General features: G+C 59.2%; 42 protein-coding genes and 1 pseudogene (1 of these 43 only partly in view). 19 read left to right on the plus strand and 24 right to left on the minus strand.

Translation table 11 applies throughout. From position 1 onward, the window contains the following. Positions 1–891, minus strand: partial view of a YecA family protein gene (locus BW950_RS15250; RefSeq protein ID WP_094336467.1) — the 5' portion only. Its footprint begins 243 nt before the window's first position; only the first 891 of its 1,134 coding nucleotides appear in the window; it begins with the start codon at positions 889–891; its stop codon lies beyond the left edge, outside the window. A 232-nt stretch (positions 892–1,123) separates the two neighbouring features. Here BW950_RS15250 and BW950_RS06030 point away from each other — a divergent pair, with 232 nt between their 5' ends. The 3 genes from BW950_RS06030 (at position 1,124) to BW950_RS06040 (ending at position 3,740) form a co-directional block, all read left to right on the plus strand. Then, complete coding sequence (locus BW950_RS06030; protein ID WP_234969034.1) at positions 1,124–2,500, plus strand: Na+/H+ antiporter NhaC family protein; 1,377 nt, start codon at positions 1,124–1,126, stop codon at positions 2,498–2,500. Between the two features lie 186 nt (positions 2,501–2,686). Beyond that, complete coding sequence (locus BW950_RS06035; RefSeq protein ID WP_076488388.1) at positions 2,687–3,148, plus strand: chemotaxis protein CheX; 462 nt, start codon at positions 2,687–2,689, stop codon at positions 3,146–3,148. A 94-nt stretch (positions 3,149–3,242) separates the two neighbouring features. Further along, positions 3,243–3,740: a MarR family winged helix-turn-helix transcriptional regulator gene (locus BW950_RS06040; protein WP_076488389.1), complete on the plus strand. Its 498-nt coding sequence runs from the start codon at positions 3,243–3,245 to the stop codon at positions 3,738–3,740. A gap of 67 nt (positions 3,741–3,807) precedes the next feature. Here BW950_RS06040 and gdhA read toward each other — a convergent pair whose 3' ends face one another. Together gdhA and serC are read right to left on the minus strand one after the other, a co-directional pair. After that, on the minus strand, positions 3,808–5,145 hold the full coding sequence (gene gdhA, locus BW950_RS06045) for an NADP-specific glutamate dehydrogenase (RefSeq protein ID WP_076488390.1): 1,338 nt from the start codon (positions 5,143–5,145) through the stop codon (positions 3,808–3,810). 19 nt (positions 5,146–5,164) lie between these two features. After that, a complete protein-coding gene (serC, locus tag BW950_RS06050) occupies positions 5,165–6,247 on the minus strand; it encodes a 3-phosphoserine/phosphohydroxythreonine transaminase (RefSeq protein ID WP_076488391.1) in 1,083 nt (360 codons plus the stop codon). Positions 6,248–6,372: 125 nt separating this feature from the next. Between serC and BW950_RS06055 the strand changes: the two genes are divergently transcribed. From BW950_RS06055 to BW950_RS06070, 4 genes are read left to right on the plus strand one after another with little or no spacing between them, the layout of a single operon-like run. Beyond that, positions 6,373–6,642, plus strand: a complete 270-nt coding sequence (locus BW950_RS06055) for a hypothetical protein (RefSeq protein ID WP_499697516.1) — start codon at positions 6,373–6,375, stop codon at positions 6,640–6,642. Further along, entirely contained in the window at positions 6,635–7,942 is a 1,308-nt protein-coding gene (locus BW950_RS06060) for an FAD-dependent oxidoreductase (protein WP_076488393.1), read from the plus strand. The genes BW950_RS06055 and BW950_RS06060 overlap by 8 nt, the downstream gene beginning before the upstream one ends. Next, positions 7,914–9,080, plus strand: a complete 1,167-nt coding sequence (locus BW950_RS06065) for a type III polyketide synthase (protein WP_083943781.1) — start codon at positions 7,914–7,916, stop codon at positions 9,078–9,080. The genes BW950_RS06060 and BW950_RS06065 overlap by 29 nt, the downstream gene beginning before the upstream one ends. After that, positions 9,077–9,961, plus strand: a complete 885-nt coding sequence (locus BW950_RS06070; RefSeq protein ID WP_076488394.1) for a methyltransferase domain-containing protein — start codon at positions 9,077–9,079, stop codon at positions 9,959–9,961. Before BW950_RS06065 ends, BW950_RS06070 begins: the two co-directional genes overlap by 4 nt. On the opposite strand, the gene BW950_RS06075 is transcribed toward BW950_RS06070, so the two are convergent. After that, the gene (locus BW950_RS06075) at positions 9,870–10,877 is read right to left on the minus strand and encodes a tetratricopeptide repeat protein (RefSeq protein WP_143559142.1); all 1,008 of its coding nucleotides are present in this window, start codon (positions 10,875–10,877) and stop codon (positions 9,870–9,872) included. The two genes, BW950_RS06070 and BW950_RS06075, sit on opposite strands and share 92 nt — an antisense overlap. A gap of 42 nt (positions 10,878–10,919) precedes the next feature. Between BW950_RS06075 and BW950_RS06080 the strand changes: the two genes are divergently transcribed. Beyond that, positions 10,920–12,038 (plus strand): class II aldolase/adducin family protein, encoded by a 1,119-nt coding sequence (locus BW950_RS06080; protein WP_143559143.1) that lies wholly within the window; start codon positions 10,920–10,922, stop codon positions 12,036–12,038. A gap of 83 nt (positions 12,039–12,121) precedes the next feature. Here BW950_RS06080 and BW950_RS06085 read toward each other — a convergent pair whose 3' ends face one another. Then, positions 12,122–13,429 (minus strand): valine--pyruvate transaminase, encoded by a 1,308-nt coding sequence (locus BW950_RS06085; protein WP_076488397.1) that lies wholly within the window; start codon positions 13,427–13,429, stop codon positions 12,122–12,124. Between the two features lie 69 nt (positions 13,430–13,498). Here BW950_RS06085 and BW950_RS06090 point away from each other — a divergent pair, with 69 nt between their 5' ends. Genes BW950_RS06090 through radA form a run of 3 tightly spaced genes read left to right on the plus strand, consistent with a single transcriptional unit; the run spans position 13,499 to position 16,692 of the window. Further along, complete coding sequence (locus BW950_RS06090; protein WP_076488398.1) at positions 13,499–14,677, plus strand: phosphoglycerate dehydrogenase; 1,179 nt, start codon at positions 13,499–13,501, stop codon at positions 14,675–14,677. Beyond that, on the plus strand, positions 14,674–15,318 hold the full coding sequence (locus tag BW950_RS06095) for a peptidylprolyl isomerase (protein WP_076488399.1): 645 nt from the start codon (positions 14,674–14,676) through the stop codon (positions 15,316–15,318). The genes BW950_RS06090 and BW950_RS06095 overlap by 4 nt, the downstream gene beginning before the upstream one ends. Before the next feature lie 12 nt (positions 15,319–15,330). Continuing rightward, complete coding sequence (gene radA, locus BW950_RS06100) at positions 15,331–16,692, plus strand: DNA repair protein RadA (protein ID WP_076488400.1); 1,362 nt, start codon at positions 15,331–15,333, stop codon at positions 16,690–16,692. 66 nt (positions 16,693–16,758) lie between these two features. On the opposite strand, the gene BW950_RS06105 is transcribed toward radA, so the two are convergent. The 4 genes from BW950_RS06105 to BW950_RS06120 form a co-directional block, all read right to left on the minus strand. Next, positions 16,759–18,066, minus strand: a complete 1,308-nt coding sequence (locus BW950_RS06105; RefSeq protein ID WP_083943782.1) for a TraB/GumN family protein — start codon at positions 18,064–18,066, stop codon at positions 16,759–16,761. Then, positions 18,063–19,133 carry a DHH family phosphoesterase gene (locus BW950_RS06110; RefSeq protein ID WP_083943783.1) on the minus strand — a complete coding sequence of 357 codons (1,071 nt, stop codon included), beginning with the start codon at positions 19,131–19,133 and terminating at the stop codon, positions 18,063–18,065. Before BW950_RS06110 ends, BW950_RS06105 begins: the two co-directional genes overlap by 4 nt. 42 nt (positions 19,134–19,175) lie before the next feature. After that, positions 19,176–20,606 carry a tetratricopeptide repeat protein gene (locus tag BW950_RS06115; protein ID WP_143559144.1) on the minus strand — a complete coding sequence of 477 codons (1,431 nt, stop codon included), beginning with the start codon at positions 20,604–20,606 and terminating at the stop codon, positions 19,176–19,178. 169 nt (positions 20,607–20,775) lie between these two features. Then, complete coding sequence (locus tag BW950_RS06120) at positions 20,776–21,246, minus strand: Dps family protein (RefSeq protein WP_083943784.1); 471 nt, start codon at positions 21,244–21,246, stop codon at positions 20,776–20,778. A gap of 227 nt (positions 21,247–21,473) precedes the next feature. Here BW950_RS06120 and BW950_RS06125 point away from each other — a divergent pair, with 227 nt between their 5' ends. After that, the gene (locus BW950_RS06125; RefSeq protein ID WP_076488402.1) at positions 21,474–22,127 is read left to right on the plus strand and encodes a tetratricopeptide repeat protein; all 654 of its coding nucleotides are present in this window, start codon (positions 21,474–21,476) and stop codon (positions 22,125–22,127) included. 49 nt (positions 22,128–22,176) lie between these two features. On the opposite strand, the gene BW950_RS06130 is transcribed toward BW950_RS06125, so the two are convergent. Continuing rightward, on the minus strand, positions 22,177–23,577 hold the full coding sequence (locus tag BW950_RS06130) for a citrate/2-methylcitrate synthase (RefSeq protein ID WP_076488403.1): 1,401 nt from the start codon (positions 23,575–23,577) through the stop codon (positions 22,177–22,179). 252 nt (positions 23,578–23,829) lie between these two features. Between BW950_RS06130 and BW950_RS06140 the strand changes: the two genes are divergently transcribed. Both BW950_RS06140 and BW950_RS06145 read left to right on the plus strand, forming a co-directional pair. Next, complete coding sequence (locus tag BW950_RS06140; protein ID WP_076488405.1) at positions 23,830–25,542, plus strand: Na/Pi cotransporter family protein; 1,713 nt, start codon at positions 23,830–23,832, stop codon at positions 25,540–25,542. Positions 25,543–25,654: 112 nt separating this feature from the next. Beyond that, positions 25,655–26,920 carry an MFS transporter gene (locus tag BW950_RS06145; protein WP_159438741.1) on the plus strand — a complete coding sequence of 422 codons (1,266 nt, stop codon included), beginning with the start codon at positions 25,655–25,657 and terminating at the stop codon, positions 26,918–26,920. On the opposite strand, the gene glgA is transcribed toward BW950_RS06145, so the two are convergent. The 8 genes from glgA to BW950_RS06185 form a co-directional block, all read right to left on the minus strand. Further along, the gene (glgA, locus tag BW950_RS06150) at positions 26,917–28,146 is read right to left on the minus strand and encodes a glycogen synthase (RefSeq protein ID WP_076488407.1); all 1,230 of its coding nucleotides are present in this window, start codon (positions 28,144–28,146) and stop codon (positions 26,917–26,919) included. The two genes, BW950_RS06145 and glgA, sit on opposite strands and share 4 nt — an antisense overlap. Before the next feature lie 90 nt (positions 28,147–28,236). After that, positions 28,237–30,120 carry an aspartate ammonia-lyase gene (gene aspA, locus BW950_RS06155; RefSeq protein WP_076488408.1) on the minus strand — a complete coding sequence of 628 codons (1,884 nt, stop codon included), beginning with the start codon at positions 30,118–30,120 and terminating at the stop codon, positions 28,237–28,239. 44 nt (positions 30,121–30,164) lie between these two features. Beyond that, positions 30,165–31,691 (minus strand): M81 family metallopeptidase, encoded by a 1,527-nt coding sequence (locus BW950_RS06160; protein ID WP_234969035.1) that lies wholly within the window; start codon positions 31,689–31,691, stop codon positions 30,165–30,167. Between the two features lie 43 nt (positions 31,692–31,734). Continuing rightward, positions 31,735–32,934: an ROK family transcriptional regulator gene (locus BW950_RS06165; RefSeq protein WP_076488437.1), complete on the minus strand. Its 1,200-nt coding sequence runs from the start codon at positions 32,932–32,934 to the stop codon at positions 31,735–31,737. Positions 32,935–32,958: 24 nt separating this feature from the next. Then, on the minus strand, positions 32,959–33,711 hold the full coding sequence (locus tag BW950_RS06170; protein WP_076488409.1) for a copper homeostasis protein CutC: 753 nt from the start codon (positions 33,709–33,711) through the stop codon (positions 32,959–32,961). A gap of 32 nt (positions 33,712–33,743) precedes the next feature. Next, positions 33,744–34,577: a carbohydrate ABC transporter permease gene (locus BW950_RS06175; RefSeq protein WP_076488438.1), complete on the minus strand. Its 834-nt coding sequence runs from the start codon at positions 34,575–34,577 to the stop codon at positions 33,744–33,746. Between the two features lie 19 nt (positions 34,578–34,596). Next, the gene (locus BW950_RS06180) at positions 34,597–35,484 is read right to left on the minus strand and encodes a carbohydrate ABC transporter permease (protein WP_076488410.1); all 888 of its coding nucleotides are present in this window, start codon (positions 35,482–35,484) and stop codon (positions 34,597–34,599) included. A gap of 126 nt (positions 35,485–35,610) precedes the next feature. Next, positions 35,611–36,933 (minus strand): ABC transporter substrate-binding protein, encoded by a 1,323-nt coding sequence (locus tag BW950_RS06185; protein ID WP_076488411.1) that lies wholly within the window; start codon positions 36,931–36,933, stop codon positions 35,611–35,613. A gap of 159 nt (positions 36,934–37,092) precedes the next feature. Between BW950_RS06185 and BW950_RS06190 the strand changes: the two genes are divergently transcribed. Beyond that, positions 37,093–37,869 carry an SDR family NAD(P)-dependent oxidoreductase gene (locus tag BW950_RS06190; RefSeq protein ID WP_076488412.1) on the plus strand — a complete coding sequence of 259 codons (777 nt, stop codon included), beginning with the start codon at positions 37,093–37,095 and terminating at the stop codon, positions 37,867–37,869. A 54-nt stretch (positions 37,870–37,923) separates the two neighbouring features. On the opposite strand, the gene BW950_RS06195 is transcribed toward BW950_RS06190, so the two are convergent. The 4 genes from BW950_RS06195 to BW950_RS06210 form a co-directional block, all read right to left on the minus strand. Beyond that, positions 37,924–39,303, minus strand: a complete 1,380-nt coding sequence (locus BW950_RS06195; RefSeq protein ID WP_076488413.1) for a glycerate kinase type-2 family protein — start codon at positions 39,301–39,303, stop codon at positions 37,924–37,926. Continuing rightward, positions 39,300–40,001, minus strand: coding sequence for a tetratricopeptide repeat protein (locus BW950_RS06200; RefSeq protein ID WP_076488414.1), 702 nt, complete (start codon positions 39,999–40,001; stop codon positions 39,300–39,302). The genes BW950_RS06195 and BW950_RS06200 overlap by 4 nt, the downstream gene beginning before the upstream one ends. An 86-nt stretch (positions 40,002–40,087) precedes the next feature. Beyond that, the gene (locus tag BW950_RS06205) at positions 40,088–41,419 is read right to left on the minus strand and encodes a GntP family permease (protein ID WP_076488415.1); all 1,332 of its coding nucleotides are present in this window, start codon (positions 41,417–41,419) and stop codon (positions 40,088–40,090) included. 132 nt (positions 41,420–41,551) lie between these two features. Next, positions 41,552–42,727 carry a CdaR family transcriptional regulator gene (locus BW950_RS06210; RefSeq protein ID WP_159438742.1) on the minus strand — a complete coding sequence of 392 codons (1,176 nt, stop codon included), beginning with the start codon at positions 42,725–42,727 and terminating at the stop codon, positions 41,552–41,554. 111 nt (positions 42,728–42,838) lie between these two features. On the opposite strand from BW950_RS06210, the gene BW950_RS06215 reads away from it, so the two are divergent. Together BW950_RS06215 and BW950_RS06220 are read left to right on the plus strand one after the other, a co-directional pair. After that, positions 42,839–43,846 carry a LacI family DNA-binding transcriptional regulator gene (locus BW950_RS06215; protein WP_076488417.1) on the plus strand — a complete coding sequence of 336 codons (1,008 nt, stop codon included), beginning with the start codon at positions 42,839–42,841 and terminating at the stop codon, positions 43,844–43,846. A gap of 65 nt (positions 43,847–43,911) precedes the next feature. Beyond that, on the plus strand, positions 43,912–44,553 hold the full coding sequence (locus BW950_RS06220; protein ID WP_076488418.1) for a hypothetical protein: 642 nt from the start codon (positions 43,912–43,914) through the stop codon (positions 44,551–44,553). 233 nt (positions 44,554–44,786) lie between these two features. Here BW950_RS06220 and BW950_RS06225 read toward each other — a convergent pair whose 3' ends face one another. Then, the gene (locus tag BW950_RS06225) at positions 44,787–46,547 is read right to left on the minus strand and encodes a hypothetical protein (protein ID WP_143559145.1); all 1,761 of its coding nucleotides are present in this window, start codon (positions 46,545–46,547) and stop codon (positions 44,787–44,789) included. 200 nt (positions 46,548–46,747) lie between these two features. Between BW950_RS06225 and BW950_RS06230 the strand changes: the two genes are divergently transcribed. Further along, a complete protein-coding gene (locus BW950_RS06230) occupies positions 46,748–50,227 on the plus strand; it encodes a DEAD/DEAH box helicase (protein WP_076488420.1) in 3,480 nt (1,159 codons plus the stop codon). Between the two features lie 133 nt (positions 50,228–50,360). Further along, complete coding sequence (locus tag BW950_RS06235; RefSeq protein ID WP_076488421.1) at positions 50,361–51,599, plus strand: hypothetical protein; 1,239 nt, start codon at positions 50,361–50,363, stop codon at positions 51,597–51,599. Between the two features lie 149 nt (positions 51,600–51,748). Here the strand turns inward: BW950_RS06235 and BW950_RS15090 are convergent. Then, a pseudogene (locus BW950_RS15090) lies at positions 51,749–52,247 on the minus strand (hypothetical protein); the annotation flags it as partial.

The raw sequence follows: 52,247 nt of genomic DNA on the forward strand, positions 1-52,247 counted from the left end.
GGAGAGAAGATAGAGCGAGAAGACCGCCGACCTCTGGATGATAGCCAGATGCTCCTTGTCCTCCCGGGAGACGTCGAGATTTGCAACCCAGGAACTGTGAAAGATAAAAAACTCCAGCGTTTTGATGAAGACCGTGGGGCCCGCATCGTCGGCCAGCATCTGAACGCCCTCGGTCGTGAGCTCGCTGCGGCGGGGCTCCTCCCGGGTCCATCCCAAGGAAACCACGACATCGTGAGCCATGACCAGTTTTGGAAGCGACGCCTCCTTGGGTGCCGAGCTCCCTGCAAGGCGAGACTGGGGAAACCGGGAGAGATAGACGCGACAAAGATCACGGGGATAGTTCTGGCGGTCTGTCAACCGGATTTTCCCTCCGTGTTCGGCGTGATAGCGGAGCAACCACCGAATCACCTGAACCAGGGGTGAGCTCTCCGCCCGGTCCGGGGTCAGGGCGCTGTTATAGTACAGGAGCGGAGTCTTCTCCTTTCTCCCGGTATTCTCATGGGCGTCAAGAATCTTCTGCATCTGTGCCGGGGAAAGGCCTTCAAAATCGGGGCACGGTTGGTCGTTAGCTCGCTCCATGTGCTGCGCGCAAAAGGTCTGAAGCTCCTGGATACTCCCAAAGTCCTGGCCCGCCGCTGCCTGCTTCAGCTGTCCCAGGACATCCGAGGCAGGATTTGCACGCCCCCGGTACTCCATGAAGGAGGGGACCTCGGCATCCGGGGGAAGGGTCTCGCAGAACCGGCGATAATCCTCCAGGGAGCCCTGGAGTTCGTGGGGCGACAGGAGCCCGGCCTGCTCTGTTGTCCGGCTCCGGGCCTCGTCGGTGCGAAGGCAACAATGCTTGTACTTCTTTCCGCTCCCGCAGGGACACGGCGCGTTTCGTCCTGGCATTGTGACAGCTTACCCGGCAATCCCTGGAAGGACAAGTTTCCCCACTCCACTCCAGGTGGATCGCCGGGATTCACTACGGATGGCCCCGGGGCGATGGAAACCATCGGCATTTCATTCCACAGGACTGCAACCCTCCGGCAAGAGAAGACTCCTGCAGTGTAGCCCCGCCGGGACCCTCTAGGATAGACTCGGTGGTTCACACAAATTATCAGGAACGATGGAGGATTTCTCTTTGCACGATACACCGATCTCCACTCCGGAAGCGCAGGGCACGTCCCCGGGCAACACCCCCTCTTGTGTGGCGCTCTTGCCGCTGCTTCTTTTTCTGGCACTTTTTATTGGAACCGGCGCGGCCCTGACGCTGCGGGGAACCTCCATGGCCTTCTACCAGCTCTCGGCAGCCGTGGCTGTTTTGCCGGCCCTGGTCCTGAGTCTTCTCCTGGGCATGGGACGAAGCAAGACCAGCCTTGATACACAGCTGGCCACGTTTGTCCGCGGCGTAGGGGACAGCAACATCATCACCATGTGCCTGATCTACCTGCTGGCAGGAGCCTTCGCCTCGGTGGCGACCTCCATTGGAGGGGTCACGTCCACGGTAAACCTGGGGCTGGCCCTGGTTCCTCCCGCCTTCGTGCTCCCCGGGCTCTTTCTGATCGCTGCCTTTGTATCCACCGCTATGGGAACCTCCATGGGCACCATCGCCGCTGTCGCACCTATCGCGGTGGGCGTGGGAGAGCAAACTTCCGTGGCTTTGCCGTTACTCATGGGCGCTGTCGTGGGAGGAGCCATGTTCGGCGACAACCTCTCCATGATTTCCGATACAACTATCGCAGCAACCCGCACCCAGGAGTGTCAGCTCAAGGACAAGTTCCGGGTAAATCTCTATATCGCCCTTCCCGCAGCCCTGGCAGCAGTTCTGGTTTTTGCGATCCTTGGAGCCGACGGAACCATAACAGAAGCGGGAGACTACCGGATTCTTACAGCCCTGCCCTATCTGGTAATTCTGGGGATGGCTCTGGCCGGAGTGAACGTCTTTGCCGTGCTGGCCACGGGAATTCTCTTCACCGGGGTGGTGGGCCTCACGGTGGTCCCCGGCTACGCCGTTCTGCAGTTCTCCCGGGATATTTTTCAGGGCTTCCAGAAGATGCAGGAGATCATGGTGCTCTCCATGTTCATCGGCGGTCTGGGCGAACTCATCCGGGACCAGGGAGGTATCGCCTGGATTCTGGGACGGATCGACAGGATCACCGCCCGGTCACGAGGAAAGAACCGACGGCGCACGGGCGAGCTGAGCATTGCCGGCTTGGTCTCGGCAGCCGATATCTGCACCGCCAACAACACCGTGGCGATTATTCTCTCCGGGGGGCTGGCTCAGGAGATTGCCCGGAAAAACGGTGTTGACCCTCGCCGTAGCGCCAGCATCCTCGATGTGTTTTCCTGCGTCTTCCAGGGGATCATGCCCTACGCGGCACAGGTGCTTCTGGCGGGTTCTGTGGCGGGGATCTCCCCCGTGGCGATTGTGGGGAACAACTATTACTGCTTCATTCTGGCCCTGGCGGGCTGCGTTGCCATTGCCAGCGGACGACCCCGGTTTTCCCGGCGATCCTGATCCCGGGGAAGCTCCGGTGGCCAGAGAGAACCCCTCGCGCCGGCACAGTGGGTTACAACAGTGAAGACAGCGTAACAGAACAGCGTGAAAAGCGTGATTTTCTTTGCACTTCCCGGGAGATCATGATATCGTAGTCCTGTAGATTTTAAACAGTTTTTGCCTCTCTGCGAGGCTGGAGGGTCATCGATGCGAGCTGAACACATAAATCCTTTTCTGAACGCAACGATCAATATGTTCCAGCAGATGTTCGGCCTCACCCCTGATGCCCTGGACCCCTACGTGCTGGAGCACAGTGCAAAGCACCGCTGGGAGATCTCGGGAATCCTGGGAATTACCGGCGAGGCCCGAGGGCTGATCGCCATCAGGTTTCATCGGGCCCTGACACTGAAACTTCTGCAGAAATCGGGTATCACCACCACCAATCCCGACGATGAAGACGAGATGATCAACAGCATGGTGGGGGAGCTGATCAATATCGTTGCGGGTAACGCTGTTTCGGCCATGAGCGGGCAATCGATCGATATTTCCCCGCCCATCATCGTACAGGGGGAAAACCACCGCCTCTCCTGGCCCAAGTCGGAACCCACAATCTGCATTCCCTTCCGCACGCCCACCGGGCCCTTTGTGGTAAACGTCTGCATAAAGTGACTCACCATCTCCTGGCGGCCCTCCCGAACACTCCCGGGGGGGTCTTGACAGGACCAATATTTCGCGTGCAAAATATTCACCTGCGTAAGAGCTTATGAAAGATAACGATCACCCATCCAAGTCCAATACCGACCCGTCCCTGGATACACCCACGGTGGTGCATTTGACCAAACGGCTCAGAAAGATAGCCCGGGGCTTCGACAAGCACTCCCGGTATCTCCAGGAACACCACCATATCACCGTTCCCCAGGTGATATGCCTCAAGGAAGTTGCCGAGCAGGACACCATCACCCTGAGCAAACTCACCAAAATCGTGGCACTCACAAATAGCACCGTCACAGGGATTGTGGACCGCCTGGAAAAGCAGGATTTGCTGCACCGGGTGCGGAGCAGCAGCGACCGCCGCCAGATCCACCTGTGCCTGACCGAAAAAGGAACGGCCTTTCTTCAGGAAATTCCCTCGGCTGTGCCAAGGCGGTTTATAGAGGGCATGCAGAGCTATACTCCTGCCGAGGTGGAACAGATTCTCTGGGCCGTGGACCAGATCGCCGACCTTCTGGATCCCGATAGCGCCTCCAGCCACGGGGAATAAAAAAGCCCCTCGGGAAAGATCCCGGGGGGCTTTGCACAAGCGACAGGCCTCCACAGGCGAGGCAGACTCAGATCACGCCCTGGTCCAGAATTGCATCGGCGACCTTCCGGAACCCGGCGATATTTGCACCGAGTTCAAAGTTGCCCGGTGCGTTGTACCGATCGGCTGCTTCAGCCGTGGCGCGATAGATATTCCGCATGATCTCCCGCAGGCGCTTGTCGACCTCGTCGAAACTCCAGCTCAGGTGCATGGCGTTCTGACTCATCTCGAGGCCGCTCGTGGCAACTCCTCCGGCGTTGGCAGCTTTACCCGGGCCGTAGAGCACACCCGCAGCGATCAGGTCACGGATCGCCTCGGTTGACGTGGGCATGTTGGCACCTTCGGCAACTACTTTGCACCCCTGCGAGATAAGCTTTCCGGCATCGTCCTTGTCAAGCTCGTTCTGGGTTGCACAGGGGAAGGCTGCATCGCAGGGCACACTCCAGGGACGTTGCCCGGGATAATACTCAACCCCGAACTCGTCGGCGTATTCCTTGATGCGACCCCGTTTTTCGTTCTTGAGTTCCATGACCCACTCCAGGCGTTCCCGACTGATCCCCTGGGGATCATAAATGAATCCGCCGGAATCGGAGAGGGTAACCGGTTTTGCTCCCAGATCAAGGAGTTTCTGAAGGGTGAACTGCGCCACATTGCCGCTTCCCGAAACGGCGCACGCCTTGCCCTCGATGGACTCTCCTGCACCCTGGAGCATCTCCTCGGCAAAGTACACTGCTCCGTAGCCGGTTGCCTCGGGTCGGACCAGCGAACCACCCCAGTCCAGCCGTTTCCCCGTGAGTGTTCCCGTGAACTCGTTACGCATCTTCCGGTACTGGCCAAAGAGATAGCCGATCTCCCGGGCTCCCACACCGATATCACCGGCAGGAATGTCTGTCTGGGGACCGATATAGCGGGAAAGCTCCGTCATGAAGGACTGGCAGAAGCGCATTACTTCGTTGTCGGTTTTCCCCTTGGGATCAAAGTCGCTTCCTCCCTTTCCCCCGCCCAGCTGCAACCCCGTGAGGCTGTTCTTGAAGATCTGCTCAAAGCTGAGAAACTTCATGATGCTCAGGTTCACCGTGGGATGAAAGCGCAGCCCGCCCTTGTAGGGGCCCAGGGCGCTGCAGAACTGCACCCGGAACCCCCGGTTCACCTGGACGTTGCCCGCATCGTCCACCCAGGGGACACGGAAGATGATGATGCGCTCCGGCTCGACCAGCCGCTCCAGAACGCCCCCCTCCTGATACTCCGGGTGATCGCCGAAAACCGGCGTGATCGAGTGCAGGACCGTCTCCAGAGCCTGAAGAAACTCCCGTTGCTCGGGATATCGTTGTTGCACATCGGCAAGTACTGATTCTACATAGGACATGATACCTCCCTGGGGAATGTCAGGCGTGGGCCTGGGCAAAGGAACTCATGAAGGATACCAGTTTGGAGACTCCTTCCTCGGGCATGGCGTTATAAATGGACGCCCGGATGCCCCCTACACTGCGATGCCCCTTGAGGCCGATCATCCCTGTTGCACCGGCTTCGGTTACAAAACGCTTCTCCAGATCTTCCGAGGGAAGACGGAAGACGACGTTCATGTCTGAACGATATCGGGGGTCAACGGGACAGCGGTAAAAGGAACCGGAGGTCTCTATGGCATCATAGAGGAGCGCGGCCTTCTTGCGGTTCCGCTCTGCCATGGCCCCCAGACCGCCCTGCCGCTGAAGCCATTCCAGCACCAGTTTGACCATATAGATGGAGAAGACCGGGGGAGTGTTGTAAAGAGAACCACTTTTTGCGTGGGTCCGGTAGTTCAGGTACGCCGGAAGCGAGTCCGGGGCACGCTCCAGGAGATCGTCCCGGATAATCACGATGGTTACCCCCGAGGGTCCCAGGTTTTTCTGGGCGCCTGCGTAGATAATTCCAAATTGATCCACCGACAGGGGGCGGCTCAGAATATCGCTGGACATATCGGCCACCAGGGGAGCCTCCGTCTGGGGGAATCGCTTCCACTGAACACCCTCAATCGTCTCGTTGGAGGTGATGTGCAGATACGAACTATTGGCACTGGACTGCACCGAGGCAGGATCCGGAAGGGTGGTGAAGGCAGAGTCGCCGCCGTCGTAAACCAGATGTACGGTACCGAGCTTTTTTGCATCGGCCAGGGCTTTTTTGGCCCAACTGCCCGTGAGAGTCATGTCACAGGATCCGCCCTGGGGCATCAGGTTCATGGGAACCATACCAAATTGCATGGACGCGCCGCCCCCCAGAAGCAGGACAGAATAGCCCGAAGGAACTCCCAGCAACTCCTTGATGAGATCGATCGTGGCGGTGTGAACCGCATCGTACTCTTTGCTGCGATGGCTGGTCTCTATGAGGGATAATCCTGATCCTTCATAGTCTACCAGATTTTTCTGCGCCTCCTGCAGAGCCTCCACCGGAAGTGTGGCGGGTCCCGCGTAAAAGTTGTACACCCGTGCCATAGTACTCTCCCTGTCAAAAATTTGGTGCATAGTTTAACGATATCGGCTGTGTTAATCCAGTGCGAATCCTGATCGAAAAAATCGAATCCCTAAATATCTGGTCCTCCCGGCCGATACCTAGGGGTATGAGAGGACCAATGATTACCCGGTTCCGGATCAAATCGAATCCGGAACGGAGCGAGTTCCTGGAAATCATCGGACGAACCCCGCAGGGTCTGCAGGTTCGTATTGTGCGGCACCACGAGGGATACGATACGGTCGACGAGAGCTTCATGGACCACGATCTCTTTGAAACCTGCCTCAAGACAGGATACCTCACCGAGATTGATGCTCCGAGGGAAGCCCCCGGGGAAGACCAGCCCCGGGAATCGGGGAGCGTCTCCTCGGTTGCCTGAAAAACTGCCTGATCATGACCGGGACAACTCCTCTTCCGGGGTGATCATCGCGGGCGCGGGACCCACGGGGCTGCTCCTGGGGAATCTTCTGGGAGCAGCAGGACGACGAGTGACGATCCTGGAAGCAGCACTCCGTCCCGGCCCGGTGGAGGAATCCCGTGCGATCGGGATTACCCCGCCCTCCCTGGAGATACTTGAGGAGGCCGGCCTCATTGAGGATTTTCTGGGATCAGGCCTCCCTATCCACCATGCTGTTGTTCACGGCACCCGCCGGTTCCTGGGAGCGCTTTCCTTCTCGGGTGTCCACCCACGCTTTCCTTTCATCCTGTCCCTGCCCCAACAGGTTACCTGCTCCCTGCTCAGGGAAGGGCTTCGACGGTATCCACAGGTTGAGTTTCAGCCGGGAAGACGGGTTCAAAGAATTACCCCGGCATCTCCGGGAATGACCGTTTCCTGCAGCGACGGATCTTCCTGGCGAAGCCGGTACATCCTGGGAGCTGACGGTCTGCGCAGCACCGTAGCAGAAGAGGCAGGAATCTCCAGACGGGTTCACCGTTATAGGCAATCCTTTTTTATGGCAGATTTCCCCGATGCGGGAGAGTTCGGCACCGATGCCCACCTCTGGTTTACACCCGGGGGAGCGGTTGAATCATTCCCGCTTCCCGGGGAAAAGCGCCGGTGGATCGTGCAGCTTCCCCCGGAGGAGGCTCATTTTGATCAAGTCAGCCCCGATCTGGAGGCTCTGGTTCTTGCAAGAACGGGTTTCGTTCTTGATCGGACGCAGCGTCTCTGGGAGAGCCCTTTTCATCCGGCCCGCACCGAGGCAGACCGTTTCTGGCAAGGCCCTATCTTTCTTGCCGGTGACGCCGCCCACACCATGAGTCCCATTGGCGGTCAGGGGATGAACACCGGCTTTGCCGATGCAGAGCTTCTGGCCGCTGTGGTGGAGCACCTCTTCCAGGACCAGCGGCAGGATGAGAAACCCGCTACGCCCGGCCGGTATCAGCGTGTTCGACGACGCGCCGGCCGATCGGCGGCCAATCGGGCGGCCCTGGGCATGGGCCTGGGAACACTGCGGGGGTATATCACCTCCCTGGCTAGGAATGCTCTTGTTGCCTTTCTGCTCTCTCCTCCCTTTCAGCGGTTCACGGCCCGGCACTTTGCCATGCGTACCATTCCCCGGGGTCGTCGGAGCAGCGCCCTCCGCCCCGGCCCGGGGCGCTTCGTTTTTTCTTGCCTTTCCCCGGTGACCAAGGTACTTTCATCGGGCCATGAAAGAAAAAAAAGCCCGGGGCGGTAACGCTCCCTTCCCGGCCTTCCCCTCCCCCCCGGGGGCTTCGGTCTGGCTTCAGGGTATCGCCACAGCGGTACCTGCTCACACCTATTCACAGAACGAGGCCCGGGAGTTCATGCGAAGAGTTCCCCATTTCACCCCAAAGGAACAACGTTTCCTGGACCGTTTGTACCAGGGAACGGGGATCGAACATCGCCATTCTGTCCTGGCCGATTTTGGCAAGAAGAGCGAGGAATACTCCTTTTTTTCCCGTGATCCATCGTTGCTCCCCGAACCCTCGCCGGCCCGGAGAAACGATCTTTTCATCGTGGAAGCGGAAAAGCTGACGGTCCAGGCGGTGTCACAGCTCTTTCAGGAACTGTCCTGGCTTGAGCCTTCCTCGGTTACCCACTTGATCACCGTGACGTGCACCGGTTTTTCTGCTCCCGGCTTTGATTACCAGGTCGTGCAAGCCCTGAATCTCCCCCCGAATATCCTGCGCCATAACATCGCCTTTATGGGGTGTTACGCTGCCTTTCCTGCGCTCCGAATGGCCCACACCATCTGTTCTGCCCATCCCAAAGCCCGGGTGCTGATCGTGGATGTGGAGCTCTGCTCACTTCATGTTCAGTTCAAACCGGATCCCGACACCCTGGTGGCAAATGCACTATTTGCCGACGGTGCGGCAGCAGCCCTGGTCTCGGGAGATCTTTCCGGGGACGCTTCCCCGCTGTTCCGGATGGATTCCTTTGCTTCGAGGATTCTCCCCGACAGCACCGGGGCCATGTCCTGGCGCCTGGGGGAGAAGGCCTTCGACATGACTCTCTCGGCCTACGTTCCAAAGCTGATACGGGAGAACCTGAACAGCCTTCTCGAGGAGTCTCTGGCAGAAAGCGGTCTCTCGCTCCGGGATATCGCCCTGTGGGCGATCCATCCCGGGGGAAAAGCGATCCTCGATAAAGCCCGGGAAGCCCTGGGGCTGGATGACACGGATCTTGAAGACTCCTGGGAGATTCTGCGAAACTACGGCAACATGAGCTCCGCCACAATTTTCTTTGTCCTGCGCCGCATGGCAGAACGCGCCCGCACCGGGCCTGTCTTTGCCGCAGCCTTTGGCCCCGGGCTTACCATCGAGACAGCCTGCCTGGAAAAGGTTGCCCCGTGAAACACGCCCTGAAGTGGTATCCGGCCCAAAGAAGCCAGGAACAGGAGCTCATGGACGATACCTTGAGCGATCCGACGCTCCTCGGCCGAACCCTGAACCAGTTTTCCCTGATAAACCTTCTCTTCTCCCGCATGAGAGGCCTGGTGCGACAATTCATTCTGGACGACATCATTGCCAGTGGACCGCACAGAGAGGGAACTCCGATCTCGGTTCTTGATGTGGGAGCCGGGGCCTGCGATATCCCCCTGTGGCTTCTGGCAGAGGCCCGAAAGAAGGGCCTCCATCTGGAGATCACCTGCCTCGACCACGACCCCCGGGTGGCAGACTACGCACGGCGGAGGACCGCCCGGGAGCCAGCGATCACCATCCAGGAGGGGTCAGCCCTGGAGATCAGCCAGCCCTTTGATTACATCATGGCAAACCATCTGCTCCACCATCTGACGGAGACCGACATTGCCCTGTTTCTGGATCGCTCCTACCAGGCTTGTCGCAGGCGGTTGCTCCTGAACGATCTCCTGCGGTCCTACTGGTCCCTGGCGGGGTTTTCTCTCTTTGGAGCGCTCTTTCTGCACCGGAGCTTTGCCCGTGCCGACGGAACTCTCTCCATACGGAGGGGCTTCCGTCCCGACGAGTTGAAGCAGCTACTGGACCACAGCCCCTGGAGATCAGCCAGCACCGGCCAGGGGACCCCTCACCCCCTCACCCTGCTGGGAAGGCGTATCCCCGGCAGGGTTTTCCTGGTAGCCGACAGGCGCTCCTGCGGGGGACCATCCCCTATTCCCAGGACGACTATTCCCAGGACGACAACCGTTCCCGGGCAACGGCAAGATCCATGCGCTGACGAACGCGGGGACTCTCCACAGCCGAGAGTTCCCCGATAACCCAGCGAATTATCTCCAGGGCTTCCTCGCGGTCGTTCTGCTCCTTCAGGGAAACAATACCTTCGTAGGCCAGACCCCGTTCCAGCACCGTCTCGGCTGTTCGATACGCCTCGGCCATGCGGTTCTGGCGGCGTTCGCGTTTTCGCACGCTGTTGTTTCTTGTCCATAGCGAGGTGGCCAGGTCGATGTAATGATCGAAATACCGTACCGGCACCAGCCCCGCAGCCCGCTGCTCCTCGTAGAGATCGATGGCACGACGTCCCAGGGAAACCGCCCCATCGTTACTGCCAAAGGAGATGGGCCACCCCGGCAGCTCCCGGTAGACCTGACCCAGCACGTAATAGCCCTCGGCCAGTTCAGGATCCCGTTCCAGGGCATCCACCAGATAATCGCGCACCGTGGAGGCCTGGAAGAGGGAATTAAAGATGCCCCGCAGCTGGGCACGACGCCCGGCCGTGGCGGCCAGCCAGAAATGAGTCTGGGCATGGTCGGGAAAAAACTCCGCCGCCATCTCGGCGTAGCTATGGGCCTCGTCGTACAACGCAGAGGCCTCATCTTTCTCCATGGTCTCCTGCCAGAGCGAGAGATCAGCCACGGCTACAAGAGAGCGGGCCTTGCGCCAGAGGATCTCGCCCCGCTGAGGCCCCTCCCAGACACGGGAGAGCTGGTCCTCCAGGAGAGCAGCCACTACCTCGTTATCGTCCACGTAGTGATAGGCATCGATCCGCTCCAGGGCTTCACCGAACTCACCTTCCCACTCTACGGTGAGGGCAGGTACGACGAGGAGGGGGGCTGCCAGAAAAAGAATCGCCCACAAAAACCGCACCATCTGTTTTTCCCGCGTCCATTTTGCCCGGTGCCCTGAAATTTCCCCGGCGCAGGGAGAGATTTGAAAAAAGAGTCCTTCTTTTGTCATATTTTCTTTCCAATTCGGGTCTTTCTCGTTACTTTCTTGCCTATGAATAACCATGACATTGAGGAGATTGTACAGCTTTCGCGGGAAATCGGACAGAGCCCCCGTGGAGCAGGCAGCACACGAGGAATTGTCTCAATCAAAGACGAAAAAACACTGGCTCTGAGCGAACCGGGTCACGTTCTGACTGATCTTGGTCCGGAGCACTTTCGCCGACTTGATCGCGCCCACCTTGATTCGATTGCACCTCCCCGGAATCCCCCCATACTCGAAGACCTCATAGCAGAAACGGAAACTCTGATGCACGCGCTGTTTCCCCGGCGAATCGTTTTTCATACCCACCCCACGGAACTGAACGGCCTCACCTGCTCCAGAGAGGGGGCCGCAGCAGCCCGGGAACTCTTCGGGGATCGGGCGCTGTGGATACCCACGGTAAACCCGGGATACATTCTGGCCCGCACAATCTACGACCTGGTTGAGCAGTGGCGTGCCGATCATGACGGAGCGTACCCTTCCCTGCTGATCATGCAGAATCATGGCCTGGTGGTAACAGGGGATACGGCAGATGATATCAGGAACGCGCACCGGGAGGTAACAGAGGCCCTGGAGAGGGCGATCACGATTCGCCCCGATACCAGGGAGGGTGAAACGGACCCTTTCTTTCTGGAAGACCTTCGAGACTACGCCGCCCATGCAGTAGCAGAGTATCGGGCCGCCCACGGAGATTCGCTGAATCCGCCTGAGACCATAACCTTCACTTCACCGGAGCTGATCTCCCGGGCAACCAGCCCCGAGACCTTTGCCCCACTGACGGGGGCCCTCACCCCGGATCACATCGTCTACAGCGGCCACCGGCCCTGCTACATCTCCCCCGTCTCCCGGGAGGCCCTGCGGGCGGAGGTTCACAGCGAAATTCTGGAGTTTTGCTATGCCCAGGACGCCACCCCCAGGATCGTCGTTGCGGGTGATCTGGGAGCAGTCGCCCTGGGGGACACCGAGAAAAAGGCCCGCCTTGCCATGGAACTCTTCCTGGACGCCCTGAAGGTGACTCGTCTTGCCGAAAACTTCGGCGGTGTCCAGGCGATGCCCGACGATCAGGTGGAGTTCATTCGCACCTGGGAAGTGGAGCAGTTCCGCGAAGCCGTGAGCACTGCCGGGAACTGATACATCGGGCACCTGATCGGCCGAACAACAAAGCGACCTCTCCCGGCAGGGCATTCCTCGCCGGGACGGTCTTCGTCCGGAGGTCACCCGTATGCGCGAAGGACCTCGTCGGCGATAATCTTGAGCCCCTCTTCCACCACGGCCGGATCCTGGCCGTAATTGATCCGGAGACACTCTCGGGAGTGGGGCCACTCGGCCAGGTCAGGGTCTCCAAAAAAGAAGTATTCTCCCGGAACCACCAGAACACCCCGTTTCTTGAGTCTTTCGTAGAGCTCCCGCGATGAAATGGGAAGCCCCTCCATCCAGAGCCAGACAAAGAGCGATCCTTCGGTACGATGTACCGACCAGGGAAGATTATCGGGAAAGACCTGGGCAAAAACCCGGTGAGCATGCTCGGCCCGCTCCCGGTAAAAGGGCATGATTGTCTTCCGGGCCACCTCCAGGAGGCTTCCATCCCGGAGAAGCGGCTCCACCAGATACTGTCCCACCGTTGTGTTGGCAAGGCTCAAGACCGCGTTGGCCCTGCTCAGGGCCGAGACGATCTCGGGACGGGCCACCATAATACCCGTCCGTGTGCCCGGAAGCCCGATCTTGGAGAGGCTCATTCCCAGAACGATATTTTCGTTCCACAGGGGTTGGGCGGAACCATCGATCACATCGTCAAAAATAATGTGCGGGAAAGGAATACCGTAGGCGTTATCCACAATCAGGGGCACCTGGTAGCGTCGGGCCAGCTCGTCAAGAGTGGTCATCTCCTGATCGGTCAGGACGTTTCCCGAAGGATTCGTGGGCCGGGAAACACAGATGGCGCAGATTCGCTCCCCCCCGGAGGCCGATGCGGCAAGACGTTCCTCAAGGGCCGTGAAATCCACGTGGTACTTGTGGAGGTGATCTCCCAGCCGTTCAATCAGCGGGCGGCAGGCAATAAAGTTATCGGGGCTCATGGTCTGATCGGCGTAGCCAATATATTCGGGCATCAGGGGGAAGAGTATCCGCCCCGGCCGGGAATCATCGCTCCTGCCATAGGCCCCGGTGAGCATATTGAAGAGAAGATAGAAGGCGGTCTGACTCCCGTTGGTGATGGCCACGTTCTCGGGACCAAGGGACCACCCGAACTCCCGGTTCAGAAGCTCCGTGAGGGCGCGGATAAACGAGGGTTGTCCCTGGGGCGTATCGTAATTGGCCAGCATACGCTCCATCTTTCCCTCTTCGGCCAGGATCTCCGTTAGCTGACGCCTCCAAAGATCGTTCACAGGGGAGATATGAGCGGGGTTTCCTCCGCCCAGCATGAGCATGGGAACACCCCCGGCGAGGGCTTTCCCCATATCATCCATAAGGTCCATAATTCCCGTGGGGCCGCCAAAGATCGCGCCAAAATCAGAAAAACGCATGGCCGGGATTATATAGATTCATCAAGACCGTTGAAACAGGGTGCCCACACCGTGTAGCATTCGTGCATTATGGCACGTATTCAAACCTTCAACAAAATCGCCGCCGAGGGCATCGCCCTTCTGGAAGCTCGGGGTCACCAGGTTGGTCCCGATGTACACGATCCCGATGGTATTCTGGTGCGGAGCGCCAAGCTCCAGGACATCACCTTCGGGCCTTCCCTGCGCGGTATCGCCCGCGCCGGTGCAGGTGTCAACAACGTTCCAGTATCCCGCTGTACCGAAGAGGGTGTGGTGGTCTTTAACACCCCCGGATCCAACGCTAACAGTGTGAAAGAGCTGGTGGTAGCGGGGCTCATGCTCTCGTCGCGCAAGATTATTGAAGGGTGCCAGTGGGTGCAAACCCTGGACCCGGCCAAAGTGGACGTGGGCAAAGAGGTCGAGGCGGGAAAGAGCGCCTTCGGAGGCCCCGAGATCGCAGGAAAACGACTCGGTGTGATCGGCCTGGGAGCGATCGGTGTTATGGTAGCCAACGCAGGAATCTCCCTGGGCATGGAGGTGGCAGGATACGATCCCTACCTTTCGGTGAACTCGGCCTGGGGACTCTCCCGTTCGGTTCTGCGTGCTACCAGTCTGGAGGCTCTTCTGGCCGACTGCGACTATATCTCCATCCACGTTCCCCTGAACGACGAAACCCGGGGAGTCATCAACGCCGACCGTCTGAACAAAACAAAAAAGGGCGCCCGGTTTTTGAACTTCTCCCGCGATGCCCTGGTGGACGACCAGGCCATGGTGAAGGCCTTGAAGGACGGCACAATATCAACCTACGTGACTGACTTTCCCACGGCCGCGCTCCTGGGGAACCCCGGCGTAATCGCCATCCCTCATCTGGGAGCATCTACACCCGAGGCCGAGACCAACTCCGCCATCATGGCGGCCCAGCAACTGGCTGATTTCCTGGAACAGGGAAACATCAAGCACTCCGTAAACTTCCCCGAATGCATAATGGACGGCAACGGCGGAGACCGGATTATCCTGGCCAACAAAAACGTTCCCAACATGGTAAGCCGCATCACCACTATCCTGGCCGAAGCAGAGCTGAACATCTCGGACATGCTCAACCGTCACCGCGATGATCTGGCCTACAACATCATCGACGTGGACCAGACGATCTCGGCGGCCACAGTGGAAAAACTTCAGGCCATCGATGGCGTTGTCATGGCACGGGTGGTACCGGGAGGAGCCGGGTGAGGCCACGCATCACTGTCCCGGCGTGGCTCCTGGCGGGAACGCTCCTTCTGATCTGGCCGATCTGGCCGGGAGTGCACGAGGTTTCGGCGGAAGAGCCCCTTCCGCCGGGCCTCTACGCCCGAATGGAGACCACCCGGGGAGAGATCCTCCTCGAGCTGGAACAGGATCGCACCCCCCTGACGGTAATGAACTTTGTGGGCCTTGCCGAGGGAACCATCTCCCACTCCCGGGATGGAGGGGGGCGTTTTTTCGACGGCCTCACCTTTCACCGGGTGATCCAGGATTTCATGATCCAGGGGGGAGACCCCACCGGCACGGGCCGGGGAGGTCCGGGCTACCGCTTTCCCGACGAGTTCCACCGGGAACTGCGTCACGACGGCCCGGGGGTTCTCTCCATGGCCAACGCCGGACCGGGAACAAACGGCAGTCAGTTCTTTATTACCCATGTGGCAACCCCCTGGCTGGACAACCGCCACAGCGTCTTCGGACGGGTTCTTCGGGGCCAGGCCGTGGTTGATTCCATCCGCCAGGGAGACCGGATTCAGCGCGTAGAGATTCTGCGCCGGGGAGCTGCGGCCGAGGCGTTTCAGGTAACCCAGGAGATCTTCGACCAGGCCCTGCGCCGGGCCGGCGGCTCCTGAGCCGGAACTTCCGTGGCAAAACGAAAGTCCCTCCAGGTCTGCAGTTCCTGCGGCCATCAGGAATCGAAGTGGCTGGGCCAATGCCCCGCCTGCGGCGAGTGGAACACCCTGGAGGAACGCCTCCCCGAGCCGGAACGGCCGGGACACTTCCTGCAGGACCTCGCCACGCCCCAGCAAAGTGCGCTCCTTTCCCAGGTGGCGGCCCCTGCCAGCGCCCGCCTCTCCACGGGGATCGGGGAGCTTGATCGGGCCCTGGGAGGCGGCCTCATGGAGGGGTCCACGGTTCTGATCGGGGGCGAGCCGGGGATCGGAAAGTCCACGCTCCTTCTCCAGGCGGCAGCATCGGTCCAGGCAGGACCTGTCCTTTACGTGAGCGGCGAGGAGAGTCCTGCCCAGATTCGCCAGCGGGCAGACCGCCTGGGAATCTCCCAGGCCCCACTTCATCTGCTTTGCAGCGCCCATATGGGAACAATCCAGGAGGAGCTGAAACGGCTCGACCCCAGGCTGGTTATCGTTGACAGCGTCCAGACCATGATCGTCCCCGAGGCGGGGGCCGTTCCCGGAACGATCAACCAGATAAAAACCGTAACTCATGAGCTTGCCGAGTGGAGCCGCCTTCGGGGTGCCCAGGTGATCCTTGTTGCCCACGTAACCAAGGAGGGGCAAATTGCCGGACCCAAGGTAGTTGAACATCTGGTAGATGCCGTTCTCCTCTTTGAACAGTCCGGCAGCGACCTGCGCTTTCTCCGGGCCACCAAAAACCGTTTCGGTGCAATCGAGGAAGTAGGAATCTTTACCATGGAGCAAACGGGGCTGGTAGAGCTGACAGATCCCGGCCGGATTTTCCTGGGCACAGACCGTACCAGCCCGCCCCCAGGGGTTGTAGCTGCCCCCTGCTACGAGGGATCCCGCGTTCTGGTGGTAGAAATCCAGGCCCTCACCGTCCCCGCCAAGGGAGCGGTATCCCGCACCTTTTCGGACCGGATCGATAACCGTCGGGTATCCCGGGTCGCGGCAGTGCTGGAGAAACATCTGGGGGTAACCTTCTCGGATCAGGATATCTACATTAACGTGGCTGGAGGGATCAGGATTCAGGATGTAGCGATCGATCTGCCACTGGCTGTGGCACTCTTCTCGGCCCGCCAGGGCAAGGAACTCCCCTCGGGAGTCCTGGCCACGGGAGAACTCTCGCTGGCAGGAGAGGTGCGGCCCGTTTCACACCGGGCTCAACGCATCAAAGCGGCCGAGGAGATGGGCTTTTCGCGTCTTATCGGACCACCTGGCGCAGCGGGATCGACGACAAGCCAGATCCACTGGATGGAGGCACCCCGGATCGCCCAGGCAATCCGCCAGGCCTTTACGGCGAACCCCTGACGGTTCACCGGGCCAGCGCAAAAGCACCCGACCCGGAAACCACCTGACCCGAAAAGCAGCTGAAAATCAACCAAAAAGCAGGGGAAGGGCGATAAAGGTCCCAATGGAGCTTCCCACGCTGGAGAGCAGGAAGACCAGAAGAATGCGGGTGAGCCTGTTCCGGTAGAAGCCCCGTACAGAGACGATATCGTCGTTGAGACGCTCAAAATCGGCTACCCGGGGTTTCCGAAGGAAGGCCTCCACCAGCCCCGTGACAAGGCCCACCCCCACGGTGGGATTCATGGAGGTGATCGGTGCTGCCGCGAAGGCCAGAAGAATTGTCAGCGGATGCGCCAGGGCTGCCGCCGCGCCCACGGCAGAGAGGGTGCCGTTTACCAGAATCCAGCGGCCCAGGGATTGCAGCCCCCCCTCAAGACCGCCCCGAAAAAAACCCCACAGGATCAGCGACCCCACCACGGCGGGCACCGCGTAGGGAAGTGCCCGGCGGAAGGCCCCCGGCGGGGGGATCTCCTCAAGCTCGGCCTTGTTCACCTGAACTGTTCCGGCCCGAAGTTGCTCCAGAGTCCGGGCAATTCCCGGAACATGACCGGCCCCCACCACGGCAAGAACGCGACGCCCCGGCGCATCATAGATGCTCCGGGCCAGATAGCGGTCCCGCTCATCGATCAGGACTTCCTTTACCTGGGGCAGGTAATCGGAAAGCTCCTGGAGCATGCTTTCCAGCTCGTTTTGCTCCCGCAGCTTGGCCAGGTCCTCCTCGCTTACCTTTTCCCGGGAAAAGGCAGCGGCGATCATGCTGGCCAGAAGTTTGTTTCTGCCCCAAAACCCTGTTTTTGCCCAGGCCCGGCGGAGTGTGGCCGTGACAGGGCGGTCACCGAAGGTGCTGCCAATTCCTTCGGCCGAGGAAGCCTTCACGGCGGCGATCATTTCCTCTCCGGGGGTAACCCCCGTACCGGCGCCCATGCGCCGCTGAAAGGAGGCAAGAACCAGATTGCTCAAAAGCAGAAAAGCCTGGCCTGTGCGAAGAATCTGGAAGATATCCAGCTGGGACCAGTCCCGTTTTTGTGTGACCGACTGGTAGCGCTGGTGGTCGATTTCCACCACCACGTGATCGATCCCGACCTGGCGGATCGTCTCTTCCACGGCCACCACGCTGTCCCGGGAGATATGAGCCGTACCCAGAAGCCAATACTCCCGGGCATCCTCATGGTCGCTCTCCCGAAGAACAACAATCCCGTAGCGGGAGGGGTCGAAAGCAGGAGTTGAAGCAGGCACCTCGCTGGAGGATATCTCACTGGAGGGTATCTCGGTTGCACCGTTGGCAGAATCGTTCACGTGGATAGGTTCCTTTTTTTGCATCGGATCTGTTTTCATGGAGTTTTTTTCCGGGACGTCTCTTTCCGGGAGATATCCTCGGGGGAGGCCTCTTTCGAGGGAGAATCGTCCCCGGAGGGGCTCTCTTCTTCAGCGGAATCCCCCTCGATTGCCGCAATGAAGCGCTTCCGCAGCCCCTCATCGCCAGGGTAGAGATCCAGGGGGATCGCCCCGCCGCCCATATGCATATGACCACCACCGGAGCCGATCCCATCAAGGGCCAGGTGAATCACCACATCGCAGGGGAGTTGATGGTTCTCGCTCCGCACCGAGAGGCGGTGAACATCGCGATCACCGCTTACCACAACCACAAAATGAATTTCCCGAAGGCCCAGGAAAAAATCGGCCACCAGGGCCATCACCTCGGGAGAATAATTACCAGGCAACGCAATGAACGCAAAATCCCGGGCCACAATGCACCCGTCTATGGCCTGCCGGAACGCCGCGAGATCGCTCAGGGAGAGGGAGTTCTTCAGGAGTCTCGCCGCCAGCCGCCAGTCACCCTGACGAAAAAGTACATTAAAAGCGTCCAGGTCCATCTCGGAAACGCCCCGGGTCATGAAGGCTGTATCCATCATGATCCCCAGAAGCAGCGCCGTGGCCACCCTGTTGCTCATGGGTACCGCGACATCACGGTAATACTCAAAGAGGATGGTGGAACAGGCCCCATAACCGCTTCGGATATCGGCGTGGAGCACTTCAGGAGGCCAGGGTGGCGGATGGTGATCTATCACCGCCGTGAGTGTGCCGGGAACTCCCGCCATATTGGAGTTTCCCGCGAAACCGTCCACCACAATGATCTGGGAATCCTCGGGAATCTCCGATTCGCCGATTGATACGATGGATATCTCCAGCTCCCTGATCGCATCGTGCAGGGACTGGCTTTGAAGCGTCCCCCCGTAACAGAGGCGCACCGTAAAGCGGTGCCGCTCCAGAAGCTCGGCCAGGGCGAAGGCCGTGGCAACAGCGTCATGATCGGGGAAATCATGGGCCTGGACCACCACAGGGCGATCCCGGTCCAGGACCTGCAGAAGCGCCTTCAGTCCCCCGGCCTTCACATCCTCCATGACACCACGCCCCGCTTTGCGCTTCCTGGAGGACCCTTCATATCAGGAATCCCCACGAAGCTGCTCATACCGCCTGCGGGCCAGACGAGTTTCCATGAGACCGCGTATATCTGCATCAATGATATCCAAATACAACGCTCGGGCACTGTCAAGGCGTCCAAGCACCTCGTACTGGCCGGCCAGGTAGAAACTGGCCCTCAATCGCGTGAACCGATCCTCCTCACGCGTCACCTGCCGATAGATAAAGGCATCGGACCCCGGGTTCGCGTAGTAGCGGGCCATGTCAGCATAGAGGCCGGATCCGGCAAAATCGCGTCCCCGTTCTTCCAGATAACGCCGTGCCCGGGCTTCCTCACCCGCCATTTTGAGACTCAGACTTGTCAGGAGAAGCAGACCATAATCGGTGGGATCATTGGGGTTGCCCTTCTCCAGAGCGGCCTGAAAACGTTCTGCAGCCTCTGAGAACTGTTGAGCCTCAAATTTCAGGACTCCCAGGGGAGCAAGCGCTGGCTGATAATCGGGGCGCAACTCCAGGGCAGTCTTGTAATCTGCCATGGCAAGGTCTCCCTCGCCTTTTTGATCGTAGGCCCGGGCCCGGTAGACAAAGGCCATGAAAAGAGACGGGTCCCTGTCTATTACCCGATTGAAATCATCCAGAGCCCCGGCGAAATTGTTCCGCTCCATCCTGACCACGCCCCGGTCGTAGTAGTGCCACAGGAAATCCGGTTCAAGTTCAACAGCCCGGTTTAAATCCGCCTCGGCAGCGGCAAACTTGCCCTGGATCGCCCGGGCGCGGCTTCTGTCGGCGTGCCCCCGGGGTATGTCCGGGGCCGCCTCTATCGCCCGATCCAGGTATTGCTCGGCCCGGGAGGGGTTGCTCCGGCGCAACGCCAGGTTCCCCATTCCCAGCAGAGCCGTGGAGTTGCGGGGATCATGATCCAGCGCCGCCAGAAAGGAACGTTCCGCAGGATCGAAACGGCGGGAGCGAAGCTGGACCTCCCCCAGCGCGGCAAGAGCCTCGGGACGCTTTGGATCAATCTCCAGGAGCTCTTCCAGCAGGCGTTGCTCCTGCCGGCTCTCCCCACGGGCTCCCGCTATCAGGGCCAGGGAAAAGAGGGCATCGCCATCCTTGGGGTTGGCTTCGAGAACCTCCTGCAGGAGAGTCTCGGCACCAGCAAGATCTCCTGCCGCAAGATAGAGGTGAGCCAGGAGCACCTGCGTTTCCGGAGCTCCCGGATCTGCCAGCTGGGCAGCCTCGAAGGCCTCGATCGCCTCCTGGGGCTTTCCAAGCATAACAGCCAGGCTTACCGCCTCGTAGGCCTCCTCCACGGGATCCACCGGAGCATCCGGTTCGTCCGGATCATCGGAGATCTCGGGAACCTCGGGAACCGGAGGTTCAACTTCGGGAGGCGTAGCGCAACCAAAAACAAAAAAGAGGGCAAACACAACGAGAAGGTGTATCGCGAATCGCATAGGGAGGGAGTATATCAGATGAAAAGGAACCGCATCCAGAGAATCCGGAAAAAGCCGAAGCATCTTCCGGGTTTCCCGAGCAAGCCGATTCCTGTGCACGACCGATCGTGCCGGATAGCACGATGGCCCCCCATCCCACTGGAGGGCCACCTGGCAGGAAAGCCTCCTGTTAGTTGGAGAAGGCGCTCCAGAACCAGTTCTGCTTCTCGAACTCCTGGAGCATTCCTACTCCAAAATCAGCTGTCACCTCGTCGTTATGCTCACCGGCGGTCTCGATCAGACCCCGCACCTGGCCGATGAAATGAGCCAGATCCTTGAGCACAACCTGGGCGGTCTCTTCGGCGGTGTACTTGCGGCTGGGCAGTTCCTCCATGGAGGTGGTCTCAAGATACTCCTTGAGCGTTGTGGCGGGGCGGTTTCCCAACATGAGAATGCGCTCTGCCGTGTCATCAATGAACTCGGCCACACCCTCGTACATGCTCTGCAGTTCCTTGTGAACGGTGAAGAACTGCGGTCCCTCAATGTTCCAGTGCAATGCGTGGAGGTGTCCGTAGTAAATGTGCAGATCTGCCAGGAGGGTGCTCAATTTCCGTCCTACTGCCTCGGTGGTTGCTTTATCAAACTGTGTCTGTGCCATCATGTGTCTGTGCTCCTTTCATGTTCGAACCGGGTCATATTCTCTCCCTAATATAACAGGTTTTTCTCAGTACGGCCAGTCTTATTAAGAATAATTCTTAATAAGAACCAATCGTTCTTTCTCTCCCCGCCTGGTCCCTCCAGTTCCTGACTATTCCCCTTGATTAATTCCCGGGGAGAGATTAAGTTAGGTTCAGCTAATTATTTTCGCCCTCTCTAAGGAGGATGTCAATGGATCAAATACTTCCCACAGCTTATTTTCAGAAGCTTGTCGCTCGAGGAGCTTTTTCGCAGGCCCTTGCGGAACTCTCCCGAGTTGTTCTGGACGAACCGAAGCGCGCCGATGCCTGGTGTTACCTGGGAATCTGTTATACCGAAACAGGCCATCAGAAGGAGGCTATTGGAGCCCTCACAACAGCCTGGGCCCTGGGGAGCTCTTCCTATGAGGTGCCCGAGGCCCTGGGATGCGCCTACCTCCGCCGACGTGATCTCGATGCCGCCGAGGAGTGGTTTCTGCGGGCACTTCAGGAAATCGCCCGGGATCAGAAGCCTCTCACCCGGCAGGGGCCGGATCCGGGAAGACTATCCTCTGACGAAGCGCGGGCCGGCAGGGGCTCCATTCTTCGAAATCTTGCCATGACCAGAATTTACCGGGGTGATCTTGAGGACGCCCAGTTTCTGCTGGAGGAAGCCCTGGAGGCAACTCCCGAGGATGTGTTGTCTCTTCATGCGCTCTCGGCGCTTCAGATGCAACTGAAGAACACCGAAGGCGCCCGAAAAAATCTTGAGACGATTCTTGCGGCCCCCGCAGCGCCCCGCTGGCTGCAGACGGTGGCCGAGAGGAACTACGCCACCCTTTTGGTGGGGTGGCCGGCAACATCCTAGGATACTGCCCGCCGGCGTCTGTCGTCTGTCTCGGGAGCCGCCCCGAAGCTCAGGAGCGGTCCTGAAGAGGAGTGTATTTCTCGTCGAATCGGCCTGTGTAGAGTGCCCGGGGCCGGAAGATCCGGTTGTTTTCGATGTACTCCATCACCCGGGCACACCACCCGGAGACGCGGGAAACCGCAAAGATGGTGGTGTACAGGTCCGAGGGGATGCCCATGCTGCGATAGACGATTCCCGAAAAGAAATCCACGTTGGGAAAAACCTTCTTGCTGGCACCCAGGTGGGAGATCACTTCCTGCTCCAGGGCAAGGGCGGTCTGGTACATCGTCTTGAGCTCGGGGTTCTCCGTGGCCAGCATGCCCGCCAAAGGCCCCAGAATGCGAGCCCGGGGATCGTAGGCTTTGTAGACCCGGTGACCAAAACCCATGACTTTCCGTTTCTGTTCCACCGCCGTGCGGTACCATTTTTTTACCGACGAGGGCTTGCCGATGCGCTCCAGCATATTCACCACTTCCACGTTGGCGCCGCCGTGGAGCGGCCCGCTGAGAGCAGAGATTCCCGCCCCGATGGCCAGATAAATATCCGAGAGGGTGGAGGCCACCACCATGGAGGCGAAGGTACTGGCGTTCATGCCGTGGTCGGCGTGGAGGATCAGGCAGATATCCATGATCCGCTCTTCCAGGGGCGTGGGACGGCGCCCGGTGAGCATATAGAGGTAGTTCCCGGCGAAGCTCAAGTCGGGCAAGGGTTCCAGGGGTATCCGCCCCTCCCGGACCCGGCCGATCGCGGCAGCCACGCTGGCTACACCGGCAATGAGGTTATAACAGCTTTCGGTTTCGTCGGAGCTGACCAGGTCGGTGGGCTCCACCGTGGGAACGGGACGGAAAAACCGCGTCAGAAACTGGAAAACCGGGTTTTTCTTCCCCTCGGGGACTGTTTCCATGGCAATGGAGTCGTCGTCACTGTGCAGGGGGGCCTCTGCAGGAGTTCCCGGAAGGTGATCCTGGTAGGTCTGTTTTTGCCGCATCAGGTTGGTGCCCAGACGCAGGGCAGCCATGGGATTCATGCTTTCCACAGGAAAGCTCAGGAGCAGACGCTGGGTTTTGGGGATGAACATGCGACGCCGCAGGGTTTTTGAGAACGTCTCCAGCTCCGTTGCCGTGGGAAGCTTCCCGTGGAGGAGCAGAAAGGAGGTTTCCTCGAAAGAAGAGTGCGCGCAGAGATCAAAAATATCGTAGCCCCGGTAGATGAGCCACCCTTTGGCACCGTTGACGTATCCAATCTGGGTCTCGCAGGCGATCGCACCCTCCAGGCCCGGCCCGACGGTGCAATTGATGGGCCAATCCACTGAGGAGGTCATGTTCGGTTCAGGTTCGTTATTTGTCTCCCGGTAGGCACGCTCTTTTGCCTCCAGCACGATTCGGGTAATGTCATCCAGCGTTTGTTCCATCGTACCTCCTGTTGGTGTAGCCCCTGGTGTGAGTGAGAACGTACACGATACCACGGGTTTCACGAATCACGCCAGTCCGGGGAGCTCGCACCCTCTTCGGGGGGAGCTCCTGCCCACCGCAGACTCGTGGCAGGCTCCTGTCGGCGCCGGCAAAAAACATCAAACCAGAGGTTTTTAGCTTTTTTTGCCGAAACAGGCTCAAAGAGGGCGACAGGCTGCCAGCTTTCGTGTAAGGTGCACCCGGAATACACCATGACGGCGATATACCAGCTTTTCCACGTTCTTGGAAGTCTTGGCCTCCTGGTCTATGGAATGCGGCTCCTCAGCGACGGTGTCCAACGCGTTGCCGGAGACCGGTTGCAGTCCATTCTCAATTATGTAACAGCCAACCGCTTTGCCGCGGTCCTCACGGGGTTCCTCGTTACCGTTCTGGTTCAGTCCTCGTCGGCCACCACGGTGATGATCGTCAGCTTTGTCAACGCTTCGCTCCTCAGCCTGACCCAGGCGATCGGCGCCATTATGGGGGCCAACATAGGAACAACCGTCACAGGCTGGGTGATCGCCCTGCTGGGATTCTCCGTGGATATCTCGGCGGGAGCCCTGCCCGCAGTTGGCCTGGGCGCAATCCTCATCTTCAGCAAGCGCCTGCGCAGGCCCGATCTGGGAGAAACCCTGCTGGGGTTTGGTCTGCTTTTTCTGGGGCTTTCCTTTCTCAAGGACGCTGTTCCCGATATAAGCGCTCACCCCGAGATCCTGGAACGGATCGCGGCACTCTCCGGGCGCGGAATGCTTTCGGTACTCCTCTTTGTGGGGATAGGAGCCCTTCTCACGGTGATCGTTCAGTCCTCGTCGGCGGCGGTAACGATCACCCTCACCATGGCTTACGCCGGGTGGATCGATTTCCCCGTGGCCGCAGCAATCATCCTGGGAGAGAACATCGGGACCACCGTGACGGCGAACCTGGCCGCCATGGGGGGAACGGTAAACGGGCGCCGTGCTGCCCGGGCACACCTGGTGTTTAACGCCCTGGGAGTTCTCTGGATGTTTCTTCTCTTCCCCCAGGCCCTGCGCCTTGTCCACTACGCCGCAGGGTCACGGCTCCTGCCCACACAGCTTGCGCTCTTTCACACCGGTTTCAACCTGGTGAATACGGCGATTTTCATCTGGTTTGTACCGGTCCTGGCGAACCTGGCGGTTCGCATGGTACCCGACACGGCCGATGCGGCCTCCCTGGAAGGCTCCTACCAGGTGCCAATCCCCACAGCCTACGCCGAAAACCACCCTGAACTGTATTTGCTGGAGCTGCGCTACGAGGTGGTCCAGATGTCGCGGATCGTGGAATCCATGATCGCCGACTCCTGGAAGCTCTTTCAGAATCCCGAGGCCGTCACGGAAGAACACCTGCTCAGTCTGAAACAGCGCGAGGACTACACCGATCAAATGCAGGAGAAGATCTCGGCCGTTCTGGCCTCCTTCGGCTTCCAGGCCTCCCGGGAAAGCACCACGGCAGCGGCGATCGCCTTGCTGCGGATCGTGGACGAGCTGGAAAGTGTTGCCGACAGCAGCTACAACATCGCCCTCGCCGCAGACCGATGCCAGCGGAAAAAGCTGGAAATCTCCCCCGAGGCGCTTCAGGAGCTGGAACCCTACGCCCAGCGGGCAATCGCCTTCACCGGGCTGGTTGATCAGCGGTTGCTCACTCCCGGTAGCGACGAGGATCTGCGCCAGGCAAAACAACTGGAGGAAGAAATCAACGCCCTGAGAAACGTGCTGAAAAAATCCTCCCGCCACAGAATCCAGCAGGGGGCCGATCTCAAGGGCGAGCTCCTGGTGCTGGATGTGATCAGTCATCTGGAGCACATGGGCGATTACGCCCTGAATATCGCCGAGGCGATCCGCCACATGAACGCCCGGGTCCCTCTGCTGATGAAAACCCTGGAACCCCGACCCGACGCGCCAGCCTGAGGTCCGGTTCCCGCAGTCGAACACTCCTGAGGCCCCGACCTCCCCGGCCCGAGGCAGGACACCCCGGGCTCCCTCTTTCCTTTCCCTGCCAGCTATGATAGACCATGATCCCATGACGCTTAGAGACCTCTTTCGGGACAAGGATCGGCGGTATCTGCTTCTTACGGCATCTCTGGCTTTTCTTGCCCTTGGAACATCCCAGGCCCTGTACGGCCCGCTCTACCCCTGGTTTCGCGAGAGTCTCTCCCTCTCGGGTTCTGCCGTGGGTCTGATCGCCTCATTCCACTTTTTTGGAGCCACCGTGGCGGTCCTGGTGGCGGGTTTTGTGTTGCGGCGCGTGGGGTTCAAGGCGGTAATCATCGCCGGGGCGTGTATCTTCTCGGCTGGATATTTTGGCTTTGCCACAAGTAGCCGCTGGGGAGGAATCCTGGCCTCGGCGCTTCTGCTGGGTCTGGGTTTTGGAACTCTGGTGAGCTTTAATCTCTTCATTGACGATTACTTTGGCCCCCTGGGCGCGGCAGCCCTCAATCTGACAAATATGTTCTTTGGAATCGGGGCGATCCTGGGGCCCCTTCTGGCAGGGATTTCCCTCTCCCTGGGGGGACACCGTCTGGCGTTCCTTGCGGGAGGAGCGGTGGCTCTTCTTCTCCTGGCCATGACGCTTCGCCTCAGGCAGCATCACCCCGTGGCAGAGACGGACCGTTCCGGGGCAGGCACCGCTCTGGCGGGGACGGTGGTCTTTCTCGTTTTCCTGGCTCTCTATATTGCTGCCGAAGCCTCGGCATCGAACTGGATACCCACAAGCCTCACACGAAACCACGCACCGCCTTTTGTTGCATCCACCATGGCCATGGTCTGGCTCGCTGTGAGCGCCGGTCGGCTTGCGGCGGTTCCCCTGAGCGTCCATCTGGCGCCCCATTTTATGGTCCTGGGAAGTGTGGGGTGTGCTACCGGGATGTTTCTGCTGGCCCGGTTCGAACCTGCGGCTCCTCTGGCCTATATCGCCACGGGGTTCTTCCTGGGGCCGGTCTACCCTGCCACGGTATCCTGGATACGGCGGGTCTTTCCGTCCCGGGCAGCCCGCATCGCCGCCACGGTTATGGCCGGGGGCGGACTGGGCGGCATCTTCGGGCCGCCCCTGGTGGGGGCCGCCACTGATACCTTCTCTACAGCGGTCATTCCTCTGGCTATCGCCCTGATCCTGGTGGCATCTCTCCTGACGGGACTGGGAATAACGGTGTTCTTTCCGTCCCGCCCCACCTCCGCCGGCAAGGGGCAGGAACCTGGCCGGGAGGACCACCAGGGGGACCAGGAACGCATTGGCCTGGTCCTTCCCGTTGGCCCCGGTCCCGTACCCGGATCAGCCCCCCGGGACTAGACCTCGGCGGCCCGCCGCTCCAGAAGAGCCTCGTAGAGATTGAGGGTTTTCCGGGCGATGGCTCGCCAGCTGAAGTGCTCCTCGGCACGACGGCGCCCGGCCTGCCCCATCTGCCTGGCCAGGGCCTTGTCACCGGCAACCCGGTTGATCGCCTCAGCCAGATCACGGGAAAACTGTTCGGGATCCCGGGGAATGAAGGTGCCCCGTTCCAGATCAAGATCGACCAGCAGGCCCGTCTCGTCGGGGACCACAACCTCGGGAATACCTCCCACCCGGGAAGCCACCACGGCGGTCTCGCAGGCCATCGCCTCGAGGTTGATAATTCCGAAGGGTTCGTAGACCGAGGGACAGCAGAACACCGCTGCATGGGAATAGAACTGGATCGTCTCATCCCGGGGAAGCATCTGATCGATCCAGATAATGTCGGAGCGCGTGCTTCGGGCAGCGGCAACGCTGGCGTTCATCTCCTGGGCAATCTTGTCTGTATCGGGTGCTCCCGCAAGAAGCACCACCTGGATACCCGGATCGATCCAGGGGATCGCGTCCACCAGGTGAATAATTCCTTTCTGGCGGGTAATACGCCCCACAAAGAGTACGTAGGGCCGATCGGGATCGACGCCATGACGCTTCAGGGCCTCCGTGGAGGGGTCTTTTCTGTATTCTTCCAGATCGATTCCGTTATGAATCACCTCGGTCTTGGCCTCGGCAGCCCCGAAGTGTGCAAAAATATCGTTTCGGGTCTCTTTGGAGACGGCCACCACGGCATCGGCGTTTTCTATGGCGGTGCGCTCCATCCAGCTGCTCAGATGATAGGCAGAACCCAGCTGCTCGGCTTTCCAGGGCCGAAGGGGCTCCAGGGAGTGGGTGGTCAGGACAAAGGGAATGTCCCAGAGCTTGGCCGCCAGAAGCCCGCCCATCTGGGTGTACCAGGTGTGGCAGTGGACCACATCGGCATCGAGGGTATCCTTGGCCATGGCCAGACTTCGCGAGAAGGCTCCCAGGGCGCTGGTAAAACGGGGGTCCGTGTTACAGGCCATCTCGTCCCAGGGCTGGTACCCCCGAACGCTCAGGTTCCCCTCGGTGCTGTCCTGCGCTCCGAAACAGCGCACCTCCACGGGGACAAACTCCGCCAGGGCCTTGCTCAGATATTCCACGTGGACACCTGCACCGCCGTAGACGTTGGGCGGGTACTCGTTGCTAAAGAGGGCTACTTTCTTCAGTCTCATGCCAGATCACTCCTTTGGGGATAACAGGGTTCCTTCCCCAAATACTAACACACTTGCCGGGAAACTGTGGCAGGACCTGGGGCGGGAAGATTACAAAAGCTGGTCGTCCTTGCGGAATATTTTCTGGCAGCCCGGATCAACCATACCTTCCGGACTCAAGAGATCTTCCAGGGTCTCCCGATCCAGAAGCCCCTGCTCCAGCACAAGGTCATAGACCCCCCGATTCTGCTCCAGGGCCTCCCTGGCGAGGACGCTGCACCGCTCGTACCCCAGGACCGGAGTCAGGGCCGTAACCAGACCGATACTGTTGAGTACGGTCTGCCTGCAATGGTCCTCGTTCGCCGTGATCCCGTCGATACAGCGGACTTTCAGGGTCATCATGCCGTTTTTCAGCATCTCCACGGACTGGACAAGACTTTGGACGATCACGGGCTCCATCACATTCAGCTCCAGTTGCCCCGCCTCGGCGGCAATGCTCACGGTGAGATCGTTCCCCATTACCTTGAAAGCGATCTGGTTCACCACCTCGGGGATCACAGGATTCACCTTGCCGGGCATGATCGAGGAACCGGCCTGGAGGGGGGGCAGGTTTATTTCCCCGAAACCAGCCCGAGGCCCCGAGGAAAGCAGCCGCAGATCGTTGCAGATCTTGCTGAGCTTGATCGCCAGACGCTTTACGGCCATGGAGTACATCACGAAGGATCCCGTGTCCTGGGTTGCCTCGACCAGATTATCTGCCTTGACCACCTCAAGGCCCGAGATCTCCCGCAGATGGCGTATCACCAGGTTGGCGTAGGCCGGATCAGCGTTTATTCCCGTGCCAATGGCGGTTCCCCCCAGGTTGACCTCCAGAAAAAGGCGGGCGTTCTCCTGGAGCCGGAGTATTTCCTCTTCCAGCGTTACCGCATAGGCCTCGAAGGTCTGGCCCAGCGTCATGGGAACGGCATCCTGCAATTGGGTGCGGCCCATCTTGATCACCCCGGCAAATTCCTCGCTCTTGCGACGGAAGGATCCAATCAGCTCCCGTAAAACCTGGAGAAAGGGCTCGTTACCCCGCACCAGAGCTATCTTCACCGCCGTGGGATAGGCGTCATTGGTGGACTGCGAGAGGTTTACATGATTGTTGGGGTGACAATAGCGATATTCCCCCCGGCGGTGCCCCAGAAGCTCCAGCGCCCGGTTGGCGATCACCTCGTTGGCGTTCATGTTTGTGGAGGTTCCAGCCCCGCCCTGAATCATATCCACCGTAAAATGGGGGTGGAGCTTTCCGTTGGTGATCTCCCGGCAGGCGGCGATGATCGCCGCAGAACGCACCGAGTCAAGGAGGCCCAGATCGCGGTTTGCCCTGGCCGCAGCCTCCTTCACCATGGCCAGAGAGCTGATGATCAGGGGGTAAAAGCTGAGGGATATTCCGCTGATGTTAAAGTTTTCCAACGCCCGCAGGGTCTGTATTCCATAATAGGCCTCGTAGGGAACGTTGCGTTCGCCCAAAAGATCCTTCTCGGGACGGGTTCGTCCCGATTCGTATTGTGCTCCGGAGTCAATAATCCGGTTTGTGGCTCCCCGCATGCGTCGTGCCATGACCCGGATCACCTGGGAGAGAACCTTCACCGTAGCTCGGGGGCTTTCCGACAGAAACCCCCGGTGAACGATGAGAACCAGGGTATCCACCACGGCCCGGCCCGAGGTGGAGTGAGGAGAGGTGCTCCCCCAGGCGCTCTCCCCCAGGAAATCACCGGTGCTGAAATAACTGAGCCGGGTCTCGCTGCCCAGGGCGCTCTGTTTCACCAGCTCCACGCCGCCCCGACAGATAACAAAGACGTTTGTTCGGGGTGCGTTCTGACGAAAAAGAAACTCTCCCGGAGCGTATCGCCGCTCTTCGGTGAAGCGAAGAAGCGTCTCGAACTCATCCTCCTGAAGCTCCCGAAAGAGCTCCAGGTTCCGCAAGAACTGGATCGTTTCCGCCTTCGTCATGGTCTGTTCTCCTTCGGAGGGGTGCCCGTGCAACAGGGTTCCTCTCAGAGGGTGTCCTGGCCCCCCGGAAAAGAGGGGCCAAAGGCTTCACCCCGGGGTGTGTGATCAATCTCCGCATCCAGAGGAAAGACAGGACGGGAGAGCTCCGTGAAGGGGAGCGTCTCCAGCACCTCGTTGCTGCTCCCCGGTGTCAGGGCCATGATCGTGCGGGCGGCGCACCGCTTGTGGGGATCTGTCAGATATCCCAGTTTCACCACGATCACCGCGTAGTCCTCGACCCTCCTGTTCAGCGCTTCGAACATCCGGGGGGTTACAAAGCCGATGTGGTTGGAGACCAGAATCAGCTCCACGAACCCGGCCCGGACCATCACCATATCAGTATGAAAGCGCTCCCACTTTCGCGCAAGGGAAAGGACCTCTACCTCCAGGCGAAGGGGCTTCGATGTGACCTGATCGAACCGGGCTCCCAGGGCAAGTTCCAGCCTGGCCCCCACTCCGGCCTGGAGACACCGTTCCACTGCCGGAGGGTCGTAGATCCCCGCATAAAGAAGAGGTGTCTCCAGGTGGCTGAAGGGCTCGTACTCAAGAATCTGCCCGAGAAAGCCCGTGCAGTCGGCAGAAGAACCAGCTGTGGGGTTATCACCGGAATCGGAGAGATACACAGGCCACGCTCCCTCTCTGGCAGCCGCCAGGGCAGCCTCCAGAGCCTCCCCGGGGGGATAGCTGTCGGTGTGAAACCGGAAGTTTTTTCGTTCCTGCCAGAAGGCCCGGGCCAGATCCTCCGCCTCGGCCCGGGCCGCAACGCTGGATTCTTCCATCACCACCAGGGCCGAGACTCCGTTTTCCGGACAGTCCGCCCAGGGAAACCCCAGAAGATAGGAGAGCGCCATTACGCCCGGCTGCTGTTCCCGCTCCCGCAGAAGTTCGATCAGCCCCCGCATTGGTTCCACGCTGGTCTCGGTTTTCTCTCCGGCGATAATCAGGGGGAGCTTGCACCAGCCGATGACGGGCCTCACGCCCTGGCGCAGCATGGCAACAAGCATGCGCGCCGCATGCTCCCCCGTCTCGAAGCAGTCCGTATGGGGTGCCTGTTTATACCCCACCACAGCATCAAGACACCGTACCATGGGTTCCGTGACGGTGGCGTGCATATCCAGAGAGGCCGAAAGCGGCGTATGGGGGAAAATTTCCCGAAGCGCCTCCAGCAGATCCCCCTCGGCGTCACCGATCCCCTCAACCCGCATGGAGCCGTGGAGAGACAGGGCAATCCCGTCGATGAGAGAGGACTCACGGGCTTTCCGGGCTCGCTGAAGAAATTCCTCTTTCACCGAGAGGTAAAACTCCCGGGAGACCACCCCGTTAGGGACAGCCCGGGCCATCAGGATCGGCTCCACCTGGAACCCCTCGGTCTGAAGGGTTTTGATGATTCCGCTGATACTGTCATCGTCGTTGAGAACGCCAAAGATCTCGTCACCCCGCTGGAGGGAGAAATCCTCAGCCCCCGTAATAATGGGGTTGAAGGTATTCGACTCGTGGTGGATTCCACCCACAAGAACACGCATGGTTTTCATCCTTATCCTCCTCGGCAGGGCCTTTGCCCTGATATTTTCAGGGTTAGTCAATCAAGTTGGTCAGCAGAGACCGCCAGATTCTGGCATCCTGTTCCCTGCCGCCAATACGGGGTATGGAATAGAGTGTGTCCAGGACTGCAGCAGCAGCACCCCGGGCGGCGTCGTACTCGGCATTGCCCAGGACCTCCACCTGGACACCGCTACGGGCAAGGGCGTCCCACTCCTGGCGGAGGTCTTCTTCCAGGACGCGCCGGATCAGGTCACCTTCGGATGAAAGATCGCCTCCCACAAAGAGTGCCCGGGGGTTGCTGATGTGCATGAAAAGAATCAGGGTCCGCAGGAGTTCCACCACCAGCTTTCTGCGAATCCCGGCGTCCCGGGAAACCCTGTTCATCTCCAGGGGTGTGAGGGCGATCTGACCGGGTACGTTGCCGCTTTCTTCGAAGAAGAGACTGCGGAACTCCCCGGCCCGGCGGGTAAAGCCGTTATAAATTGTCCCGTTATAGACCAACCCCAAACCCACACCCACCGAGGGATATCCCTCGGGCAAAAGCTCCTGCCGGTGAAAACGGGGCAAGAGATATACAAAGGAATCGTCTTCGTCCCGGCTGTCGTACCAAAGAGTTTTCCAGGCGCAGCAGTTTGCGTCGTTTTCCATGAGCACCGGATAGGAAAAAGTCCTGGCCAGGAACTCTCCCAGGTGTGCCCCGGTGAGATTATGGGACCAGCATTCCTCGATCACAGGCCCCTCGGGGTCTACCACGCCAGGGATCGCCACCCCGGCCCCCAAAACGGGCATATTCCGGGGAATGCGGCTCTCCACCTCGGCAAGGACCGACGAAAAAAGCGCTTCAAAGCCCGCTGCAGCGGCGTGGTACTCGCGATGGACGCAGACGATCTCCTCTCCGGCAATATCGGTTACCAGGGCTTTGTAGTAATCTGCCTGGAGATCCAGCCCGATCACCGCTCCGTAGGTGGGGTTGATCACGATCCGGGTTGCTCTGCGACCGCTGCCCCGGGCAGGCTCATCGGAAGAATCAGCAGGGTCATTCCCGCCAAAACCGCTCTCCACCACAAGCCCCGCCTGAAGCAGGCGGTTGACGATATAGGTCACCGTGGAGGGCTGGAGTCCCAGCTCCCGGGAGATTCTGCGCCGGGAGGCGCCGCCGCTTCTGCGCAGAAAGTCCAGCAACAGCGAGCCGTTGGCAGCTTTCTGATATCGACTGTTTCCTACCAGTTTCATCGTACCCCCGGGTTTCATGTTGAGCTATTCCAGGGTGCGACAGATATCGGACACCTGGCTTTCATCGGTGAAGGTAGAGACAAACTCGGGCTGCCGCAACTGTCCTCCCATGAAAACATGGCCCGGGCGATAGGTCATGGCGCTTTCCTCATCCCGGTTGGCCGCGATGTGATACTCCCGGGCTCCGATCATCCCGGCAAGAAGGCCAATATTGCGAGGCGTGATCCCGGCCCCGGGCATAATGATGATTCGGTCACCGGCCCGTTTCACCAGGTCCCTCAACCGCGAAGCCCCCTCCAGGACCGACGCCTCCTGGCCGGAAGAGAGGATTCTGTCGAATCCCAGGGAGATGATTGTTTCCAGCGCGGCGAAGGGATCCTGGACCATATCGAAGGCACGGTGGAAGGTCACGTTCATGGGACGCGCCAGCTCCAGAAGCTCGGCGTTCCGCTCCTGATCCACCTCCCCCCGGGCGGTCAGTATTCCCAGAACAACTCCGTCAGCGCCCTCCTCCCGGGCCATGATAACGTCTTCCCGCATCACCTCGAACTCCCGGGGAGAGTAGAGGAAATCCCCGCCCCGGGGGCGAATGATCACCTGCAACCCGATATCGATGCTCCGGCGCGTTACCCGGATGGAACCGGCACTGGGGGTGGTTCCCCCCTCAAACAAATTGTCGCACAACTCAACCCGGTCAGCACCGCCAACCTGGGCCCGCACCGCTGATTCTACCGAATCAAGACAAACCTCGACCTTCACTTTACGTTCTGATTTCATTCAAGCACTCCTGTCGTTGCATTCTATGTTATTTACTCTTTCAAGGCGCCTTCGCCAAAACCACTGATCAACAAATTATGGGCACCAATATAAAAAAGGATCATGGGAACTGTCCCGATCACCAGAGCTGCAAACTGCATCCCGTAGTTCACGTTCAGCCGCCCGGCGAAGGAATTAATCGCCACAGGGAGGCTTCTCATGGACTCCCCGCTGGTCAGAATGAAGACCAGGATAAACTCGTTCCAGTTTCTGAGGAAGGTCAGAACCGCGATGGTGGCCATTACCGGCGAGGCCACCACGATAATGATCCGGAAAAAGACCTGCACGTAGGTGGCGCCATCTATCACGGCGGCCTCCACCAGCGAATCGGGTATGCCCCGGATGTAGGAGCAGGCAAGAAGCACCGCCATGGGCAAACCAAAGGCGATGTAGGGAAGAATCACACCGATCCGGGTATCGTAGAGGCCAATTCGGGTTTGCATGATGAAAAGCGGCGTGATAACAGCGTTCACCGTGATAAGCAGCCCCAGGGTAAAGACCCCGAAATATACCCTGGCCGACGAGTAGCCGAACTTGGTCAGGGCGAAGCCTGCCGCCAGCGAGAAGAGAACCGTAAAAAAGGTACCGAAGCCTGTATAGATTACGCTGTTCATCGCGGCAACGCCCATGTTTCCCATGCGCCAGGCATCGTGATAGTTCTTCAGCGTGGGGTCCCGGGGCCAGCCCAGGGGATGAAACATGATCTCGCCCTGAAGCTTGAAGGATGAATAGAGCATCCAGATCAGGGGAAAGAGGGTTATCACCGTGAAGGTGAGCAAGAACACATACGCAAAGAGGCGCCAGCCCCGGGACATATCCTGATTCATCGGTTTCATAGCGCTCTCCCTAGTCATATTTCTTCTGAAACCGGCCGTAGATCCAGCGGGCCAGGGTAATAAGCCCTACGCTGATCACCACCATGATAACCGAGACGGCACTGCCGTACCCGAAATTATTGAACGTGAAGGTGTGTCGATAGAGGTAGATCGACATGACACTGGTATAGTTCACCGGGCCGCCCCCGGTCATGGCAAAGACCAGGTCAAAACTCTTGAAGCTCCCCGAAATGGCGAAGATAGAGCTGATGAAAAGAACGTTCGCCAGGGAGGGTACCACCACCTGGGTGAGGATCGTAAACTCCCCCGCTCCGTCGAGTTTGGCGGCCTCTATGGTGGATGAGGGAATGCGCTGCATGTTTGCAAGGAACATCACCATGTAGAGACTGGTGTGCATCCACAAGAGTACTACCAGAATGGGCACCATGGCCCAGTCCTGGTTCTCGAAGATGCGCACCACGTAATCGGGATTTCCCGTGAGAACCCGCACCATGTTGGTATAGAGGCCAACGGGCGAAAAGATGCGGTTCCACAGGAGGGCCACCACCACCGCCGAGATCGTGATGGGCAAAAAAATGATCATCTCGAAGAACCTCGTGCCACGCACAAGCTTGCGAAAAAGAAGATACGCCAGAAGTATTCCCAGGGGTATCTGGCCCAGAACGGAGGTGAGCATGATCTGAACATTGTTCCACAGGGCCCGGTGAAACTCGGGATCCCGCAGGATCACCAGATAGTTATCGAACCCCACAAATCCGGTGAGGACAAAGTTCCTCCACCGTGTGAACGAGAGAAGCCCGCTCAATCCGATGGGAAAGATAATCACCGAGAGGTAGATCACCAGCGCTGGGAACAGCAACAGGTAGTAACTCGCCCGCTTGTCTCTGGTCTCGACCATGCCTCGTCTCCTGTAATCCTTCTCGCTCTGACTCGTGCTGACTTGTGGTGAATCGTGGTGAACCACGAAGAGCAGCTCCCGGGACGAAGGGGCCCGGGAGGCGCTCCTGGTGGCATCGAACCCGGGTTAGTTGCCCACCCGGCTGGAATCGTTGGCGGCAACCCACTCCTCGTAGCTTCGGGCCACGTTGGCAGGACTCACATTTCCGAACATCATCGCCTGGATCGCCGGGTTCAGGATTCCCATGCCCTCACCGTCCATCTTGGCGTCTATGACGTACCCCATGGGGGTGTTTACCTGAAAATCCGCGTAGGCCCGCTGAAGCAGGGGCAGATCGAAGTCGTCGTAGTCCAGGGTGTAGGAGGGAACCTCCCCGTGCTGAAGCCTGATAGCCGCACCCTGGAGGCCTTTATAAAACCGGATGAACTCCAGGGCAGCCTCCAGTTTTCGGGGGTCCTGGGGAAGGTTCACGTTCAGCCCGAACCCCTCCGAGGGGACGGCTGCGCTGGAACCATGACGAACAGAGCCGTCAACACGGGGAAAGGTTCCCAGATAAATCGCTTCCTGTTGTGGTATGTCCAGGATGTTGGTCATGGCCGAGGTACGCCAGCCGGCGTCGATCAGGTATACCGAACGACCCTGATAGAACTCCTGGTTTGCCTCGGGGTTGGACATCTGGTTCACGCCGGGGCTGAAGACATTTTTCTCCACCATCTCCTGGATGATCTCCAGGGCTCGCACGAAGGGACGATCGGTGAACGCCGCCTGGCCGCTCATGGCATCGTGGAACCACTCCTGGCCACCCAGGCGATCCACCAGAACACTCAGGAGCCAGGAGTTCATGGGCCACTGATCACGGTTCCCCAGAGAGATGGGATAGTATCCGGCCCGGCGGATCGTCTCCACCTGATCCAGCAGCTCCTGATAGGTCTCGGGAAAGGTCAGGCCCAGCTCATCCATAATGGCCGTATTGGCGTACATCACGTGACATACCGCCATGGAGGGGGGAACCGTGTAGATCTCTCCCTCCGGCCCCTGGGGTTCCCAGGCAGCGGGGGTGAAACCATCGAGAAACTCCTGATCCAGGTGGGGTCGCAGATCAAGAACCTTTCCCGTTTCGGTGATATAGGCCGTGCGCTTTCCCACGTAGGTGGTAAAGAGATCGGGCAGGCGCCCCGAGGCGGCCATGGCCTGAAACTTCTGGTGAAAGGCCTCGCCCGTGGCGTACTCGTGGCGAAAGGTAATGTGGGGATGGGCCTCGGCAAAAGCCTCCATAACGGCGTTATGCCCCTCAAACTGGGGATTTGCCGGATCTTTCTGCAGGTATGTGGTGAGGACAACCCGGCCGTCGTCCTCTTTTTGGCCACCGGCCTGAAGCACCGCCGGAAGAAGAAGCGTGCACGCAATCAGCACCACCAGACTTCTCCGCGTTGAGGTGACGTGTCTCATGAGAACCTCCTTAATTGATTCATTCATTGAATTAATTAAAACATCGGAACAGGGAGCTGTCAAGATCGAGTTTTCGGGCCCGGGGAGTTTCCGGCAGGGTGAAAAACACCTATCTTGAAACAGGGCCTGACCCAGAGTATCTGAAAGGAGGGAGCAGCCATGGATCAGAAGGGACACGTCTTGATAACGGGGGCATCGCGGGGCATAGGTTTTGCCCTGGCCCGGGAGTTTGCCCGCCGGGGGTATCCCCTGGTAGTAACCGCTCGGGACCCGGAGCCTCTGGCGGCGGCAGCCCGGAGTTTGAAGGAGTCCTTCGGCCTCCCCGTGCTGGATCTGGCCGAGGATCTCTCCGACAAAGGAGCGCCCCTCCGTATCGCCACGGCCCTGGATGATCGGGGGATTTCTCCGCACATTCTGATAAACAATGCGGGCTTCGGCCTCTACGGCCCTTTCCTCTCGATTCCCCCGGAAGATGGGGAGAAACTCCTTCAGGTGAATATCTCGGCCCTGGTCGCCCTGACCCGGCTCTTCCTGCCTGCCATGGTTGCCCGCCGCAAGGGAGGGGTTATGAATGTGGCCTCCACGGCAGGATTTTTGCCGGGTCCCCTCATGGCGAGCTACTACGCCTCCAAGGCCTTCGTGGTCTCCTTCAGCCACGCCCTTGCCCGGGAAACGGCAGGGGCGGGCCTCACCGTGACTGCTCTATGCCCGGGGCCCACGGTCTCGGAGTTTCAGAAACGGTCAGGAATGCACCAATCCTGGATTCTCAGGAAAGCAACCCTGCCGGCCGAAGTCGTGGCCCGGACGGGCGTGGACGGCTTTTTCCGGCGAAAAATCCTGGTGGTGCCCGGAGTATTCAACAAGGCAAGCGTCTTCTCCTCCCGCCTTGTGCCCCGGAGCGTCGCCGCCAGGATGGTGGAAAAGCTTCAGGGGTAAGGTTCTCCCGGCGCCCCCGCCGGGGCCCCCCGGCCGCCACCCTGGCCGGAGGTCTTACTCAACCAGAAGAATCTGGATGTCGCAGACGTTGGTATTGGTGGGCCCCGTGATATAGAGCCCGCCCAGGCGCTCAAAGAGGTGGTAGGAATCGTTTTCGGCCAGGGCCTTCTGCAGGTCAGGAATATCACCGGCCCCGGCAAGATCGGGCGAGGCCCAGGCTCCGGCAGCATCGGTGGGGCCGTCGGTACCGTCGGTGCCCGCCGAGAGAAAGGTAACACCCTGGTACTCCCCGGGAGAGGCGGCCATCTCGGCAAGTACGGCCAGGGCCATCTCCTGGTTGCGGCCTCCCTTTCCCGATCCCCGGAGGGTCACTGTGGTCTCGCCCCCGGCCAGGATGCAGGCCGGTCTCTCCAGGAAACCCCGGCCCTGGACAATCTCGGCGGCCAGAGCGGTAAAGACCCGGGCAATCTCCCGGGCTTCGCCGGTGAGACGACTGGTGAGTACCCGGGTGTTATACCCCGCATCCAGGGCCTGTCTCCGGGCGGCCTCCAGAGCGATCCGGTTTGTCCCCAGAAGCACGGGATGGACCGTCCCGAAAATGGGGTCCCCCGGCTTGGGCGTTTCTTCCAAAGCACCTTCTTTTCCTGCCTGCAAGACCCCTTGTACCGCCCGGGGGAGGTTCCCGGCAATGCCGTAGCGCTGGCAGATCTCCCAGGCGTCGTGAAAGGTGGTTGGGTCCGCAGCGGCCAGCCCCGAGGCGATGCTTCCCGGATCATCTCCCACCACGTCGGAAAGAATCAGGGCCACCACCGTTGCCGGTGCCGCCATGCGGCAGAACCGCCCCCCCGAAATCCCCGAGAGGTGCTTTCGGACACAATTTATCTCCCCGATGGGGGTTCCTGCGCCCAGAAGCAAGCTCGTGGTGGCCTGGATATCTTCCAGAGACAGGGTCCCGTCCTCCGTTCCGCCGGGAAGCGTGAGGAGGGAACTTCCTCCGCCCGAGATGAGGGTGATGCAGAGGGTCCGTTCACCGGCTTCCCCGACGAGGCGGGCGATCTCCCGGGCCGCCTGAAGGCTTTTCTCGTCGGGCACAGGGTGGCCCGCCTCGATCAAGGGGATCAACTCGGGCGCACCCTCCAGGCGGTGGCCGTACTTGATGGAGACCAGCCCCCGGGATATCCGGTCTCCCAAAACCTCCTCAAGCCCCCGAGCCATGGAAGCGCCCGCTTTTCCGGCCCCCACCACCATTATCTCGTCGAACCGGGCCAGATCGAAGGTGCGGGTCAGCCCCTCGGCCTCGATCACGAGCAGATTGTCCTGAAGCCGGAGGCTTCGGGTGATCAGCCGAACCGGATCAACCCGATCCAGGGCGGCCCGGGCGACCGCTTCTGCCCGGGCGTGCGAAAAGTACGCGGTCCTCTGAAGGTTGCTCATTCTGCCGTTCCTTTGCTGGTTCTTGCTTTGCTTCTCCCTGGGGGATCCGATGTGCCGAGGGCCTTTTCCAGGTTCGCCTGAAGCCAGGGAACCGGCTGTAGTCGAAGGCCCTCCCGGAAGGCCTCGGCTGCCCCGGCAGGGTCCTGGCAATGATTGAGCAGAAGCGTGCCCAGATTGTTCCAGGCCGGTACGTTGCTCGGGTCCAGACGAAGAGCCTCGTCCAGAGCCTGCCGGGCTCCCGGGATATCACCCTCTTCCATGGCCCGGTTTCCCCGAAGATAGCTCTCACGGGAGAGCCGGGCCTGGTGGAACCGCTCGGGATCCCGGCATATCTCGCAGCGCATCTCCAGGAAAGCCCGATCCTGCCGGGGACAGTCCTCGTCCAGAGACCTCTGGTACATCTCTGCTGCCTGATGGGGTTTTCCCCACTGATAATAGAGATCGCCCAGAACCCGAAGGCGCGGAAAATGGTCACCCAGGCGGGAAAGCTCGTGAAGGAAGAGCTCCTCCGCCTGGGAGAACTTCTCCTGCGCAAGGAACGCCAGGCCAAGATTATGGCGAACTCCGGGGCGATCGCCGTCAAGAGCCAGGAGAGCGAGAAAAGAACGCTCGGCCTCGGCGTGCCGCCCAAGGGCGTAGGCGTTCAGACCGGTTCGTTCCAGATACTTCGTCCGCAGACGGGAAAAAAGGCGTTTCATTACGTGTTCCGTGTTCCGTGTTCCCTGTTCCTTGAAAAATCAGGGGCGCCCCGAGGGGCACCCCGCCACAATGGGAAAACTAAATCCTAGACGATGAAGGACAAAACCGCCACCAGGGCGAACGCCACAGACCCTTCAACCAGCGTTGCCGTGGTGTAGGTCTTGTAGGCCGTACTGACCTCCATATCGGAGAACTGCGAGACAACCCAGAAATAGGAGTCGTTGGCGTGGGAGACAACCATGGCTCCGGCACCAATGGCAATAACTGTCAGGGCCGGGTTCAGTCCAAGACCGGCCAGCAAGGGCGCCATGATCGAGGCTGTGGTGATAATCGCCACGGTGGAAGAGCCCTGGGCTGATTTGATTGCCGCCGAGATAATGAAGGGCAGGAAAATTCCCAGGGGAAGGGTTGCAAGGTTGTTCTCAATGAAGTCCACCATGGGCGAATTTTGAAGGACCCGGCCAAAGGCTCCTCCGGCACCGGTGATCGCCAGAATGAGGGCGGCGTTGCGGATTCCCTCGGCACTCCAGTCGTTGATCGCTTCGGTGAGGGCCTCCTTCTTCACCAGAAGGAACGACAGGAGCACACCGATGATCAGGGCCGTTACGGGATCACCCACAAAGCGCAGGAACGTGGCAAACCCGCCCTCGCCCAGGGGTTTCGTGGGAAACTCGGCCAGAGATTTCAGAAGAATCAGTGCAATCGGCACCAGGAGGGGCAGAAACGAGAGAAACGTCGAGGGAAGGTCCCCGTATTTTGCCTTGATCGTCTCGTAATCCTCGGCGAGCTTGGGCTCAATTTTGTATTTGCAGGCGAACTTCACCGCCCAGATGTACCCTGCCAGCATCGCCGGAATGGAGACCAGCAATCCCAGACCGATGACGGCCCCAAGATCTGCCCCCACAATACCGGCAGCCGCGATCGGTCCCGGCGTGGGAGGAACCATGGTGTGGGTGGCATAGAGCCCCGTGGCCAGGGCCACGGCCATAACGGCCATGGACTGCCCCGTCTCCTTGGCCAAAGCCTTGTTCAGGGGCGAAAGAATGACGTAACCCGAGTCGCAGAATACGGGAATTGAGACTACATAGCCCGCCATGCTCATGGCCAGGGGGGATCGTTTCTTCCCCACCACCTTGAGAATCGCGTTGGTCATGGAATAGGCCGCCCCGGTTTTTTCCAGGACCGTACCCATGATGGTTCCTGCGATAATGACAATACCGATGTACCCCAGGGTTCCCCCAAAGCCCCCGCGAATGTGGTTAATGATCTCCAGAGGCGGGAGTCCGATAGCCATACCGTAGGCGTAGGCCACGATGAGAAGCGCCAGAAAGGCGTTCAACTTCACCCTGGCCGTGAGCACAATCAAGAGCGCCACGGCAAGAACAAGAAAGAAAAGAGCCAGACCACCTGATACCATACATGATCCTCCTGTGCAGTGTTGAATAAGCCTCCAGTCTGAGGCCCCCCGGGGGATCAGACAATGTGTCAGGTTGAACAGTTGATCCCCCGAAAATTGTGCACCGGTTACAACGGTATCAACCGGTGCGGATCAGAGCACTCCCTGATAGAGGAGCTCCAGGAGACGTCTGTCTTGGGGTGAACGCAGGGGGGCGAAGCCGGAATGCTCCTGGAAACGCTCCAGACGGTGCATCACGGTATTGCGGTGGACATCGAGGCGAGCCGCTGCCTCCTTTATATTCATGTTGGCCGCGAGCAGTGCATCGAAGGTCTCGCGGAACGCTGCCAGGCTATCGGCTCCGCAGAACTCCCTCAGGGGGGCGGTGATTCCCCGAAGCTCCTCGGGGGGGAGCAGCGAGAAGAGGTACTCCCGGGCGTGGTCTGCGAAGAACCGGTACCGTTCACGGCCGGCCAGGCCCGCCCCCGAGACCCACAGGGCGTGGTGGAAGCTGCGCCGGTAGGCGACAAGGCTGGTCTGGACCGTCCCCGCAGCGTACCAGGCCGGCAGCGGCGCACCCCATCGCCGGTGAGCCTCGTCGAGCCCGGCCAGATAATCTGTCACGGACCGCTTTCCTCCTCCGGTACGGCAGGAATCACGGGAGACCGCCCGAAAGATCACGGGGCTCCCCCGGGAGGCAAAGAGAGTCATGTCCTGATCGGTGTGGAGTTCGTTGGAGCGCACGATTTTCCGGAAATCGCGCTCCGAAATACCCTCGGCACCGGGCAGGACCAGAGCGATCCGAAAGAGGTCACTCCTGTACCCCAGGTGGCGGGCCAGAACATCCAGGTCTTCGGGAGCGACCCCGTCATCGTAGAGGAGCATCGTCACCAGAAGTCGTTTCCGGTCCTGGCGCCGGGCGAGCTGCTCCTTGAGTTCCTCGTACTCCACCATCGTTTCCAGGGCCGTTTTCACGGAATAGGCAACCACCCGCACCTGGTCGGGATCTCCCGTGAGCCCCACCACGCCGATCACCTCCCGATGATACATCACCGGCAGATTGACCCCGGGAAGAACGCCGCCGGGCCGGGGATCGTCCTCGCGGACTACCAGCTCGCGCAGATCTCCCGCGACGATCCGGTGCGCGATGTCGTGGTAGGAGCCTTTCCGGTAGGAATCACGGCAGGCGATGATCACCCCTTCGGGATCCATGATGTTCACGTTGTAGGGGATGGAGGCGCAGAGGCGATCGACAAAGCGCTGGGCGATCTCTTCTTTCAGCATGACAGGTTTGAGCATGACGGATTCACACTGTATCACAGTTTCCACGGAATTCCGCCATCCCCGGCCAGCTCGCCTTCGGGCGCCCCGCGGGCGCATTCAGCTTGACAGCCATCAGATTCCATACTAGAATGCAACCGGTTGCAAACAGGAATGAACATGGAAAGAAAACGACTCCGTTCAATTGGAGAACTCGCAAAGCTGGCGGGCGTATCGAAATCAACGGTCTCACGCGTTCTCAATAACAGCCCCTTGATTGGCGAAGAGACCTCAGCACGGATACGGGAGATCGCCCGGCAGTATGACTTCAAGCTCAACATTCCTGCCCAGCGTTTGAGTTTAGGGTCGAGTCGCACGATCGCCTTTGTGATGTATCCCCATCAACACACGTGCTTTTCCGTTTGCGACCTCTTCAGCATGGAACTTATGGGAGGATTATCGCGAGGGCTCTTCGAGTATCAATACGATATGCTCCTGGTCCAAGTTGATCCCGACCAATCCCGGTGGGCAACACATTATCTGGATACAGGAAAGGTCGATGGGTTTGTTGTGTCCACTTCGTTACATAAACAACGACATGCCGAAGAGTTATTGGGCATCGGCGCACCTTTTGTTGCGTGGGGACGAAGCGGGGGCCGATACTGCTCCGTGTGTGGGGATGATCATCGGGGTGGCTATATAGCAACCAGCCACTTGATATCGATCGGCCGGAAGAGGATCGGCTTTATCGGCGGACCCCCGGAAGAAATCGAGGTGAAGGATCGTTACCAGGGATATATCGACGCACTGAACGAGGCCGGGCTTGAACCGGATCCCTCTCTGGTATGGTACGGAGATTTCTCCGATGCCTCGGGAGCAACAGGAATGGATCACATCCTTCGGCAAAACAGGTCTGTGGATGCGGTGTTTGTAAATAGTGATCTTATGGCGCTCTCAACAATCGCCTATCTCAGAAAACACGGAGTCACCGTTCCCCAGGACGTTGCGGTAGTGGGGTACGACGATCTCTCGGTGGCATCACGAAGTAATCCTGCCCTGACAACGGTCAGTCAGAATATGTCCCTGGCGGGGAAGATTCTCGCGCGGGATCTTATCACCTTCCTGCATGACAGGGTTGTCACAGAATCGGTAGTGCCCGTGGAGCTGGTTATACGAGAATCAGCATAATTTTTTTGCCCCGAAATGCAACCGGTTGCATTTGATGACCAGTTGATTTCAGAAGGAGATGAGGAATGAGAATATCCAGCTTGTGGTTTATGGATGGTGTGGACGACATCGCCTATGCCCGGTGGTGCCCTGCCGATTACCGTGCCGACGCAGCACGGCGTGCACTGCGGCGCATCCGGCGAAAAATGCTCGGGGAAGCGGTGGTTCGCCTTGTGTTCCGGTTTTTTCGGGGTCTCCGTGGTAGCCCTGTCGATGGACTCGCCTCGGGCTCCACGAGTTTCCAAAAACCATCCGGGGAGTCCCTGGTATGTGCTCGAGATGGTGCTGCCGAGTCGTTCCCCGTCTCACTTGGGGACATACGGGGGGTGTACGATCCGGATGGAACGGTCCGTGACGGGATAACCCTTCCCCGACATGTTGCTCCTTCGATATGGGAACGCTTCTATTTTGGAGAGATCCAGCTCGAACCGGTTCCACAGGTTTGGCCTGTCGGAACGGTGTACTACATCAGGAATGATCCGTCTACGCTCCTTGCAATCATGGCACTTCGCGCGAGAGGCGTGCCGACGATCCTCGTTCGGCCCTTACTCACGGAAAAGGGAAAATTGACCGGTACTCCTGCCTCAATGGCGGAGTGCAACTGGCATCGGCGGGTGAAAACCGGGCAATGCCTCAAACGCAAGGGGAATATCATCCCCACCTGTTGATGCTGGGTGATCCGGGAGAGAAGGCGTTCCCGGTTGCACGCTCATAAAAGCACAAAAAGAGTGGCCGGGGCGGTCACAGGATGCAGCCAGCGACGGTACCTGCGACAGCAACGGCCGGTGGTGCCGGGACAACACCCCGGGCAGGGAGAGGGAACACCAGGGGGCCTCCCTTAACACCCTGCCCGAAGGATCCACCAGAGCCACCGGCGACCAGCAAGCGCCGGCGTCCTCCCCTAGAGCCGGCGAATAATTATGTTGCGACCATCCTGTGTCAGGGCAAGAAATCGACCGTCACGCGGTGACCATACCGGGGCGCCAAACCGTCCATTAATGAGCCGTCCATCCACCATCAGGGTCACGGGAGTATGCATTGACCTGTTTGTGCTGTAGTAGTCCCTGATATCGGCATCGGGGTCATCCGAAACAAGAGCCGCAAATCTTGTTCCATCATTTGATACTGTAAGCGCGAAGAGGTGATGAAACTCCTCGCTTACCTGTTCGTTTTCGCGAAAGACGGTCCAGCGCCAGTCGCGATGTGCGTGAATTCGTCGTCTGATCCAGTAAGCTGGGCCTTCGGGCGGAAACACGGAATACCTTTCAAAATTATCCATTTCTCCGACAGTATCAAAAGCCTTGTCGTTATGGATAATGCGCCGCACGTTGCCTGAATCGTCAGTGGAAATATCCAAACCGATCTGGGGCAAGCCGGTAACCGGGTTGAAAGAAATGTGTATAAGCCTGGAAAAGTCCGAGCCTGCGGGCTCGTAAGGATTCCCGTTTTTAAGGACAACCCCCTGGCCATCTGCACGCCTGTACGTGATATAGATATCGCCTGTAGGGGAAGCATCGGCCCTTACAGAGGACAGGGTATCGTGCAGCTCGCGGAGGGGCATTGAAAAGACCACGTTGTTGTTCTGGTCAATCAGAGTGCGGTTATCATTGGATTCAATAATGTTAAGGTAGGCACGATTGTTGGCGATTATTAGGCCCCTCCCAACCAGCCGGCCTTCACGTTCGAGCAGGGTATTGTTGGAGACTGTGTACAGGTAGGAAAAGCGCCTGTCACCATCCTGGCCGGAGAAAGCCAGTCTGCCACTGTCGGAGTAAACCCGACCGATGTTTCTGATGTTCCGCGGCAGGTTAACCCGGCGGGTACCAACAACCACTTCCTGGCCGCTGGAGGTGCTCCCTACAAAGTATGGAGTGTTGGTGTTATCAACAAAACCGGTGACATACGGAAGAACCGAGGTGTAAGGTCCGCCGACACGCTCGTGATTAATATAAACATGGCGCTCATTCGTTCGTTCAGGAGCACCGACGTACATCAACTTTGAACCATCGGCCGAATACTCAAGGTTCCATATCCCGGCGTATTCCTGTTTTATGAGCCGGTGGTTTTCGCGAAGATGCCAGTTGTTGCGGTCGAACTGAACTACAAAGGCTACTTTGCCGGGTGCTTCGGCAACAAGTGGTGTCTGGGAATAGCTCCAGTAAGAGGTTTGTGGCCGACTGTTGGCATACAGCCGGTAGTGCTGTCCCTCTACTGCGGAAAAAGTCAGCCCCTGGCCGCCCGGGCTGATCCAGTCCGCTACATTGGGGTTGTCATGTTTTACTTCCTTAAAGCGGTCAAAAGGACCCAGCTTGTTGCCGTTAAAAACGATAAAGTAGTCGTACCTGTCAAAGTCCTGGACGTCGCGGTCAACCGACATTGAACCACCCCTGCCGATCGAACGCACCCCGACGTACGATTCATCCTCCCGGCGATAAATTGTCTTGTCGGGGTTCGGCGTTCGGACAACCAGAAAAGTAAATCTTTGGGAGCCGTCGTCGTTCAGGCCGATCCGGCCATAGACGAACTCTTCGTTGCCCTGCAGGCGGTAAACCGCATTTGACTGCGCCGAAATAGCTGCGGGAAGGATCACCATCAACATCAGTACCGAGGAAGTCAGCACTGCCAGAGTATGTCTTTTCATCACACCAAGCTCCTTAATCATGACCCGCGTATACGCAAGACCCGTTTTCTCACTAGCTTAGGTGGTCAGGAACGATACGTCAAATCCTCGCGCTTGGAATCATGAAAGAGCCTCTCACTTTTCTTTCGGGTTTCTTTCGGGTCTCTTTCGGGTCCCTCTCGGGTCTCTCTCGGGGGGCGCGCAGGATTGATCCGATCTGCCCGGAGGACTAGACTCACGGCATGGCACGGATAGAGTTTGGCCACACCTGGTGGGGGCGCCGCTGGCTGGATGCGCTCGCTCATATCGACTTTGGAAACCGGTTGCCCCGGGGAAAGCGCTATGCCCGAAACGGCTCGGTGAAATCGATCAGTATCGAGGGGACCAGGATCAGCGCGCGGGTCAAAGGTACCAGGCCGACCCCCTACAGCGTGAGACTCACGCTCTGGGAGTTCAGGGCCCTCGAGCAGGAGACGATCATCGATCTGGTGAAGGACGATCCCTACTATCTGTCGCAACTGGAGGCGCGCCGGCTCCCGCCGGAGCTGGAAGGCGTCCTGGCGGAACGGGGAATCCGGCTCTTCCCAAAAAGCTGGAAAGAACTCGCCATGACCTGCTCCTGCCCCGACTGGGCGGTGCCGTGCAAACACCTCGCCGCGGTGGTGTACATCGTGGCTAACGAAATAGACAAGAATCCCTTTCTCGTCTTTCGGATGCACGGTCTGAACCTCCTGGAGGCGATCCACGGCGGGCCGCTGGAGGATAACGGGAAGATCGTCGGGGTCGAGTCGCTGGTTGCCGAAGGCCCGGTGGAGTACGCCTGCTCCCGGGAGTCCCTGGAGGAGCTCGATCTGGCCGCGATTCCCGATCTCTATCCGGCGACGGCACAACTCCTGACGGAGTTCCCTCTCTTTTATCTTCAGGGGGATTTCAGGGAGCTGCTGCTGGGGGCGATCCGCAAGACCGGCACGAAGGCAACACGCTACATCAGCCGTCTGGATATCCAGGAGGAATCCCGGACTGCCCCCTCTTCAACGTGTACGATGACGATTCAGAAGGGGAGCGGCGGCGTTACCGGAAGGATCGGGTCGGGAGAGGGTGAGGTGGCCTTCGACTCCGACGACTTCTCCCCCTTCGTGGAGTACCTGCAGCGCCTCTCTGCGGGGGATCTCTCGGTCTATCCGCCGATGGTTTCCTTTCTGATCATGTGCCACAACTTCGCCCTGCGGGTGATGGAGCGCCACGCAATTGTGCCGGAACTGATTTCGGTGCGGAAGGACACTTTTATCATCCGGTGGATTCCGGCGCTCTTTAACGGCGAGGTCGCAGAGATTTTCGAGGGCCTCGTCAGGGCGCTTCCCGGGGAGGTTCTCCGCTACGACCGGAAGCCTCTGCCACGCCGGGAACAGGTGCTCTTTCTGATTTCCTTCTTCCTGCGCCACTACCTCCGCCTTCTGGAACCGGTGAAAAATGCCGGGGAACACCCGATTCGGGCGATGTTCTTCCAGGGTGATGAATACCGTCCCGCCAGGTTTGAGGAGCAGGGCAACGCCCAGACCATTAATCTCTGGCTGGGACGCTTCTTTATACGCCCGATCCACCACCATCCGGTTATCCGCGTGGAGGAAGGGGGCCAGGATGCTTTCAAATTCGAAGTTCTGGTCGGGGATCGCCGCGAACCCGAGAGCCTGCCCGTGAGTTTTCCGCTCTTTCTGGAATCCCTCGATCCCGAAACGCTCCCCCTGCTGCGCGATCTGAGTCTGCTCTCCACGTATTTGGGAACGGTGAATACCTTTCTGAAGGAAGGCAGAGCCGTAACGGTTTCCACCGGAAATTTTCTGGAGGAATGGTTTGGCGCGATACCGGCATTGCGGACGCTGGGGGTGCGAACGGTGGTTCCCAAGGCACTGCGGGAGGTGTTTCAGCCCCATCTTACGCTGGGGATGAGGAAACGATCGGACTCCGACTCCGACAGGGTTGTGTCCTATACCTCGCTGAAGGATATGCTGGCCGTGGACTGGCACGTCGCTGTGGGAGACGAGGTGATGCCTGCCGAGGAGTTGTTCGAACTGAGCGAACGCTACGGCCGTTTTGTCCGCTACAAGGACCGGTTTATCGAGCTGGACGAGACCCGGCTGGCACAGATTTCCCGAAAAATGGAACGCGATCCCCGCCCCAGGGCGATCGACCTCCTGCAGATCGGCCTGACCGGCACCTATGAGGGCGCACCCATAGCGATGAGCCCCGAGGCACGCGCCCTCTTTGACCAGCTCCTGAAAGCACCCGAGGCGGAGGTTCCCCCGGGGCTCAGGGCTGAACTTCGGCCCTACCAGCTGCGCGGGTACCGGTGGCTGTATAACAATTACCGGATCGGCCTTGGTGCGGTGGTGGCCGACGATATGGGGCTGGGCAAGACAGTTCAGGTGATTGCCTTTCTCCTGAAGCTCCAGGAGGAATCGGCCCTCCGGCCGAACCGGCCCGCCCTGGCGGTTGTGCCGGCGAGCGTGGTAACCAACTGGGAGCGCGAGCTTCACCGCTTTGCCCCCTCCCTCGTCACGGGGATTTACCACGGGAGCGACCGTACGATGCCCTCCGGGGTCGATGTGATCCTCACCACCTACGCTCTCCTGCGGGGCGATATGGAGCACTTTGGCTCCCGGAAGTGGTCGGTTCTCATTATTGATGAGGCGCAGAATATCAAGAACACCGCATCGGCCCAGGCCCGGGCGGTGAAGGCCCTCAAGGCGGGGTTCTCCATCGCGATGACGGGGACTCCCGTGGAGAACCGCCTCCTGGACTACTGGAGCATCATCGACTTTGCCATGAAGGGGTATCTGGGAACGAGGGCGTCCTTTAAGGAGCGCTATGCCGTGCCGATTGAACGCTTCCGCGACCAGACTGCCCTGGAGCAATTTCGCACCGTTACGGCGCCGCTCGTTCTTCGCCGTCTGAAAACGGACCGCACCATTATCGACGATCTTCCGGAAAAGATCGTGATCAACCGCTATCCCCTTCTTACGGGGGAGCAGATGGTGCTCTACCGGGAGCTGGTTGAGAGGACCGAGGAATTTCTTGGGGAGGCTGAGGGGATCGAGCGGTCCGGGATGGTCTTCAAGCTGATGACCGGCCTCAAGCAGATCTGCTGCCACCCCCACCTCTACGCCAAACGGGGCGGACGCGGCTCGGCGGTGTCGGGGAAGGCGAAGTTGCTGGCAGAGCAGGTCGGGACTATTGCCGAACGGGGAGAGAAAGTGCTGATCTTTACCCAGTTCGCCGAGATGGGGCGGCTGCTCCAGGAGATGATCGATGCCGAGTTGCACCTGCCCTGTCTGTTCCTGCACGGCGGCAGCTCGCGCAAGGAACGCGATGCCATGGTGGACCGGTTCCAGAACGACCCGACCTACCAGGTGATGGTGCTCTCGATTCGTGCCGGCGGGGTCGGGCTCAACCTGACCGCAGCGAACCATGTGATCCACTACGACTTGTGGTGGAATCCTGCTGTGGAGCATCAGGCCACCGACCGGGCCTTCAGAATTGGCCAGAGGAAGGATGTGATGGTCTATCGCTTTATTACCGGCGGGACCTTTGAGGAAAAGATCAGCGCCATGCTGGAGGCCAAGGAGGATCTCGCCGAGCTGACCGTCGCCCAGGGCGAGAAGTGGCTGACGCAGCTGAGCACTACCGAGATCAGGGACCTGATCGATCTGACCGGCGAGGGATGAGCGGGATTTGCTTCCAGCCGGCCGGGCCACACTGGTACCGGTAGTGCTACACTGCAGAGGTGGGAAAAAGATCGCACAATCAAGCATGGTGGCGATGCTGTACAGATGATGAACGAATATCCGGGTAGCACTCATGAAGAAACAAAAAAGCAATTCTTGCCAGGCTCAACCACAGAAAACCCGCTTTGACCGATACCTGTGTCTGGGAAGCAACAGAAAGGGTCTGATTCTTTACGCCCAAAACGAAGACGACGCCGCCCGGCAGTACTTTGATAAACATAAGCAAATCCCCGAAGTCGTTAAGGCCTTAGGGCAGTTCAATCCAGGTCACCCCGATGCCATGTGGAACCGGCTGAGCGGCAGCTTGGTACCACAGAAAAAACTATTACCGGGCTGGGAGCTCTGGTGGATCATGGGACTCTGGATGCTGGTAGTCCAACCTCTATTAGGCTCAGGCCAGGGGACTCCAACCCTTGACATTGACCTGAGCCCACAGAGCCTGAGCGAAAACCTTACTCTCATCCACCTTGGGCTTTTCATCGCTGGAATGCTCCATTATCTCAGAATTCTGACAGAGGCTTATGTCATCATGGGTGACCGGCACTACTCGAACAAAAGCCCTCTGTTTTTTCTGAGCGCTCCCATAACGCTGGTGCTGGCCTACACACCTCTCTGGTTAAGTATTGACGGCATGAATATTCCTTATTCCGGTCTCATTGGAGGGATAATAGGCATCTTCTTGCTGGTTACCATTATAGTGATACCCCTATTTCTCTTTTTCTACCCCTGGGTCTTCTTTCTTCGGGGTGGTGTGCTTCGCTTGAACACCCATCCGAAGTTTAAGACCGCCCTGGAAGGCTTTCGACGATCCTCCTATGCCCTGGCTCTGGTACACCTGCTTTCGGTACCGGCCATGATAATGAGTGCCGAAGTGGCCCGACAGCTGCTCTTGCCCCACTTTGCCCCCATGGAAGCAATCATACTCGCCCATAAGGATAGCTTCCCTCAAACTTTGATGACTCTCCAACTCTTTTGGACCACCTTGTTCACAGGGTTTCTGAAAGCATTCTTTGAAGGTTTTATAATTGTTACGCTTTTGATCATCAGCTTTGAGGTATTCCGCAAACGAAAAGCAGCCCCAGGAAAACAGCAGCCGGAAGAGCAAGACTTTCAAGAGGCCCTTAAGAACCGAAAACCCCGAATCGACTTACCCCTGGACAAGCTCAAGGAACAAATACGGGATTACCAGGTCGAAGAACTCCAGCAAACGCCCGAAGTTTCGCCCATCAAGTTAATCAGTTTTGTGAGCCCCAGAATTCTGTTCTTTCTGCTAAGCCTTACCGTTAACGTGATCCTTCTTGCTTTGCTCTGAATCAGGCCTGAGTCCGTATAAGATCCCACGCTGGCGGGCTGTTCGAAGGGGTTTTCACGCACACCCGCTGTGGGCATGGACTCGTCGCACGCGGTCTCACGACGGGCGCACACCTTCCCCGTTCCATCGGGGTTTTTCACCAGGACCTTCTATAACACGCTACAGCTGTCGTAAAGCGCCCGGAGGCACGGGTCGCGGCCCCGCAATTTGATCACCTGTTGGCGGGCATGGAAGACAAGCTTCACCTCAACCCGGATCAAATGGTCAATCACTTTCCGTAGACGCTTTCGCGTCACCTCGGTCTTGTACGGAAGCTCCTCCATACCAAGCACCGATTGCTCAAGAAATCGAAGGATATTGAAGGCAACCAGGGCAACTTTCAGGATCAGGGCCTTCACGGCGAACTTCCCCGACGGGAGGCTCTCAACGTTCATATCGCTTTTCAGCTCGCTGTGAAGCTGCTCGTCGCGTCGTACCACCGGGCGTTGAAGTAGTATAGTTCGATATCCCTCTCGTATCCCTTGCCCGCGAATAGCCAGGACATCCCCGGTACCTGCTGTTGATACCTCCAGGAAACAGGAGTAGTATATCTCCATGGATCGTATCGAGCGGCCGCTGAATCCCATGGCGGATGTTTTCGTCCGGTAT

Origin of the sequence: Alkalispirochaeta americana (assembly GCF_900156105.1) — a bacterium.
In the GTDB taxonomy this organism is placed as follows: Bacteria; Spirochaetota; Spirochaetia; order DSM-27196; family Alkalispirochaetaceae; genus Alkalispirochaeta; species Alkalispirochaeta americana.

Excerpts from the sequence above, each read along its gene's own strand:
- serC (WP_076488391.1), bottom strand. The coding sequence starts at position 6,247 with ATGGCACGGGTGTACAACTTTTACGCGGGACCCGCCACACTTCCGGTG.
- BW950_RS06145 (WP_159438741.1), top strand. The coding sequence starts at position 25,655 with ATGACGCTTAGAGACCTCTTTCGGGACAAGGATCGGCGGTATCTGCTT.
- BW950_RS06225 (WP_143559145.1), bottom strand. The coding sequence starts at position 46,547 with ATGATTAAGGAGCTTGGTGTGATGAAAAGACATACTCTGGCAGTGCTG.
- BW950_RS06055 (WP_499697516.1), top strand. The coding sequence starts at position 6,373 with ATGAGAGGACCAATGATTACCCGGTTCCGGATCAAATCGAATCCGGAA.
- BW950_RS06035 (WP_076488388.1), top strand. The coding sequence starts at position 2,687 with ATGCGAGCTGAACACATAAATCCTTTTCTGAACGCAACGATCAATATG.
- BW950_RS06200 (WP_076488414.1), bottom strand. The coding sequence starts at position 40,001 with ATGAAACGCCTTTTTTCCCGTCTGCGGACGAAGTATCTGGAACGAACC.
- BW950_RS06125 (WP_076488402.1), top strand. The coding sequence starts at position 21,474 with ATGGATCAAATACTTCCCACAGCTTATTTTCAGAAGCTTGTCGCTCGA.
- BW950_RS06130 (WP_076488403.1), bottom strand. The coding sequence starts at position 23,577 with ATGGAACAAACGCTGGATGACATTACCCGAATCGTGCTGGAGGCAAAA.
- BW950_RS06180 (WP_076488410.1), bottom strand. The coding sequence starts at position 35,484 with ATGGTCGAGACCAGAGACAAGCGGGCGAGTTACTACCTGTTGCTGTTC.
- BW950_RS06205 (WP_076488415.1), bottom strand. The coding sequence starts at position 41,419 with ATGGTATCAGGTGGTCTGGCTCTTTTCTTTCTTGTTCTTGCCGTGGCG.
- BW950_RS06165 (WP_076488437.1), bottom strand. The coding sequence starts at position 32,934 with ATGAAACTGGTAGGAAACAGTCGATATCAGAAAGCTGCCAACGGCTCG.
- aspA (WP_076488408.1), bottom strand. The coding sequence starts at position 30,120 with ATGACGAAGGCGGAAACGATCCAGTTCTTGCGGAACCTGGAGCTCTTT.
- glgA (WP_076488407.1), bottom strand. The coding sequence starts at position 28,146 with ATGAGACTGAAGAAAGTAGCCCTCTTTAGCAACGAGTACCCGCCCAAC.
- BW950_RS06085 (WP_076488397.1), bottom strand. The coding sequence starts at position 13,429 with ATGCGTTTTTCTGATTTTGGCGCGATCTTTGGCGGCCCCACGGGAATT.
- BW950_RS06190 (WP_076488412.1), top strand. The coding sequence starts at position 37,093 with ATGGATCAGAAGGGACACGTCTTGATAACGGGGGCATCGCGGGGCATA.
- BW950_RS06120 (WP_083943784.1), bottom strand. The coding sequence starts at position 21,246 with ATGATGGCACAGACACAGTTTGATAAAGCAACCACCGAGGCAGTAGGA.
- BW950_RS06195 (WP_076488413.1), bottom strand. The coding sequence starts at position 39,303 with ATGAGCAACCTTCAGAGGACCGCGTACTTTTCGCACGCCCGGGCAGAA.
- BW950_RS06105 (WP_083943782.1), bottom strand. The coding sequence starts at position 18,066 with ATGAAAACAGATCCGATGCAAAAAAAGGAACCTATCCACGTGAACGAT.
- BW950_RS06140 (WP_076488405.1), top strand. The coding sequence starts at position 23,830 with ATGACGGCGATATACCAGCTTTTCCACGTTCTTGGAAGTCTTGGCCTC.
- BW950_RS06075 (WP_143559142.1), bottom strand. The coding sequence starts at position 10,877 with ATGACAAAAGAAGGACTCTTTTTTCAAATCTCTCCCTGCGCCGGGGAA.
- BW950_RS06235 (WP_076488421.1), top strand. The coding sequence starts at position 50,361 with ATGAAGAAACAAAAAAGCAATTCTTGCCAGGCTCAACCACAGAAAACC.
- BW950_RS06065 (WP_083943781.1), top strand. The coding sequence starts at position 7,914 with ATGAAAGAAAAAAAAGCCCGGGGCGGTAACGCTCCCTTCCCGGCCTTC.
- BW950_RS06220 (WP_076488418.1), top strand. The coding sequence starts at position 43,912 with ATGAGAATATCCAGCTTGTGGTTTATGGATGGTGTGGACGACATCGCC.
- BW950_RS06215 (WP_076488417.1), top strand. The coding sequence starts at position 42,839 with ATGGAAAGAAAACGACTCCGTTCAATTGGAGAACTCGCAAAGCTGGCG.
- gdhA (WP_076488390.1), bottom strand. The coding sequence starts at position 5,145 with ATGTCCTATGTAGAATCAGTACTTGCCGATGTGCAACAACGATATCCC.
- BW950_RS06160 (WP_234969035.1), bottom strand. The coding sequence starts at position 31,691 with ATGAAAACCATGCGTGTTCTTGTGGGTGGAATCCACCACGAGTCGAAT.
- BW950_RS06040 (WP_076488389.1), top strand. The coding sequence starts at position 3,243 with ATGAAAGATAACGATCACCCATCCAAGTCCAATACCGACCCGTCCCTG.
- BW950_RS06230 (WP_076488420.1), top strand. The coding sequence starts at position 46,748 with ATGGCACGGATAGAGTTTGGCCACACCTGGTGGGGGCGCCGCTGGCTG.
- BW950_RS06170 (WP_076488409.1), bottom strand. The coding sequence starts at position 33,711 with ATGAAATCAGAACGTAAAGTGAAGGTCGAGGTTTGTCTTGATTCGGTA.
- BW950_RS06185 (WP_076488411.1), bottom strand. The coding sequence starts at position 36,933 with ATGAGACACGTCACCTCAACGCGGAGAAGTCTGGTGGTGCTGATTGCG.
- BW950_RS06175 (WP_076488438.1), bottom strand. The coding sequence starts at position 34,577 with ATGAATCAGGATATGTCCCGGGGCTGGCGCCTCTTTGCGTATGTGTTC.
- BW950_RS06080 (WP_143559143.1), top strand. The coding sequence starts at position 10,920 with ATGAATAACCATGACATTGAGGAGATTGTACAGCTTTCGCGGGAAATC.
- BW950_RS06115 (WP_143559144.1), bottom strand. The coding sequence starts at position 20,606 with ATGCGATTCGCGATACACCTTCTCGTTGTGTTTGCCCTCTTTTTTGTT.
- BW950_RS06110 (WP_083943783.1), bottom strand. The coding sequence starts at position 19,133 with ATGGAGGATGTGAAGGCCGGGGGACTGAAGGCGCTTCTGCAGGTCCTG.
- BW950_RS06090 (WP_076488398.1), top strand. The coding sequence starts at position 13,499 with ATGGCACGTATTCAAACCTTCAACAAAATCGCCGCCGAGGGCATCGCC.